The sequence below is a fragment of the Streptomyces sp. NPDC002130 genome, assembly GCF_040296465.1.
Lineage (GTDB): Bacteria > Actinomycetota > Actinomycetes > Streptomycetales > Streptomycetaceae > Streptomyces.
The window spans coordinates 1-57,671 of the sequence record NZ_JBEOXI010000011.1 but is presented as its reverse complement, the minus strand read 5'-3'; the positions used below and the strand labels follow the sequence as shown (position 1 = coordinate 57,671).

Genomic DNA, 57,671 nt, shown 5'->3' with positions numbered 1-57,671 from the left:
GTGACATTGGCCGGGGAGTCCATGGGGGCGGTGCTCGCCCTGACCACCGCGGCCGATCTCCCCGAGCGGGTACGACGGGTCGTCGCGGTGAACACCTACGACTTCCACGGCGGAATCGCCCGGTCGAGCCTCCTCGCCCGCGTGGTGGTCAGCGGCGTTCTCGCCCCCGGAGTGGGGCCGGTGATCGCCGGGGTGGAGCCCGAGCCCGCCCTCCGCAAGATCCTCCAGGGCGGCCTCGGCGACAAGAGCGCGCTGCGGGCGGACTACGTGGGACGAGCTCCTCCGGGTCGGCGCCCGTCCCGGCTACCCCACGGTCGCCCGAGCCGTGTACCAGGCCCTGCCCAGCCTCATCGCGGCCCGCTCGCGCTACCGCGAGGTCAAGGCGCCCGTCCACCTCGTCTACGGCGAGGAGGACTGGTCCCGCCCCTCGGACCGGCAAGCCAACAAGCGGCTGCTTCCGGCAGCCGAGTTCACGCGGGTTCCGAAGGCCGGGCACTTCATCCGCCCTGGAACGCCCCGACGTGCTGGCCTACCTGCTGAACGCGGTGGCGTGACCGCCCGGGACCACTGTGGTCACTGGTGCGCCTCGGTCATCCAGGCGACCCACAGGTCAGAGCCCTTTGCGGCAGGCTCCAGAATCGCCACGCACTCCACGTGCGACGTCATGGGCAAGATGTCTCACGACGAGGCAGCGGAAGAAGCACCAGTTCAAGGAGCGTTCGTCGATGGTCTTGCCGGGGCCGGTGCCGGGGCCGCCGGAGACCCGGAAAGGGCCGCTGTAGCGGCGGCCGACAAGCTTGGCCTGGGCGGGGTGGAGGAAGACCTTCCAGGCGCGGAAGTCGCCCTCTTCGATGATGTCCTTGAGGGTGTCGTCGATGGTGGTGACCGTGGTGCGGGCGAGCGCCGCGTCCAGGTCGTGCCGCTCCGATGCGTCGAGTTCGACGTCGACGGGAGCGGTGACTACTGCGCACTTCCGCGATGGACAGGCCTGCGGCCAGGCCTGATCTCGCCTCGCCCTTGGCGATGCCGTTTCGAAGCACGCGAGACACCCCCCCACCCCCTGCCCTGCACGTTCATCGGCCCCGAGGCCGCTGCGGCCGGCCCGTACACGCCGCCGCATCGAAACGACGACACCCGCGAACTGCCGGTTCTGTCCGAGCAATCACGCCCGGACCGTTGACGCGGCGGCCGGATGGGGCCTCATAATCGGGCACTCGCTGTCATCGATGACACAAGTCAACGATGACACTCTGGGTCGACGGCACGGAGGGCCGGCACCGGCCCGGGGTGCACTTTTTCGGTCCGTCGCGCAGAAGCCGCAGTCACCGCTGCGCCGACGGCCGCGGGACAAGGAGACACCATGAGCTCTGCACGCGTATCCCGGCACGCCCGCACACGGATGATGGCGGCGGTGGCGACCGTCTGCGCCCTGTCGGCGACCACGCTCGCTCCCCATGCCGTCGCAGCCGACACCCCGATGTACACCGAGACCTACAGACCCCAGTTCCACTTCACGCCGCAGAAGAACTGGATGAACGACCCCAACGGCCTCGTCTACTACCAGGGCGAATACCACCTCTTCTACCAGTACAACCCGAACGGCAACTCCTGGGGCGACATGTCCTGGGGCCACGCGGTGAGCAGGGATCTCGTGCACTGGAAGGAGCTGCCGCTCGCCCTGTCGCACGACGACGAGGAGATGGTCTTCTCCGGCGGTGCGGTGGTCGACTGGGACAACACCACCGGGTTCGGCACGAAGAAGAACCCGCCCATGGTGGCGATCTACACCAGCGCCTACAAGAACGGCGGCAAGCAGGCCCAGTCGCTCGCCTACAGCACCGACCGGGGCCGCACCTGGACCAAGTACCAGGGCAATCCCGTGATCGACATCGGCTCCAAGGACTTCCGCGACCCCAAGGTCCAATGGTACGCACCCACCAAGAGCTGGCTGATGACGGTGTCGCTGTCCGCCGAGCACAAAGTGCGGTTCTACTCGTCCAAGAACCTCAAGGACTGGGATCTGCAGAGCGAGTTCGGGCCGGCCGGCGCGACGGGCGGCGTGTGGGAGTGCCCCGACCTGTTCCCCCTCGCGGTGGACGGGGACAAGAAGAAGATCAAGTGGGTCCTGGTCGTCAACATCAACCCCGGTGGCATCGCGGGCGGTTCGGCCGCCCAGTACTTCGTCGGAGACTTCGACGGCAAGAAGTTCACCCCCGACGACAAGGGCACCTACACCCCGCCCACGGGCAAGGTCGTGCAGGACTTCGAAGGTGCCGGCTTCGGTGACTGGACGGCGACCGGGACCGCGTTCGGCCAGGGGCCCGCAGCCGGGGCAGTGGACGGTCAGGGAACCGTCGCGGGCTTCGACGGCAGGGGTCTCGCCAACAGTTTCCACGGCGGTGACGGCGCCACCGGCCTCCTCACCTCCCCGTCCTTCACCGTGGACAGCCCCTACCTCAACTTCAGGATCGGCGGCGGGCGGCACCCGCACGAGGCCGGAACCGTCCTGGACGGCACTGCGCCCGAGGGCACGGTCCTCGCCGACTTCGAGGGCGGAACCTACGGCGGCTGGACGGCGACCGGGGACGCCTTCGGCACCGCACCGGCGGGCGGCACCCTCCCCGGCCAGCAACAGGTCTCCGGCTTCCTCGGAGACGGGCTGGCCAACACCTTCCTGAACGGCGACGCCACCACCGGCACCCTCACCTCGCCCGAGTTCACGATCGACAAGAAGCACGTCAACTTCCTCATAGGCGGCGGCAATCACCCCGCAGGCTCCGCCGACCCCACCGCCGTCGAGCTCCTCGTGGACGGCCAGGTCGTCCGCAGCGCCACCGGAAAGGACACCGAGGCGCTCAACTGGGCCTCGTGGGACGTCAGTGACCTCGCCGGCAAGAAAGCGCGGATCAGGATCGTCGACGACAACACGGGCGGCTGGGGCCACCTCAACGTCGACCACATCGTGCTGTCCGACACCCAGGCCGCACGCGTCTCCCAGGAGACGTCCGTCAACCTGATCGTCGACGGCAAGGTCGTCCGCAGCGCCACCGGCTCCGACAGCGAGACCCTGGACTGGGCGTCCTTCGACATGCGCCCCTACGCGGGCAAGAAGGCGCGGATCCAGGTCGTGGACAAGAACACCGCCGGCTGGGGCCACGTACTGGCCGACCAGTTCACCGCCGCCGACAAGCCCGCCAAGTCCGTCGTGCAGCGCGCCGACTGGGCCGACTACGGCAAGGACTACTACGCGGCGGTGTCCTGGGAGAACGCGCCGGGCGGCAAGCGCTACATGATCGGCTGGATGAACAACTGGGACTACGGCCAGTCCGTCCCCACCTCGCCCTGGCGGGGCGTGCAGAGCGTCCCGAGGGAGATGGCCCTGCGCACCGTCGACGGCCGAACGCGCCTGACCAGCAAGCCGGTGGGCAGCCTGGAGTCCCTGCGCGGGATGCGCCCGGCGACGGCTTCCGGCGTCACCCTCAAGAGCACCTCGAAGCCCCTGACCGGCCCCGGGGCCAAGGGCAAGGCGCTCGACATCGAGGCCACCTTCTCCCTCAAGGACGCGGACCGCTTCGGCCTGAAGGTGCGCACCGGAGCGGGCGGCGAGGAGACCGTCATCGGCTACGACACCACCACCCAGGAGCTGTACGTCGACCGCACCCGTTCCGGCGCCGGGGACTTCAACGGCACCTTCCCCGGCGTGCAGACGGCGCCCCTGAAGGCCAAGAACGGCAAGGTCAAGCTGCGTATCCTCGTCGACTGGTCATCCGTCGAGGTCTTCGGCGGCGACGGCGAGGCCGTGATCACCGACCAGGTCTTCCCCGATCCCTCCAGCACCGGCGTCGCGGTGTTCGCCGAGGGAGGCACCGCCACCCTCGACGACCTGCGCGCGTGGCAGCTGGGGTCCATCTGGCGGTGATCAGGCGGGGCCGTGCGCCGGTCGGCAGGAGCGGCTTCCGGCGCGTGGCTTCCGGCGAGGCAGGCGTCAGGGCAGCGGCGTGAAGCAATGTCCCGTTCCTATGGCGACAGCATGACTCCGGCATCCGTCCGGGACGAAGTCGGCAGGCTTTCCGCCCGTTCCGCGTCAGCGATCCTCAGTCGACGCGTTCCACGAGCAAGAACAAGCCCCAATGCGCACACTCGTCGGCGTACCGCACCCGGGCGGCCGCGTGACGGACATACCGAAGCTGCACACGGCTCCTGGCGCGAATCTGCCCCGTGAGTGCTGGCCCTGTCTCCACAGCGGTCTCGAACTGAGGGCGACACGCAGGGCCATGATGCGCTCCGGGAGAACCGCCGACACGTTCGCGTGCGTCGTGATCTACGGTGCCATCAGTCGCCTACGCCGGGGAGGGCCCGTGGAGCTGACAAGTACAGCGCTCGCCGAGCGAATCGCCGAGCAGAGAAGGGGAGTCGGCGACCCTCGGGCGCTGGTCGGTGAGATGCGGCGCTCGGTCCTGCTGGTGCCCACGGCCGGTGGGGGCCTGTGGTCGGCGTGGTCGGGCGGGGTGCGGTGGATCTGCGGGTTCACCGACGAGGCGGCACTGGCCCGGTTCGCTCTGCTGCACGGATCCGGTGATCAGCCCATGGACTACGCGGCGCTGCTGGGCGCGCGCATCGTCGACGAGGTCGTGCCGTCTTTGGACGAGCCCGCCGGCCTGGCCGTCGACATCGCCACCGAGGACGGGTCGATGTTCTTCCCACCGGTCGTGGGCGTCGTTGCGGACGACGTCGCCGTCGACTCCGGCGCGGCCAAGGAGGGGCGCGGCCATGGGCGTTGACGGGGCCGATCTGCAGTTCGACAGGGTGTCGGTCGCGAAGTTCACGCAGGGCGTGGGCGCGACCATCGACGGGCTCGGTGATCTGGGCGGCGCCACCGGTTCGGTGCTGGGCAAGGGCTTTTCGGAGCTGGCGATGACCGGGATGGAGGCCGGGCACCACGGCCTCTCGGTCGACTTCGAGGACTTCTGCGAACGCTGGGAGTGGGGTGTGCGGGCCCTGGTGGGCGACGCCAGCGCGCTCGCGAACCGCCTCGGACTGGCGGCGGGCACCCAGTGGGAGCACGACCAGTACGTCGAGGGCACGCTGAAGGTGGGCGTCAATTCCGTGATGGGCGGCAACCCGCACGCCACCGAGGAGGAGATCGCCCAGCAGGGCTGGGGTGACATCGTCACGCCGGACTACCTGAACCCGGACTGGAGCGCGGAGTCGTTCGACAAGGCGGGTGAGGACATCGAGCAGACGTGGAAGGACACCGGCCGCACGGTGCTCACCGAGGGCGATGGCGGCCGGCGGTCGCAGGCGATCATCGACGCGTCGGGGGTCTCCGAGGACCAGTGGAACCAGGCGCTGGACGACACCTTCGGCCCGTCGCCGGAGGAACGCGCCCAGCGGGCGCAGCAGCAGGGTGAGTCCGGGGGGAACTGACAGTGGGTATAGGCGACTTCCTCAGCGACATCACGCCCGACTCGGTCGAGAACGCGGTCGAGGACGGTGTCGAATGGGCGGGCAACCGGGTCGAGGACGCCGGCAACTGGACCGCCGACCGGCTGCAGGACGTCGGCTGGGAGTCCGGTGCCGACTGGGTGCGCGAGCAGTCCCGTTCGGTCGCCAACCGCATGGGCGCCGAGGTCGACGAGATGGACCTCGGGCAGACCGAGGACAAGACCAAGCTGATCTACGGCAGCCCGAGCAAGGTCACCGCCACCGCCGACAAGCTCCGGGCCTTCCAGACGGCCTTTGACGACGCCGGTGACGGCCTGAAGGGCCTGGACTCCTCCCGCCTCAAGGGCGAGACGGCCGAAGCCCTGCGCACCGCGGTGAGTACCCAGCCGCCCAAGTGGTACGCCGCCGCCGACGCCTGCGCGAAGGCGCTCGGCGCGCTCGACGCGTTCGCCGGCACGATCACCTGGGCACAGGGACAGGCGCAGACGGCGATCGACAAGTGGAAGGAGGGTGTCAAGGCATCCGAGGACGCCGCCGACGCCCACCGCAAGAAGGTCGACGACTACAACAGCGCCGTCGACCGCTACAACGCCCAGCCCGCCGACAAGCGCGACCCGTCCTCGCTCCCTGCCAGGCCCGCCGCGACGTTCGACGACCCCGGCAAGAAGCTGATGCAGGAGGCCCAGGACATCCTCGCCGAGGCCCGCAAGCAGCGGAACTCGGCGGCGGAGACGGCACGCGCCGCGGTCCGCGCCGCCCGCGACATGGCCCCGCAGAAGCCCTGCTACGCCGAGCAACTGGCAGGCGGGCTCCAGGAGTTCCAGATCATGGGCGACCACGTCGGCGGCGGCATCATCAAGGGCACGGCGGGCATCCTCAACTTCGTCCGCAGCGTCAACCCCGTCGACCCGTACAACATCACGCACCCGGCCGAGTACGCCACCTCCCTCAACAGCCTCGCCGCCGGACTGATCGTCGCCGGCAACGACCCGGTCGGCACCGGCAAGCAGATGATCGGCGACTTCATGAAGGACCCGGCCGAGGGCTTCGGCCGGCTGATCCCCGACCTCGCACTGACCGCCGCCACCGGTGGCGGCGGCGCCGCGGTCAAGGGCATCCGCATCGCCGAGGAGGCCGCCGACGCCGCACGGGCGCGCAAGCTGATCGACGACGCCCCCGACGGCACCCACAACCGCCCCGACGGCGACCGCACCACCGACGGCACCGACCCCGTCGACCTCGCTTCGGGCCGGATGTACCTGCCCCAGACCGACGTCGAAATACCCGGCATCCTGCCGCTGGTCTTCACCCGCCGCACCGAATCCGGCTGCGCGGTCGGCCGCTTCCTCGGCCCCTCCTGGACCTCCACCGTCGACGAACATCTGCGCATCGACGCCATCGGCGTCGTCCACGTCACCGCCGACGGACTCCTCATCCCCTACCCGCACCCGGTCCCCGGCGCGCCCACCACCCCGTCATCGGGCAGAGCCCGCACCCTGCTGGCCCGCGACGCCGACGGCGACTACACGCTCACCGACCCCGACAGCGGCCTGACCTTCCACTTCACCGCCCCGCCCGGCAACGAACCAGGGGGCGACGGCGTCGCCTGGCTGTCGGGCGTCACCGAACGCAACGGCCACACCGTCACCGTGGACCGCACCGAGGGCGGCCTGCCGCTGGCCCTGGCCCACTCGGCGGGCCACCAGGTGAAGCTGTCCGTCGCCGACGGCCTGGTCACCGCCCTGTCCCTGGCCGGCGCGGGAGAGGGCGGCGCGGACCTGCCCCTGATGAGCTACGGCTATCAGGACGGCAACCTCACCACCGTCACCAAACCCTCCGGTGCCACCACCACCTTCGTCTACGACGACCGCCGCCGCGTCATCGCCTGGATCGACTCCAACGGAAGCCGCTACGACTACGTCTACGACGACCGCGACCGCGTCATCGCCGAAGGCGGCGAAGCGGGCCACGTCCAGATCACCCTCACCTACACCGAACCCGACCCCGAAACCGGCCACCGGACGACGGTCCTGACCACCGCCGACGGCCGGGCCACCCGGCATCTGATCGGCCCCGGATGCCGCGTCCTGGCCACCATGGACCCTCTCGGCAACACCACCCGGTTCCACTACGGCCCGAGCGGCGACCTGCAGTTCCGCACGGACCCACTGGGCCGCACCACTGCGTTCTCCCACGACGAGGAGGGCCGGCTTGTCACGGTCACACGTCCCGACGGCACGGAACTCCGCGTCGTTCGCGCCCAGTCCGGCCTGCCCACGGAGCGTCACGATCCGGACGGCGCCCGATGGCTCCAGGAGTTCGACGAGCGGGGAAACCGTACGGCGGTCACCGATCCCGCCGGCCATACCACCAGCTACACCTACGACGAGTCCGGCCTCCTGACGTCTGTCACCGATGCCCTGGAGGCCACCACCGTCGTGCGCTGCGACGAGGCAGGCCGCCCGGTGGAGGTGACCGCCCCTGACGGCGGCACCACCCGCTTGGAACGCGACGCCCTCGGCAGGCCGGTCCGCATCACCGACCCGGTGGGCGGCGTCATCCGCCTGGAGTGGCACGCCGACGGACAACTCGCCCGGCGCACCGGCCCCGACGGCGCCACCGAGTCATGGACCTACGACGGCGAGGGCAACTGTCTCACCCACACTGATGCGGCGGGCGGAGTGTCCCGCTTCGAATACACCCACTTCGACCTCCTCGCCGCCCGCACTCGGCCCGACGGCGCACGATACGAGTTCGAGCACGACACGGGTCTGCGGCTCACCCGGGTCACTGACCCGCAGGGGCTCGTCTGGACGTACGGGTACGACCGGGCCGACCGGCTCGTGTCCGAGACCGACTTCGACGGCCGCACCGTCACCTACGGCCTCGACGCCGCCGGACAGGTCACCACCCGGACCGATCACCTCGGCGGCGTGGCCGCCTATGCGTACGACGAACTCGGCCGGATGGTCCGCAAGGAGGTCGCGGGTCGGGCCACTGTCCATGCCTACGACCACGCCGGACGCCTGATTCAGGCGTCGAGTCCCGACAGCGAACTGGTGCGCCGCTACGACCGGTGCGGCCGGCTCAAGACCGAACTCGTCGACGGCCGTGCCCTCGACCACGCCTTCGACCCCGTCGGCCGCCGGATCCGTCGCATCACCCCGACCGGACTGGTCACGAGCTACGCCTACGATGCCGCGGGCCGCCCCACCCGGGCGACCTCCGGAGGCCACGACATCACCTTCACGCACGACGCGGCCGGACGCGAAGTGGAACGCGTCTTCGCCGGCATCGTCACCCAAACGTCCGCCTGGGACGAGGCCGGCCGGCTGTCGGGCCAGCACCTCACGGCTGGTTCCCGCACCCTCAACCAGCGCACGTACGCCTACCGCGCCGACGGCCGTCTCACCGCAACGTCCGACCGGGTGTCGGGGGCGCGAACTTTCGACCTCGACCCGGCCGGGCGGGTCACCGCCGTCCACGCACGTGGCTGGAGCGAGCGGTACGCATACGATGCGAGCGGCAACCAGACCTCGGCCGCTTGGCCCGACTCACACCCCGGCCACGAGGCCACCGGCCCTCGCGCCTACACCGGCACGACCGTCACGCGTGCTGGTGACACCCGCTTCGAGCACGACGCCCTTGGCCGCGTCACCCTGCGCCAGAAGGTGCGGCTCTCCCGCAAACCGGACACCTGGCGCTACACGTGGGACGCCGAGGACCGCCTCATCTCCGTGGTCACCCCCGACGACACCCACTGGCGCTACCGCTACGATCCCCTGGGCCGGCGCACTGCCAAGCAGCGCCTGGCGGCGGACGGCAAGACCATTGCAGAGGAGATCCGCTTCACCTGGGACGGCCTGACCCTCTGCGAACAGACCACCGTTTCGAGCGACCTGCCTCGTCCGGTAGCACTCACCTGGGAGCACCGCGGCCTCACGCCCCTCGCACAAACCGAGCGCATCCTCACCCCGGACGCCCGTCAGGAGGAGATCGACCGGCGCTTCTTCGCCGTGGCCACCGACCTGCTCGGCACTCCCACCGAACTGGTCGACGAGTCCGGGCGCATCGCCTGGCGCGCCCGCACCACGCTGTGGGGAACCACCGCTTGGTCCCGCTCCAGCACGGCCTATACCCCCCTTCGCTTCCCCGGCCAGTACTACGACCCGGAGACCGGCCTCCACTACAACCTCTTCCGTCACTACGACCCGGAGACCGGCCGGTACACGTCTCCGGACCCTCTGGGGCTCTCGCCGGCGCCGAACCCGGTCGCCTACGTGACCAACCCGCACACCGTTTGCGACCCCTTCGGCCTGTCGCCGTACCCGAACGGCGACGGCCCGGCCATCGGCGAGTACACCTCCAAAGGCGAGGGGCAGGATCTCAAACGCTCCGCCATGGTGGGCGACGACCAGTGGCACTTCAACACCGGCCACGGCTACGACCGAGCCCACACCGGCCCGGACGGAACCACGAACGATCTGCGTACCACCAACTTGAAGCCCAACCAGATCGAACAAGCAATCGTCTCCGACGTGTACGCGTACATGAGGGACGGCGGGGTTGTTCCCCGCGCCAGGACCCCCGAGTTCAGCGGCCCGCTCGACAGGTCGGTGCAGATCGACGGGCATGACGTCGGCTACCGGGTCATTCAGCGGCCCGACGGCGCCTATCAACTGTCCACCTACTGGCTCAATCCATAGGGGACGGGTCCCCCCGAGCCCGGCTTCGCACCGGCTGCCCGGGCGGCACCGGGATCGACTGCTAGGGTCTGGGCGCCCATTCCGTCCACCACCATTCCGTCCACCACCACGGCGCTCCGGGGCGCCGGAAGCAATCTGTCTGGAGAAGCGCGCCATGCCCGATCCGACCCCTGCGGCCAGGAGTCTCAGCCAGGCGATCGACGGCGGTGACAGCCGACAGGTCAACGAAACGACCCGCGAGTTCGTCGAGAAGCTCACCTTCGCGACCGCGGACGAAATCCTCGCCATGCTCGAGGACGTCCTCACCGAGGACTGGATGGCCCTGCCGCCCTGGGCCCGGAACCTCGCTTACCGTCTGGCCTGCCTGCAACGTCCCGACGACCCGCAATTGCTCCGGGAAGCAGCCTCAGATCTGCTGTCCTTCGGACCCGACTGGGACACGTTCGCCGAGGACCTCAAGAGGCGCGCGGCGGAACTGGAATAGAGCCTGAATTCCGTAGAGGCCTGACAGATGCACTGTCCGAGCCCATCCGTGGCGCCACGAGTCGAAGCGAATGCGGGTGAGCACGATCGTGTGCAGGGCATTGTCGGCGGCCCGGTCGCCGCCGCGGTTGAGGCGGCGACGGTGCTACGTCCGGACGTGGCCGGCATCGGCGCGACCCCGGCCACGTGCGCGAACACGGCTTCTGGGCGCATCCAGTGGAAGGCATCGAGCAAAGGTTCCGGGCGACCCTGTCGATAATGTGCCGGCGCCCATAGCGGGGTTGACGATCGTCACCTGCTCGTCCGCGAAGCCGGCATCGTGACGCCCCGCCAGATGTACACCGCGAGGACGACGACCGCAAAGGCTTGGCCGAGAACGTCCTCGGCCGAACCGCGCTTGGGCCCCGGCACCCGCTTGGGCCGGATTGTGACCGACCAGGGAGGCAGGAATTCCCGATGGCTGGGATTCCCCAGCCATGCGGCCGGTCCAGAGCCCCGAGACGAGCGCCACCCAAGCGCCAATAAGCTTCCGACCAAGCCGCGAGGGTGTTCTCGGAGCAGACCGAGCTGCCACGACCAGTTGCCCCAGCAGGGTCCGTCCCGCTCACTCCAGAGGCCAGCCGGCCCATCATGGCGAGCGCCACCAGGAATGGAGGCATGCCCTCCAGCCCACAACACCCCGCACCCATGCCGAAGAACCTCTCGATGCACAGGGCCAGAAGCGGGGTCAACAAGCGCTCAGCAGACCATGGTTTCGCTCTGGTCGAGTGAGGCATCGCGATGTCTTGGGTGCGCTTCATGGTCGAGGGGTGCGTCGATCAGCGCAAGAACCAAGAAATGAGTAGGTAGCAAAGCCCTGAGGGAGATCAGTCGCCGGGCAGGCTGCGACCCCATCGGCATGGTGATCAATTGGAGCCGACCCCTGGTGTGTCCCTCTACGCTGGCCTCCATGTCCTCGGGCGTGGGGAAGCTGGCGTGAGCAGGTCAGCGCGCCATGCGTCGCCGGATACCCGTACGCCGCATCCGGCGGTCAGCCGACCTGCCGGGAGGCGCTCCCCTTCGCCCGCCGGGTGAGGGCACGCCGCCTTTGGCGCCCGAGCTGCGCCAGTGCCCGGCCGTACCGTGCGCGCGCCACGGTGCGCAATGGGGGTGGGTGGCGGGCCGGGGTGCGGAAAGGCCCGCACCCCCCATCGGCTGATGTTCGCCGGAATGGGGGTCCGCTCTCCGAGCGGGCGCTCCGCACAGCCTCAAGGAGGGGTCGGTTTCCCACCCGGCGAGCGCGGTGTCAACCACCGGGGAACTTCGAGGCCAACGCGCTGCTCGACGGGTTGCGCCCGACAAGTCGACTGACCCGCGCCATCTGATCGAGGACGACCACCTCACGCTTCGTCAGGAACAGCGTCGAACGAGCGTCAAGACATTTCCCGAACCCGTCCCTTACGGAGTTGAGGCAGAGCGTTCTCGAGCCACGCCCCCGCTGCGAAACCGCAGGTGAGACACGAGGCGGAGAACCTGCAGCATGCTCTACACGGTGGACCTACGGAAACATGTCAGCATGCCCCGCCCGCAACCTGGGGAATCGATAAATCAGCAGGTCAGGTGCCCTTTGCCGCAGGCTCAAGAATCGCCACGCACTCCACGTGCGAGGTCATCGGGAACAGATCGAACGCCCGCAGCGTCCGCACCCGATACCCCCCGTCCCGGAAATACCCCAAGTCCCGCGCCAGCGCAGCCGGATCACACGCCACGTACGCGATCCGCCGCGCCCCCAGCGAGGCCAGGTGCTGGACCGTCTTGCGGCCCGCCCCCGCCCGCGGCGGGTCCAGCACGATCAGGTCGACCTCCGAGATCCCGGTGCGCGGCAGCACGCTCTCGACCTTGCCCTGCTCGATCCGCACCCGCTCGAAGTCCGCGAGGTTGTGCCGCGCGTCCTCCACCGCCCGCTTGCCCGACTCGATGCCGAGGACGGCGCCCTGGTCGCCGACGCGGTCGGCCAGGGCCCCGGCGAAGAGGCCGACGCCGCAGTAGAGGTCGAGGGCCATGTCGCCCTTGCGCGGGAGCAGGCCCTGCATCACGGCCGTCACCAGCGTGTCGGCCGCCTTCGGGTGGACCTGCCAGAAGCCGCCGTTGCCGACCCGGTGCGTGCGGCCGTCCGCACGTTCGCGGACGAAGGGGCGGCCGTGCACGCGGTGGACGCCGCCGGAGCGCTCGTCCACGCGCAGGACGGAGACCGGGCGGTCGAGCTCGACCAGCGGCAGGCGCGCACCCGGCTTCGGCGTGAGGATCACCTGGCGGTCCTGGGAGCCCGTCGCCGCGATCGCCTCGACGGAGTCCATGCCCGTCCAGACCCGCTTCTCGATGCCCAGCTCGCTGACGCCCTCCGCCGCGATCATGCAGTGGTCGATCGGCTCCACTTCGTGCGAGCGGTGCCGGCGCAGGCCCGCCCGGCCGTCGGCGGTGACGGCGTACTGGACGCGGGTGCGCCACGCCGGTACCTGGCCCGCGGGCACCTTGTCGCCCTCGGCGGGCAGCACCGTGCCGTCCCATCCGGCCTCCTCCGGGGTGAGCCCGGCGAGGTGCTGGAGCTGTTCGGCGATGACGTCGGCCTTCAGACGCCGCTGCGCGCCCGGCTTGGCGTGCTGCCAGTCGCAGCCGCCGCAGCGGCCGGGGCCGGCGAACGGGCAGGGCTCGTCGATGCGGTCCTTGGACGCGTCCAGCACCGTCACGGCGTCGGCACGCAGGAACCGCGCGCCCTCCTCGCCCTCCGTCACCCGCGCCACGACCCGCTCCCCGGGCAGCGCGTGCCGTACGAACAGCACCTGGCCCTCGGACGTGCGGGCGATGCAGTGGCCGCCGTGGGCGACGGGGCCGACCTCGACCTCGTACTCCTCCCCCACCAGCGACTTCCTCGGTTCTGCCTGCATGGCGGAGTGACTCCAAAACGCGTGAGGGGGAAAGGCCGAACGAAAACGGCCGGACAACAGCCCACCAGTCTACGTGGCTGCCGCCCGGCCGTTTCACACGAGCCGTCGCTCCGGAAGTTCCTCAGGACTTGGGCTCGGAGGACTCCTTCGACCGCACCTGCGCGGGACCCCGGCGCACGGAGCCCGGCGCGTTCCAGTCCTGCTGCCTGCGGGCCCGGCGCTTGGCCGCCTCGGAGGACTGCAGCTGGTACGGCACCGAGGTCACCATGATCCCGGGCGTGAACAGCAGCCGACCCTTCAGCCGCAGGGCGCTCTGGTTGTGCAGCAGGTGCTCGTACCAGTGGCCGACGACGTACTCGGGGATGATCACCGACACCGCGTCGCGCGGCGACTCCTTGCGCAGGCTCTTGACGTACTCGATGATCGGCCGCGTGATCTCGCGGTAGGGCGAGTCCAGGACCTTCAGCGGTACGTCGATGCCGCGCCGCTCCCACTCCTCGCGCAGGGCCTTGGTCTCCGTCGGGTCGACGTTGACGCTGACGGCCTCCAGGGTGTCCGAGCGCATCAGCTTGGCGTAGGCCAGGGCGCGCAGCGTCGGGCGGTGGATCTTGGAGATCAGCACGACCGAGTGGACGCGGGAGGGCCGCACACTGTCGTCGCTCGGGCCCTCGGGGGCGGCGATCTCGGCGGCGACCCGATCGTAGTGCTTCCGGATGGCCGTCATCGTCGCGAAGAAGATCACCATGCCGAGCAGGGCGACCCACGCGCCGTGGGTGAACTTGGTGACGAGGACGACCACCAGCACCAGGCCGGTGAAGAAGGCGCCGAAGGCGTTGATGGCGCGGGAGCGGACCATGTGGCGGCGCTTGGCCTGGTCCTTCTCGGTGGCCAGGTGGCGGTTCCAGTGCCGGACCATGCCGGTCTGGCTGAGCGTGAAGGACACGAACACGCCGACGATGTACAGCTGGATCAGGCGGGTGGAGTCGGCTCCGTAGATTCCCACCAGCAGTGCGGCGGCGCCCGCGAGGAGCACGATGCCGTTGGAGAAGGCCAGCCGGTCGCCGCGGGTGTGCAGCTGGCGCGGCAGGTAGCGGTCCTGGGCGAGGATCGAGCCGAGCAGCGGGAAGCCGTTGTAGGCGGTGTTGGCGGCGAGGAACAGGACCAGCGCGGTGGCGGCGGCCAGGATGATGAACAGGAAGCTGCCCTTGCCGAAGACGGCCTCGGCCACCTGGGAGATCACCGGGTTCTGCACGTAGTCCGGGCCGAGTGGGACGCCGTTGTGGATGAGGTCCTTGGCCGGGTTCTCGGCCATGCGGACGTCGGTCGCGGCGGCCAGCGCGATGATGCCGCAGAACATGGTGACGGCCAGCAGGCCCATCATCGCGAGGGTGGTCGCGGCGTTCTTCGACTTGGGCTTGCGGAAGGCCGGGACGCCGTTGGAGATGGCCTCGACGCCGGTGAGGGCGGCGCAGCCGGAGGAGAAGGCGCGCAGCAGCAGGAAGACCAGGGCGAAGCCGGCCAGGCCCTGATGCTCGGGCTTGATGACGTAGTCCGCCGTCGGGGCCCGCATGGTGTCGTCCAGGACCAGTCCGCGGAAGGCCCCCCAGGCGATCATGGTGAAGACGCCCGCGACGAACACGTAGGTCGGGATCGCGAACAGCGAGCCGGACTCCTTCACCCCGCGCAGGTTCATCAGGGTCAGCAGCACGATCACCCCGATCGCGCAGAGCACCTTGTGCTCGACAACGAAGGGGACGGCGGAGCCGAGGTTCTCGATGCCGGAGGAGATCGACACCGCGACGGTGAGGACGTAGTCCACGAGCAGCGCACTCGCGACCGTCAGGCCGGCCTTGGGCCCGAGGTTGGTGTTCGCCACCTCGTAGTCGCCGCCGCCGCTGGGGTAGGCGTGCACGTTCTGCCGGTACGAGGCGACCACGGTGAACATCAGCACGACGACCGCGACGGCGATCCACGGGCTGAAGTGGTACGCCGTCACTCCCGCGATCGACAGGACCAGTAGCACCTCGCCGGGCGCGTACGCCACGGAGGAGAGCGGGTCGGAGGCGAAGACGGGGAGTGCGATGCGCTTCGGCAGGAGCGTTTCGCCCAGCCGGTCACTGCGCAGTGCGCGCCCGATCAGGATCCGTTTGGGCACGTCGGTCAGTTTGGACACAACAGAGGATCGTAGGCGTTCGATTGCGAGGTCGCCCACCCGCCACCCCCCAACGGCGTTCCGTCTGCTCTCCGAGTGAATTCAGAGGCGCATGCGGCTGAGGATTCCGCAGGTCACCCCCTTCTCATGCCTATATGACTAAGCCCCGTCCGCTTCCCGGCCGTTGCCGCCCCTGGAGGTCCCATGCACACCCCCGCCCAGCTGATCGGCGCCGCGGCCACTCTTGTCGCCCTCGGAATCCTGACGCTGGCGAGCGTGCGCAGCATCAGCCGCCGCAAGGACGTGTCACCGGGGGCGCGCTAGGCGTTCGGGGCCCCGGCTGCTCGGACCGCTCCGGCTCCGCCGCCCCCGCCTTTCGGCTCCCGTTCTCGTGGCTCATGACGGGTTCCTCCCCGGGCCAGGGGCCGGGCAGGGCCTCGGCAACGCCCTCGGCTTTGCGGATACGTTGGAGTCGGGCAGCCGAACGCGGCATCGCCCCCGGAGGGCATCATGGCGTGATTCCACCGGCATGATGTTGCCCGGCGGCCCGCACGCAGGCCGCGACGTGATGCCTGGCGAGCCGAGAGAGAGACATGAGCACGACATTCATGAAGCCCAGAGGGCCTGCAGGAAGCGCGGTGTGACGCGATGCATATTGTGATCATGGGTTGCGGAAGGGTGGGTTCCGCACTGGCCCAGAACCTGGAGCAACAGGGGCACACGGTCGCCGTGGTCGACCAGGACCCCACGGCCTTCCGCCGGCTGGGCTCCTCGTTCGGCGGCCGCCGGGTCACCGGTGTCGGCTTCGACCAGGACACCCTGCGCGAGGCGGGCATCGAGGAGGCCGGCGCCTTCGCCGCCGTCTCCAGCGGTGACAACTCCAACATCATCGCCGCACGCGTGGCCCGCGAGATGTTCGGCATCGAGAACGTCGCCGCCCGCATCTACGACCCCCGCCGCGCGGAGGTCTACCAGCGCCTGGGCATTCCCACCGTCGCGACCGTCCGCTGGACGGCAGACCAGATGCTGCGCCGTCTGCTCCCCTCCGGCGCCGAGCCGCTGTGGCGCGACCCCACCGGCGGTGTCCAGCTCGCCGAGGTGCACGCCTCCACCGCCTGGGTCGGCCACAAGATCAGCCGGATCCAGGAGGAGACCGGCGTGCGCGTCGCGTTCCTGACCCGGCTCGGCGAGGCGGTCCTGCCCACCTCGCAGACGGTGCTGCAGGAGGGCGACCTGGTGCACGTGATGATGCGCACCGACGAGGTCGACAAGGTCGAGGCGGCGTTCGCCAAGGGTCCCGAAGAGGAGGGCGGTCACTGATGAGGGTCGCCATTGCCGGAGCCGGCGCCGTCGGCCGCTCGATCGCGGGCGAACTGCTGGAGAACGGCCACGAGGTCCTGCTGATCGACAAGGCGCCGACCGCCATCTCGGTCGAACGCGTCCCGCAGGCCGAGTGGCTGCTCGCCGACGCCTGCGAGATCACGTCCCTGGACGAGGCGGCGCTCCAGCGCTGCAACGTCGTCATCGCCGCGACCGGCGACGACAAGGTGAACCTGGTCGTCTCGCTCCTCGCCAAGACGGAGTACGGCGTCCCGCGCGTCGTCGCCCGCGTGAACAACCCCAAGAACGAGTGGCTGTTCAACGAGTCCTGGGGCGTGGACGTGGCCGTCTCCACCCCGCGTCTGATGTCGGCCCTGGTCGAGGAGGCGGTGAGCGTGGGCGACCTGGTCCGTCTGCTCCGCTTCAGCCACGGCGACGCCAACCTGGTCGAGCTGACCCTGCCGGAGGAGTCGGCCCTGGCCGGCACGCAGGTCGGCGACGTCGACTGGCCGCAGGACACGTCCCTGGTGACGATCATCCGCGGCAACCGCGTGCTGACCCCCTCGCGGGAGGACTCCCTGGAGGCGGGCGACGAGCTCCTCTTCGTGGCCGCCCAGGCCCGCGAGGAGCAGTTGGAGGATTTGCTGTCGGTGCGACGGAACGCGGCGAGCTGAGCGCGGTCTCCGAGTCGGCGGAAGGGGCGTCCCGAGAACTCGGGACGCCCCTTCCGTGTCTGTCAGCGCGGGAGGATCACTGCTCGGCGGACCGGGCAGCGGCCTGCCGTTCCCGCTCCTCGGCGGCCTTCTCCTCCGCCTCCATCTCCGCGAACACGTCGATCGGCGCGGGTGCCTTGGCGAGGAACACCCACGTCAGGTACACCGCGAGCAGGAAGGGCGGGATCTTCAGGGCGACCAGGACCCAGCCCAGCTGTGTGGTGTCCGCCCACCAGTACAGCGGGAAGAGGATCGCGCACTTGGCGAGCAGGATCGCGCCCCACGCGTAGCTGGCCTTCGCGTAGGCCTTCTTGCGGCCCGGGTTACGGGTGCGCCAGGAGAGGTTCTCCTTGAAGACCGGGCCGAGGATCAGTCCGATCAGCGGCACCCCGCACAGCGTGGTGATGATGTAGGCGAGGCCCAGTCCCAGCGTGTAGAGCATGCCGGGCAGGTAGAAGTCCTTGGCGTTGCCGGTCATCATCGCGAAGACCACGCCGAACGCCACGCCGAAGACACCGCTGAACGCGTGCTTGACGGTGTCCTTCATCACCAGCCGGACCACGACCAGCACCAGCGACACGGCCAGCGCCGCGATCGCCGACAGGTGGAGGTCCTTGTTGATCGTGAAGATGGTGACGAAGAGGAGGCCGGGAAGCACCGTCTCCACCATGCCCCGCACGCCGCCGAACGCCTCGAACAGGGCGGCCTCGGTCACCGCCCGGGCGTCGTCCGCAGATGTCTCTTCGGTCGGCTTGTCGAGCGACGTCACCGGCTACTCCCGTCCGAGGGGTCTCAGTTCGTACTTGGGATTGAACAGCACCCGGCGGCCCCGGCTCATCGAGACCCGGCCCGACGCGATCAGCTTGCGCCCGGGCTCTATCCCCACGATGGAGCGCCTGCCGAGCCACACCACGTCCAGCGCGGCGGAGCCGTCGAACAGCTCGGCCTCCAGGGCGGGGACTCCGGCGCGCGGCCGAAGGGTGACCGTGCGCAAGGTACCAGTAACCGTCACTATCTGGCGGTCCTGACAGTCTCCGATCCGGATGCAGCCGGCCGTCTCGGTGTCCTCCCGCAGTTCCTCGGACTCCAGGTCCTCCTGCGACGAGGAGAGCCGGTCGAGCATGCGCCGGAACCTGCCCACCGGCTTTTCGGAACGAGGAACAGCACTCATGTCTGAAGCGTACCGGGGCCTACTGACGATGGGCGAGGAGCCCGTTTTCGAAGCGGTACCCCTCACTTCTCGAACCGATACCCCATCCCCGGCTCGGTGATGAAGTGCTTGGGGTGCGAGGGATCCGCTTCCAGTTTCCGCCGCAACTGCGCCATGTACACGCGCAGATAGTTCGTCTCCGTCCCGTACGACGGCCCCCACACCTCCTGGAGCAGCTGCTTCTGCCCGACCAGGCGGCCGCTGTTGCGCACGAGGACCTCCAGCAGGTGCCACTCGGTGGGCGTCAGCCGTACGTCCTTGCCGGCGCGGTCGACCTTCTTCGCGGCCAGGTCGACGGTGAACTCGCCGGTGTCGACGATCACGTCGCCCTCGCCGCCGGCCGGCTCGGCCCGGCGCACGGCGGCCCGCAGCCGGGCCAGCAGCTCGTCCATGCCGAACGGCTTGGTGACGTAGTCGTCGGCCCCCGCGTCCAGCGCCTCGACCTTCTCGTCGGAGGAGTGCCGGGCGGACAGCACCAGGATCGGCACCCGGGTCCAGCCGCGCAGACCCCTGATCACCTCGACGCCGTCCATGTCGGGCAGGCCCAGGTCCAGGACGACCACGTCGGGGTGGCGGGCGGCGGCGAGCCGGAGGGCGGTGGCGCCGTCGTGGGCCGCGTCAACGTCGTAGGTGCGTGCCTTGAGGTTGATCACGAGGGCGCGCACGATCTGCGGCTCGTCGTCGACCACCAGGACGCGGGTCATGAGGCCTGCCTTTCCGGTTCTGCGGTGGGGTGGGGATCCGGGCGGGTTCCCGCCGCGCGGAGGGAGAGGACCATGGTGAGCCCGCCGCCGGGGGTGTCCTCGGCGTTCAGTGTGCCGCCCATGGCCTCGGCGAAGCCGCGTGCCACCGCGAGCCCCAGACCCACCCCCGCGCCGCGCGGGGCGTCGCCGTGGCGCTGGAAGGGCTCGAAGATGCGGTCCTTGGCCTCGTCGGGGACGCCGGGCCCCCGGTCGACCACCCGCACCTCGACCCGGTCGGCCAGCGCGCTGGCGGCGACCAGTACGGGCGCGCCGGGCGGACTGTACTTGACGGCGTTCTCGACGAGGTTGGCCACCGCCCGCTCCAGCAGCCCGGGGTCCACGGCGACCATGGGCAGGGTCTCGGGCACGTCCAGGCAGGCGCTGCCGTCGGGGACGCCGCCGAGCGCCATCGGCACCACCTCGTCGAGGTCGATCTCGCGGATCAGCGGGGTGACGGTGCCGGTCTGGAGGCGGGACATGTCGAGGAGATTGCCGACGAGGTGGTCGAGGCGGTCGGCACCCTCCTCGATGCCCTCCAGCAGTTCGGCCCGGTCCTCCTCGGACCACTCGACGTCCTCGGAGCGCAGGGAGGTCACGGCCGCCTTGATCCCGGCGAGGGGTGTACGGAGGTCGTGGCTGACGGCTGCGAGCAGGGCCGTGCGGATGCGGTTGCCCTCGGCGAGCGTGCGGGCCCGGTCGGCCTCCTCCTGGAGCCGGCGGCGGTCCAGGACGACGGCGGCCTGGGCGGCGAAGGCGGCCAGCACCCTGCGGTCCTCGGCGGGCAGCACGCGGCCGGTCAGCGCCAGCGCCATGTGGTCTCCGACGGGCATGTCCACGTCCGCCTGATCGGGCCGCTCGACGGGACGTCCCCGGCCGACGCGGCCGGCGCAGGTCCACGGCTCGACGTCGCTCGCCCGTTCCAGCAGGGCCGCCGACTCCATGCCGAAGGTCTCCCGGACGCGTTCCAGCAGGTCTTCCAGACCCGTCTCGCCGCGCAGCACGTTGCCGGCGAGGAAGGACAGGATCTCGGACTCGGCCCGCAGCCGGGCCGCCTGGTGGGTGCGGCGGGCGGCGAGATCGACCACGGAGGCCACCGCCACGCCGACCGCCACGAAGATCACGATGGCGACGATGTTCTTCGGGTCGGCGATGGTCCACCGGTGCAGGGGCGGTGTGTAGAAGTAGTTCAGCAGCAGGGAGCCCACCGCCGCCGACGCCAGGGCGGGCAGCAGCCCGCCGAGCAGGGCGGCCGCCACCGTCAGTGCCAGGAACAGCAGCATGTCGTTGGCGAGGCCGAGGTCGACGGCGCTGAGCAGCGCGGCGAGGAGAGGCGGGCCGACGACACCGGCGATCCAGCCCCAGACCCGCCGGGAGCGCCCGAGCCGCGCGCCCCGGGCCACCGGCAGCCCGCGGCCCTTGGCGACCTCGCCGTGGGTGACGATGTGGACGTCGAGGTCGGGTCCGGACTCCCGGGCGACCGTCGCGCCGACGCCGGGTCCGAAGACGTACTGCCAGGTCTTGCGGCGCGAGGAGCCGAGCACGATCTGGGTGGCGTTCACGCCCCGGGCGAAGGCGAGCAGCGCGGCCGGTATGTCGTCGCCGACGACATGGTGGAACGTTCCGCCAAGGTCTTCGACCAGGGTGCGCTGCAGTGCCAGTTCCTTGGGCGAGGCGGAGGTCAGCCCGTCGCTGCGGGCTATGTAGACGGCCAGGACCTCACCGCCGGCGCCCTTCTCGGCCAGCCGGGCGCCCCGGCGGATGAGCGTGCGGCCCTCGGGACCGCCGGTCAGACCGACCACGATCCGCTCGCGCGAGCCCCAGATCCTCGACACCCGGTGCTCGCTGCGGTACTGGGTGAGGTAGGCGTCGACCCGGTCGGCCACCCACAGCAGCGCCAGCTCGCGCAGGGCGGTCAGGTTGCCGGGACGGAAGTAGTTCGACAGGGCGGCGTCGACCTTGTCGGGCTGGTAGACGTTGCCGTGCGCCATCCGCCGGCGCAGCGCCTCCGGCGTCATGTCGACCAGCTCGACCTGGTCGGCCCGGCGCACCACCTCGTCCGGCACGGTCTCCTGCTGCCGCACGCCGGTGATCGACTCGACGACGTCGCCGAGGGACTCCAGGTGCTGGATGTTGACGGTCGAGATCACGTCGATCCCGGCGGCGAGCAGTTCCTCCACGTCCTGCCAGCGCTTTGCGTTGCGGGAGCCGGGGACGTTCGTGTGCGCGAGTTCGTCCACCAGGGCGACCTGGGGGCGGCGGGCGAGGACGGCGTCGAGGTCCATCTCGGGGAAGAGGCCGCCGCGGTACTCCAGCTCCCGGCGCGGCACCTGCTCCAGGCCGTGCAGCATCACTTCGGTGCGGGGCCGGCCGTGGTGCTCGACGAAGGCCACCACGCAGTCCGTGCCCCGCCCGACACGTCGGTGGGCCTCGGACAGCATCGCGTACGTCTTGCCGACGCCCGGTGCCGCGCCGAGGTGGATCCGAAGCTTGCCGCGTGCCATGGCCCCATTGTCTTCCGGTGGTCTGCCGACTGCGGGCTCCGCCGACGGGCCGACCGCGCCGGCCGACGCGAACCGGATCCCGTCGACCGGCCCTCCGCAGCGTCGACCTTACGACCGGAAGGCGGGCCATCCTCGGGCCGGACGGGGTTCGGGGCCGCACTTTGACGGAACTCTGACGCGCCGGCCCACGGGCGGACCGGGCGCCGGGTCCCCGCCCGGCGCCCGGCCGGTCAGGGGCTCACCCGGGGTTGTCGCCGTGGGTGAGGGTCTCCCAGGCAACGAAGAGGTTGTTGCTGCCGGCGGGGCGGTTCCGCCGGGTCAGCGTCGCGGTGTTGGTCATGGCGTGCCCGAGACGGTTGGCCAGGGCGTTGTGCCCGACCTCGGAGACCGGCCCGAGCCCGAGCCTCAGCGAGCCGCCGCACAGCCAGCCCTCGGCACCGGCGCCGAGCTGGTACCTGGCGTGGAAGCCGAGCCCGTGCCGCAGCCGCTCGCCCACGTCGGTGGCGTAGAGGTCCTGCCCCTGGATGCGACTGGTCTCGGCGACGTGCGAGATGGCCGAGAGGCCGTAGCCGGTGTGGGTGAAGTCGCGGCAGGTCTCCTGGCTGAGTCCGGTCACGAAGGTCGACTGCCCCTGCCAGTACCTGACGATCTTCTCCCGGGTGTTCAGGTTCTGGCTCGGCACCGTCCTGGGGAGCGCGCCGTCGGCTTCCAGGTAGACGTAGGCGGCCGTACGTGCGCGGAACTTCGCCATGGCCTTGTCGTACGACGCCCTGTCCTCCAGGAAGACGGAGATGCCGACGGCGGCTTCCGTCATCGACAGCTCCCAGTTCCCGTTGGAGTTCGAGCCGTTGATGATCTCGGGCAGGTAGACGTTGCGGAGCATGGTGGCGAAGCGGCCGGAGTTCGCCCACGTGCCGGTGTACGTGTGCTTGATGATCTCGGCGGCCCTGGGCCAGGAGGAGCCGGCCCAGCCGGTCTGCAGGGGCGCGTTGCTGTCGGTGTGGTCCCGGATCACTGCGGACCAGGCGTCCATCAGCTCGATCGCCTTGCGGGCGTGTCGTTCGTCGCGGGTGATGTACCAGGCCAGGGCCTGGGTGTACGCGGCGATCGCGTCCTCACGCTCGTCCGTGCAGCCGTGGTTGGGGTTGGAGTACGAACCGCACTCGACGACCGCCCGGGGCTTGGGCGTGCGGTTCAGGTCGGCGTACTTGCTCGCCGTCATCTGGTCGAAGGCGCTCTTCCAGGGCTGGGCGCCGGCGTTGACCTTGGAGCGGGTGAAGTCCAACTGCCCCTGGGAGACGGTGACTCCCGGGTGGACGAAGGCGGCTGGGGCGGTGGGTGCGGCGTCGGCGGGCCAGGTGAGGGCGCCGGCGACGAGGGCGGCCGAGGCCGCGAGGAGTGCGGTTCTGCGCATGCGTGGGGGGCCTTCCGTTCTCGTATGTGAACGTAAAGCGCCTTTATGAACAGACGCGTTGGTCCGAGACGGTAGGTACAGACCAATGCGCCGTCAAGGTTCCGCGCACGCTCTCCAGCGCGCACGCCTCTCCGGCCCGCATGTCTCTCGAACGCGCCTGCCTCTCCAGGCGCGCCTGCCTTTCCAGCGCGCATTGCCTCTCCGGCGCGCCTCCCAGCGGGCATGAGAAAGGGCCGCACCCCGTGGGTACGGCCCTGCTGTCTCTGCGGGGTCAGCGGACCTCGGTGATCTCCGGTCCGCGCTGGAGCTGACCCATTCCGCCCGCGAAACGGGAGCCCTCCTCCTGCTGGACGCCCTCGGGGACCATCTGGGCGTCGTTCGGCAGCTTCAGGACGATCGGGTCGCGGGGCGCCATGGGGCCCTCGCCGCGGACCACGACGGTGTCCCGGAAGATCTGCTCGAGCAGCCCTGCCGCCTGCGGCTGCACGGCGCCCTGGCCCGAGATGACCCCGCGCAGGAACCAGCGGGGGCCGTCCACGCCGACGAACCGCACGACCTGGAAGCCGCCGGTGCCGTCCGGCAGCTGTACGGGTACCTGGGCGCGCAGCTCCCAGCCCAGCGGTCCCTCGACCTCGTCGACGATGCCGCCCTGCTGGGTGATGCCGGTGCCGATCTCCTCGCGCACCTCGCCCCAGATGCCCTCGCGCTTGGGCGCGGCGAAGCCCTGCAGCTGGATGGCGCTGTCACGCAGCACGACCGTCGCCGCCACGATCGCGTCGCCCGCGACCTCGACCCTGAGCTCCATGCCCTCGACGCCCGGCACGAACAGACCGCCCAGGTCGACCCGGCCTTCGCCCGGGTCACGGACCTCGGAGCTGTCCCAGGGGCCGTCGGGGCGCGGCGCGGGCTCCAGCCTCAGGCGCTCGCGCTCTTCGTCCGCCTCGGTGTCGACACCGTCGACGACCTGCTCGGCCTCGCCGGCCGCGTCCTCGGCGGCATCCCTCTTCTTGCGACGTCCGAACACGTCACTGTCCTTCCCGGTCGGATACGACCGAAGCGTATCGATTCCCACCCGCCTGACCGCCCAGGGCGGCCTGACCGCTTGTGCCGCTCGTCCCGTCCACCGCGGCATGGCCTCCGGTGGACCCGAAGCCCCCCTCGGCCCGCGCGGAGCCGGGAAGTTCCGCCACCTCCTGGAAGCGGACCCTCTCGACCTGCTGGACCACCAGTTGGGCAATCCGGTCGAAGCGCTCGAACCGCACGGCCTCGCGCGGGTCGAGATTCACCACGATCACCTTGATCTCCCCACGGTACCCGGCATCAACCGTCCCCGGGGCATTCACCAGGGCGACGCCGCAGCGAGCGGCCAGACCGGATCGCGGGTGCACGAAGGCTGCGTACCCCTCCGGCAGCGCCACAGACACTCCCGTGGGCAGCACGGCCCGCTCGCCCGGCTCCAGTCGGCACGCCTCGGTGGTCCGCAGATCGGCCCCGGCGTCCCCGGGCTGCGCGTACGACGGAAGCGGTACGTCCGGGTCCACCCGCCGGATCAGCACGTCCAGCGGCTGCCGGCTCACGGGTTCACCTCGAAGGCACGGGCGCGCCGGACCTGGTCCGGGTCGTTCATGGCTGCCTGGATCTCCTCCTGGCGGCCGTGGTCGACGAAGTGGTCGACCTTCACCTCGATGAAGAGGGCGTCGGCGCGCACGGCGACGGGCCCGTCGGGACCGCCGACGCGGCCGGTCGCCGTGGAGTAGATCTTCCGCCCCGCCACGGCCGTCACCTCGGCCTCCAGGTGCAGCGTGGTGCCGACGGGCACGGGCCGTACGAAGTCGGTCTCCAGCCGCCCGGTCACCGCGATCGTGCGCAGCAGCCAGTTCAGCGAACCGAGTGTCTCGTCCAGCGCGGAGGCGAGCACACCGCCGTGTGCGAGGCCCGGGGCGCCCTGATGGGCGGGCTGGACGGTGAACTCAGCGGTGAGCGACACGCCCTCGCCGGCCCGCGCCTCCAGGTGCAGCCCGTGCGGCTGGTCGCCACCACAGCCGAAACACTCGCCGTAGTGCGCGCCGAGGAGCTCACCGGGCGCGGGCGCGTCCGGGTGCCGCACCGGTTGCGCGGCGTCGGCCGGGGGTCGAAGAGCTGCGGAAGTACCACTCACAGCCGGAGACCTTACCCGCGCGTCCGCCCCTTTCGGACACCGTGTCAAGCTAGGCCCCATGCAGCTCTCTGCCGCTCCGTACGAAGAACGCCTGACCGCTCCGCGGACCTGGTGGCTGATCTCGTTCCTGGTGGGCGTCTCGATGGCCCTGATCCTGCTCCCCTTCGGCACCCTGCCGATGCTCGGCGGCCTGGCCGGAGGCACCGCTGTCGCGGCCGTCGCCGCGAGCTCGTACGGCTCGGTGCGCATCCGCGTGGTCGGCGACTCCCTGATCGCGGGCGAGGCGAAGATCCCGCTGACGGCGCTGGGCGAGGCGGAGATCCTGGACGCGGAGGAGACCCGCGCCTGGCGCACCCACAAGGCCGACCCGCGCGCCTTCATGCTGCTGCGCGCCTACATCCCCACGGCCCTGCGCGTGGAGGTCACGGACCCGGAGGATCCGACTCCGTACCTGTACCTGTCCACGCGCGAGCCGGAGCGCCTGGCGGAGGCGCTGCGGACGGCGAAGCCGGAGTAGCACACCTGGACGAGGCGTCACCCGGCCGCCGTGCCGGTCTCAGCGTCCGTCGCCGGGCTTGCCGTCGTGTCCGCCGTCGCGCCGGTGGTCAGCGTGGCGGCCCATGGGGTCCTGCGTGATCTCCCCCATCTCCAGGGCGTCCACCGGACGTTCCAGGGCCGGGAGCGCCTCCAGGGCCTCCCAGGGCACCTGGATCTTGCGCAGGTCCCCTCTGATCCGGCCGGCGAGCTTTCTCGTCTCGCCGCGGTTCATGGCCGCCCCTACGGCGGCGCCCACCAGGAACGGCATCAGGTTCGGCATGCTGCGGACCATGCGCTTCATGATCCGCTGCCGCAGTTCGCGTTTCATACGGCTGTTCAGCGCCGCGCTGAGTGTCGACGGCTTGGACGCGTCGATCCCGCGCTCCCCCGACCACGAGTCGAGGTACGCGGTGCTGCGCTGCTTGAGATTGCCGGGCGGCCGCACGCCGTAGACCTCGTGCAGTTCGGCGATCAGCTTCAGCTCGATCACCGCGACGCCGGTGATCTCGGCGGCCAGTTCCGTCGGCATCGCCGGGGGCACGGGGAGCATCGCGGCCGCGCCGACACCCGCTCCGACCGTCGCCGTCGCCTTCGCCGCGCCCGCCACGAGCTTGTCCGCCAGCTCCTCGGGGCCGAGGCCCGGGAACTGCCTGCGCAGTGTCGCCAGGTCCCGTACGGGGACGCGCGGGGCCAGTTCGATGATCCGGTCGGCGAGGTAGGCGAGCCCGGCCCGGGCCCGGTCGCCGCCCTTGCGGGCGCCTTCTCTGGCCCGCTCCCGGATCGCCCCCGCCCGCCGTCTCGCGGCGGGTGCGGGGACGTCCACGGTTGCCGGGAGGTCACCCCGGTCCGCTGCGGGTTCGAGCGAGGCCGTCCCCGGACCGGTTGAGCCTCGCTCGTCGTCACGCACGCCGTACTGCGGGCCGTCGATCGGCCCTTCGTCCGCTTTTCGCTTGGAGAAGCGGCGCTTCCAGGGAGGGGTCGAGCCAGTCACGGCCGACCCGCCCTCAGTCGCAGTCGCGGCAGATCGGCTGACCGTTCTTCTCCCGGGCCAGCTGGCTGCGGTGGTGCACCAGGAAGCAGCTCATGCAGGTGAACTCGTCCTGCTGCTTCGGGAGCACCCGGACGGCCAGCTCCTCGTTCGAGAGGTCGGCTCCGGGCAGCTCGAGGCCTTCGGCGGCCTCGAACTCGTCGACGTCCACGGCGGAAGCCGACTTGTCGTTCCTCCGGGCCTTCAGCTCTTCGAGACTGTCCGAGTCGACGTCGTCGTCGGTCTTGCGTGGAGTGTCGTAATCGGTTGCCATGGTCGCTCTCCCCCTCTGGGTGTCTGCGGTGTCTCCAGCGCACGTAACGCGTGAGAGGCCGGACTTGTGCCCGACCTGAGGCGGAGATTTTGCCTCACATCAAGGTCTGTTACTCAATCGACACCCAACCGGACTCCTGACGAGTGATCGGCTTGGATGGCGATGGGGACCGTACACGGTCCGAATGCTGCGCGCCAAAGGCGTCTCACCGTGTACTTCCCGTGATCAAGACCCCCGAAAACCGGGATTTTCCCGGCTTTACGACAGCGTGCATGATCACGGAGAGTAGATGGCCGGAAAGGCGTCCCTGTGATCGATCACACACGGTACACACGCGGTGAAGGCTCAGAAATTGCGCGCATAGCGAACATCCCCGCGTGCCGCCGAGTTGATCGGCGACATGATCTCAGATGGGCAGCGTGACGCGCATGACGAGTCCACCCCCCTCACGCGGCTGCGCATAGATGTGCCCGCCGTGCGCGCGTGCCACGGACCGGACGATGGACAGCCCGAGCCCCACGCCCTTGTCGCTGCCCGTCCGCTCCGTGCGCAGCCGCCGGAACGGCTCGAAGAGGTTGTCGATCTCGTACGCCGGCACCACCGGACCCGTGTTGGAGACGACCAGGACCGCCTGGCCGTGCTGGACCTCGGTGGTGACCTCGACCCAGCCGCCCTCCGCCACGTTGTAGCGCACGGCGTTCTGCACGAGGTTGAGCGCGATCCGTTCCAGCAGCACGCCGTTGCCCTGCACGACCGCGGGCTTCTGCTCCCCCCGGATCACGACGCCCTTGCTCTCGGCCTCGCCGTGCACCTGGTCGATGGCCTGCGAGGCGACCTCGGCGAGATCCACGGGCCCCCGCTCGACGACCTGGTTGTCACTGCGGGCGAGCAGCAGCAGGCCCTCGACGAGCTGCTCGCTGCGCTCGTTGGTGGCCAGCAGCGTCTTGCCGAGCTGCTGGAGCTCCATCGGCGCGTTCGGATCGGACAGGTGCACCTCCAGGAGCGTGCGGTTGATCGCCAGCGGCGTTCGCAGCTCGTGCGAGGCGTTGCCGACGAAGCGCTGCTGGGCCGTGAAGGCGCGCTGCAGCCGCTCCAGCATGTCGTCGAAGGTGTCCGCCAGCTCCTTCAGCTCGTCGTCCGGGCCGTCCAGCTCGATCCGGCGGGACAGGTCGGAGCCCGCCACCGCTCGGGCGGTGCGGGTGATCCTGCCCAGCGGCGACAGGACGCGGCCGGCCATCGCGTAGCCGAAGGCGAAGGCGATGACGGCCAGGCCCAGCAGCGCCAGCAGGGAACGGCTGAGCAGGTCGTCCAGGGCGTGCCGACGCTGCTCGTTGACGCACGCGTTCATGGCGTTGTTGAACTCGCTCGGCGAGGCCTGGTCAGGCAGGTTGCAGATGTCGCTGGTGACCTTGCCCTCGACGATCTTGAAGGGCAGATCACTGCCCACGTGCAGCGCCTGGGCGGCCAGCAGGTAGATGATCGACAGCAGCAGGATCCCGGCGATCAGGAACATGCCGCCGTAGAGCAGCGTGAGCCTTATGCGGATGGTCGGGCGCAGCCACGGGAAGGGCGGCACGGGTCGTCGGGGGTCCCAGGTGGGCTTGGGGGGCGCCTGCGGGGGCGCGGGGCTCGTTGCCACGGGGTATCAGATCCGGTAGCCGGAGCCGGGGACGGTGACGATGACGGGGGGCTCGCCCAGCTTGCGGCGCAGGGTCATGACGGTCACGCGGACGACGTTCGTGAACGGGTCGGTGTTCTCGTCCCACGCCTTCTCCAGGAGCTGCTCCGCGGAGACGACGGCGCCCTCGCTGCGCATCAGCACCTCCAGGACCGCGAACTCCTTGGGAGCGAGCTGGACCTCCTGCCCGTCGCGGAACACCTCGCGCCGGTTGGGGTCGAGCTTGATCCCGGCGCGCTCCAGGACGGGCGGCAGGGGCATGCTGGTGCGCCGACCGAGGGCTCGCACCCGCGCGATGAGCTCGCTGAAGGCGAACGGCTTGGGCAGGTAGTCGTCGGCGCCGATCTCCAGTCCCTCGACCCGGTCGCTGACGTCGCCGGAGGCCGTCAGCATCAGCACGCGCGTGGGCATGCCCAGTTCGACGATCTTGCGGCAGACGTCGTCACCGTGCACGACCGGGAGGTCGCGGTCGAGGACGACCACGTCGTAGTCGTTGACGCCGATGCGCTCCAGGGCGGCCGCACCGTCGTACACGACGTCGACGGCCATGGCCTCCCGGCGCAGTCCGGTGGCCACCGCATCGGCGAGCAGCTGCTCGTCCTCGACGACGAGTACGCGCACGTTGCTGGTCCTTCCTCATGTCCACCCGCGTAGCCCTTCACCGGGCGCACGTGGGCAGGGGTCTTCGACAGTGCTTGGTGTGTTGCCCTCCATCCTGCCCTTTTCGGCCATAAGTCGGAGGTAAGGCGGGTGAGAGCTATCTGGCCCCAGGGGGAATACGAGATTTTCTCCTCCGGTTAGGTTTCCTCGGAAGGGAGCTTGGGGAGGACGGCTTTACATCCCACGATCACGCTCTGCTGGCGCCGCACCACCATGCGGTGCGCATCACAATCCGCTTTCCGCAGGGCGGGCGTGGGTGTCCGGCACCGTCGCCGCCCGGCCGACCGGCGCTGGGCATCCACATGCGGCGTGATCGTCCCTTCCGAACGGCACACCCCCGTGCCATCGACCCACGACCCAGGACGAGGGGGCGCAGCATGGACGCATTCACCGCAGGACTTCTGCAGCGCATAAGGGCGACCGAGTCCGATCTGTCCCGGGCGCGCGACGAGGGCGACGAGTTCCTCGTCGACGTGGAGCAGGGCGAGCTCGACGACCTGCGCCGTCTCGCCGCCGAGCACGGTGTGCAGGTCGGCGCGACGAGCGTCTGATCACGCGGTAGGAAGCGGGCCCCGGCGAATCCAGCGCCGGGGCCCGCCGCGTTGTCACAGGGGCGCGTTCACCCGGTGTTCATCGCGCTGTCAGGGGGTGGCCGGGCAGCCCCCGCCTCCTCAGTCGTGCCAGGCTCCGAAATCCTCCAGGAGCCGCTGGAGGGGCTCGAAGACGCCGGGGGTACCCGCTACCGCCAGATCGCCGGACGGGCGCTGTCCGGGGCGTCCACCGGTCAGCGCGCCCGCCTCCCGGGCGATCAGGTCCCCCGCCGCGAGGTCCCACGGGTGCAGGCCGCGCTCGTAGTAGCCGTCGAGGCGTCCCGCGGCGACGTCGCACAGGTCGACCGCCGCCGAGCCGCCGCGCCGGATGTCGCGCAGCAGCGGGATCAGCCGCTGGGCCACATCGGCCTGATGGGCGCGGACGTCGGCGACGTAGTTGAAGCCCGTCGACACCAGCGCCTGCTCCAGGGGCGGTGCGGGGCGGCAGGCCAGCCTGCGCTCGCCGTCCCAGGCGCCGGTGGCCCAGGCTCCGCGGCCGCGCACGGCGTGGAACGTCTCACCGCGCATCGGGGCCGTGACGACTCCGACGACGGTCTCGCCGTCCTGCTCGGCGGCGATGGAGACGGCCCAGGTGGGCAGCCCGTACAGGTAGTTCACCGTGCCGTCGAGCGGGTCGATCACCCAGCGGACGCCGCTCGTGCCCTCCGTGGCGGCGCCCTCCTCGCCGAGGATGCCGTCGTCCGGGCGGTGCTCGGCGATCAGGCCCGTGATGAGCTTCTCCGCCGCGATGTCCATCTCGGTGACGACGTCGATGGGGCTGGACTTGGTCGCGGCGACCGCGAGGTCGGCCGGACGTCCGTCCCGCAGCAGCGCGCCGGCGCGGCGGGCGGCTTCCTGGGCGAGGTCGAGCAGGTCCGTGTGCAGGGGGTCGGTCACGGGGCTCCTCACGCGTAGGTGCTGTCGGCGCCCGCGGCGGCGGGCCGGGGGGCGCGGGCCGGGCAGCAGCCGACCGGGCAGAGGTCGTGGCTCGCCCCCAGGGCGCCCAGGGCGCACGGCGTGACGTCCTGCCCGCGTTCGACGGCGGCACGCTCGACCACGAGGTCGCGGATCGCGGCGGCGAACCTCGGATCGGCGCCGACGGTGGCGGAGCGCCGCATCGGCAGACCGAGCTCCCCGGCCCGGGCCTTCGCCTCCGTGTCGAGGTCGTAGAGGACCTCCATGTGGTCGGAGACGAAGCCGATCGGGGCGATGACGACGGCCGGGACGCCGGCCGCGTGCCGCTCATCCAGGTGGTCGCAGATGTCGGGCTCGAGCCAAGGGATGTGCGGGGCACCGGAGCGGGACTGGTAGACGAGCTGCCAGGGGTGGTCGACGCCGGTGCGCTCCCGGACGGCGTCGGCGATCTGCCGCGCCACGTCCAGGTGCTGCTTCACGTAGGCGCCGCCGTCGCCGTGCTCCTCGACGGGGCCGGAGGTGTCGGCGGAGGCCGTCGGGATCGAGTGGGTCGAGAAGGCGAGGTGTGCCCCGTCCCGGACGTCCTCGGGAAGCTCGGCGAGGGACTGGAGCACCCCGTCGATCATGGGCTCCAGGAAGCCCGGGTGGTTGAAGTAGTGCCGCAGCTTGTCGACCTTCGGCAGCTCCAGGCCCTCCGCGTCCAGGGCCGCGAGCGCGTCGGCGAGGTTCTCGCGGTACTGGCGGCAGCCCGAGTACGAGGCGTAGGCGCTGGTGGCGAGGACCAGGATGCGGCGGCGTCCGTCGCGGACCATCTCGCGCAGGGTGTCCGTCAGGTACGGCGCCCAGTTGCGGTTGCCCCAGTAGACCGGCAGGTCCAGGCCGTGCTCGGCGAAGTCCTTGCGCAGGGCGTCCAGCAGGGCGCGGTTCTGGTCGTTGATCGGGCTGACCCCGCCGAACAGGAAGTAGTGCTGTCCGACTTCCTTGAGGCGTTCCTTGGGGATGCCGCGCCCACGCGTCACGTTCTCCAGGAACGGAACCACGTCGTCCGGGCCTTCCGGGCCGCCGAACGAGAGCAGGAGCAGGGCGTCGTAGGGGCTGACATCGCGCGCGTCTGGCATGAGTCGATCCTGCCACCCTGCACCGACAGCCGGGAAACGGCGGGGTGACACCCGCGCGGCGTCAGGCGGGCCCGGGGCGATCCGGCGCTGGGCCGGACGGGTGCAGAGGGACGTCGTGGGCCGTAAGCTGTGTCGACTGCGTTCGCAGCTTACTGAGCCCTTCGGAGACCCCGTTGCCCAGCCCCTACCGCGCCCTGTTCGCAGCCCCAGGCTCCAAGGGTTTCTCCGCTGCGGGCTTCCTCGGCCGGATGCCGCTGTCGATGATGGGCATCGGCGTGGTCACGATGATCTCGCAGCTCACCGGGCGATACGGGCTGGCCGGTGGCCTGTCGGCGACCATCGCGCTGGCCGCCGCGGTGGCCGGGCCGCAGGTCTCCCGGCTCGTGGACCAGTACGGGCAGCGGCGGGTGCTGCGTCCGGCCACGCTGATCTCGCTCACGGCGGCGGCCGTCCTGCTGTTCGCCGCGCACTACGGGTGGCCGGACTGGGTGCTGTTCGCGGCCTGCGCGGGCATCGGCTGCGTACCGAGCGTCGGTGCGATGGTCCGGGCCCGCTGGGCGGCGCTGTATCGCGGCACGCCGCAGCTGCACACCGCGTACTCCCTCGAGTCCGTGGTGGACGAGGTGTGCTTCGTCTTCGGGCCGATCATCTCCATCGGTCTGTCCACGGCCTGGTTCCCCGAGGCCGGCCCGCTGCTCGCCGCCTGCTTCCTGGCCGTCGGCGTGTTCTGGCTGACCGCGCAGCGCGCCACCGAGCCCGAGCCGCACCCGCGGGAGCGCAAGGGCGGCGGCAGCGCGCTGCGCGCGCCGGGACTTCAGGTCCTGGTGGCCACCTTCGTCGCCACCGGCGCGATCTTCGGTGCGGTCGACGTGGTCACGGTGGCCTTCGCCGACGAGGAGGGCCACAAGGCCGCGGCGAGCGTCGTCCTCGCCCTGTACGCGGGGGGTTCCTGTGTCGCGGGCATGGTCTTCGGGCTGCTGCACTTCGCCGGGGCGCCGGAACGTCGGTGGCTGCTGGGCGTATGTGCCATGGCCGTGAGTATGATCCCCCTCCTACTGGTCGGAAACTTGCCGTTTCTGGCCGTGGCGCTGTTCGTTGCGGGTCTGTCCATCGCTCCGACGATGATCACGACGATGTCCCTCATCGAAGAGCACGTATCACGCGCGCAGCTCACCGAAGGCATGACCTGGGTGAGCACCGGGCTCGCGGTGGGGGTCGCACTCGGCTCCTCCGCGGCCGGCTGGGTGATCGACGCGGCCGGGGCGCGTGCGGGGTACGGGGTTCCGGCGGTGGCCGGGGCCGTCGCGGTCGCGGTGGGTTTCCTCGGGTTCCGCCGGCTCAAGCGACCGGCACCGGGTCGGGGAGGCTCCGTTGAGCAGCACAGCGAACGGAAAGAACGGCACGTGGCGTAACTGGGGCGGCAACGTCTCGGCACGTCCCGCGCGAGAGGTCACCCCTGCCTCCGTCGACGAGCTGGCCGCCGCGGTGCGGCGGGCCGCCGAGGACGGTCTGAAGGTGAAGGCGGTCGGCGCCGGGCACTCCTTCACGTCCATAGCCGCGACGGACGGTGTGTTGATCCGTCCTGAACTGTTGACCGGCATCCGCAGCATTGATCGCGAGAACATGACGGTCACGGTGGAGGCCGGCACCCCGCTCAAGAGGCTCAATGTGGCCCTGGCGCGTGAGGGCCTGTCGCTCACGAACATGGGCGACATCATGGAGCAGACGGTAGCCGGGGCCACCAGCACCGGCACGCACGGCACGGGCCGCGACTCCGGCTCGATAGCCGCCCAGATCAAGGGCCTGGAGCTGGTCACCGCCGACGGTTCCGTCCTCACCTGCTCCGAGAAGGAGAACCCGGAGGTCTTCGCCGCCGCCCGCATCGGCCTCGGCGCCCTGGGCCTCGTCACCGCGATCACCTTCGCCGTCGAGCCGGTCTTCCTGCTCACGGCCCGCGAGGAACCGATGCCGTTCGACAAGGTCCTCTCCGACTTCGAGGAACTCTGGGCCGAGAACGAGCACTTCGAGTTCTACTGGTTCCCGCACACCGGCAGCACCAACACCAAGCGCAACAACCGCAGCGCGGGCCCGGAGAAGCCCGTGCCGCAGCTCAAGAGCTGGATCGAGGACGAGTTCCTCTCCAACGGGGTTTTCCAGGTGGCCAACTGGGTCGGCCGCGCGGTGCCCGCCACGATCCCCGCGATCGCCCAGATCTCCAGCAAGGCGTTGTCCGCGCGGACCTACACGGACATCCCGTACAAGGTCTTCACGTCCCCGCGCCGGGTGCGCTTCGTGGAGATGGAGTACGCCGTTCCGCGCGCGGCCGTCGTCGAGACGCTGCGCGAGCTGAAGACGATGGTCGACCGCTCGGGCCTCCGGGTGAGCTTCCCCGTCGAGGTGCGCACCGCCCCCGCCGACGACATCACGCTGTCCACCGCCTCCGGCCGGGACAGCGCGTACATCGCCGTCCACATGTTCCGAGGCACGCCGCACCAGCGGTACTTCACGTCCGCCGAGCGCATCTTCACCGCCCACGAGGGCCGTCCGCACTGGGGCAAGATCCACACCCGGGACGCCGAGTACTTCTCCCGGGTGTATCCGCGGTTCGGCGAGTTCACGGCGCTGCGGGATCGTCTCGATCCCGACCGGCTGTTCCAGAACGACTACTTGCGGAGAGTTCTGGGGGCGTAGGGGCGCACTGGGGTGGCGCTCCGCGCGCCCTCGCTCCCCGTCATGCTCGGAGTCGGGGCCGGACTCGGGGTCGCGCCACCGCCGCCGCCGAGGCCGCGTCCCCGTGTCGGCTCGCATGCTGATTCCGGCCATCGTCACACCCAGGACGACGGCCGCCGCGAGCACCGGCCGCTTCCGGCGCCCGGCCGGCGCGCGGTCACCGCGCCGGCCGTGAACTCGCCCGGCCGAGAGAAGGGTTCTCCGCGGGCCGGCCCTCTGCCGGGCGGTTGCCGCCCACTGCAGGGGGCGACCACGCGCCTCGGCTCAAGCCCTTGGTTCCGATTCTGGTGATTACGTGAAGTACCCCACGTTCAAGATCGTGAGACGGGGGCAGGAGAGGCCAAGTCCCACCCCTTGCAACAAGTTGGGCGGCGCGCCAATCCACGCACGTGGCCCGAATGGAGTACTGTTGCGAGCCCTGGGTCCGGTCTCCCGTCAGGGTGTACAGGGCCTTTAAGGACCGCCGGGAGGGGGCTAGTTGCACAGGGTGACAGAGTTCGTCACTTAGCGTTGCGAATAGGTAACCGTGCCATAACGGCGATCCAGGGCCCGCGCCCGACACGCCGGGCAACTCGGCAAGGTTGTGGCAGGCTGCACCCGGGCAGGCCACACTCGACTAGCGGAAGCAGCGACGCACGTGACGTCGGCAGGCACCACCCGGGAGGTCCCCATGCCCGAACTGCGTGTCGTGGCCGTCTCGAATGACGGCACACGGCTGGTGCTGAAGGCTGCCGACTCTACGGAGTACACGCTTCCGATCGACGAACGCCTGCGCGCTGCCGTGCGCGGCGACCGTCCCCGTCTCGGCCAGATCGAGATCGAGGTCGAGAGCCACCTCCGCCCCCGCGACATCCAGGCGCGTATACGTGCCGGCGCGACCGCGGAAGAGGTCGCGCAGATGGCCGGTATCCCCGTCGACCGGGTGCGCCGCTTCGAGGGTCCCGTGCTCGCCGAGCGCGCCTTCATGGCCGAGCGGGCCCGCAAGACCCCGGTCCGCCGCCCCGGCGAGAACTCCGGCCCGCCCCTCGGCGAGGCCGTGCAGGAGCGGCTGCTGCTGCGCGGCGCCGACAAGGACACCGTCCAGTGGGACTCGTGGCGTCGCGACGACGGCACGTGGGAGGTCCTGCTGGTCTACCGCGTCGCGGGCGAACCGCACTCGGCGAGCTGGACGTACGACCCGCCCCGGCGGCTCGTCCAGGCCGTCGACGACGAGGCGCGCTCCCTGATCGGTGAGTCCGACGACCTGTCCGCACCCGAGCCCAGCTTCCCGTTCGTCCCCCGGATCGCCCGGCTGCCGCGCGACAGACCGCTGGACCGCCCCGAGCGCGAGCGGCCCAGTCTGCCCGCGCAGGCGTCCGAGCCGATCGAGGAGACCACGGGCGAGAGAGACTCGCTGACCAGCCTGCTCGAGGCGGTGCCGAGCTTCCGCGGCGACCTGGTCGTTCCGGAACTCCCCCCGGCGGAGCCCGAGGAGGAGCCCGTCGTCGTCGCCGAGGTCGAGGAGGAGGAGCCTCCGGCTCCCGCTGCGTCGGCCGGTTCCGCCTACGCGGATGTCCTCATGCCGCGAAGCGTGGGCAGCCACCGCGACCGGCTCATCGGTGCCACCGACCGCCAGGCCGAAGCGGACGGCGTACGCCCCGGCCGCAGGGCGGCCGTCCCGAGCTGGGACGAGATCGTGTTCGGCACGCGGCGCAAGAAGCAGGAATAGCCGGGCCGGCTCGCGAACGACCGAGTCATACCAAGGAAAAGGGGGCCGCGCCGTCCGGGCGCGGCCCCTTCTTCATGTCAGATCACTGCGGGTCCGGACCGACGGCGACCGGCCGGTCCGGGTCCGAGGACCACTCCGACCAGGACCCTACGTACAGCTCGGCCGGAATGCCGGCGGCCGCCAGGGCCAGGACGTGGTGGGCGGCGGAGACCCCCGAACCGCAGTACACGCCGACCCTCGAACCCTCGGTCACACCAAGCCCCTTGAACCGCTCCCGCAACTCCCCGGCGGGAAGGAAACACCCGTCGGCCCCCACGTTCTCCGTGGTGGGCGCCGACACCGCGCCCGGGATGTGCCCGGCCACCGGGTCGATCGGCTCCACCTCACCGCGATACCGCTCCCCCGCCCGCGCGTCCAGCAGCACTCCGGACCGTGCCAGCTCCGCGGCGGCATCCGCGTCGAGCAGCCCCGTCGCCCCCGGCTCGGGCAGGAAGTCACCCTCCTCCGGCGCCGGCACGGACTGCTCCAGCGGGCCTTCCCAGGACGGCAACCCGCCGTCGAGGACTCGCACGTCCGGGTGACCCGTCCAGCGCAGCAGCCACCACGCCCGGGCCGCCGCCCACCCCTGGCCGCCGTCGTAGACGACCACCGGTGTTCCGGCCGAGACGCCGGCCCGGCGCATCGCGGCTCCGAAGCGTGCGAGGTCGGGCAGGGGGTGCCGGCCGCCCTCGCCCGGCGCGGAGGCCAACTCCCGGTCCAGGTCGACGTAGACGGCTCCGGGCAGGTGCCCTGCCTCGTACGCGGCCCGGCCGTCGAACGGCGGCTCGCCGGCCGCCTTGGCCGCGGTGAGCTGCCAGCGGACGTCAAGCAGGACCGGCGGGCGGGCGCCCGTGAGAATCCTGGCGAGGTCGGATGCGGAGATGATGGCGTTCATGGTCCCCATCCTCGCGCACGGGGGTGGCCGAGCCGTCCGTGTCCGGCTACTCTGCTCGGCCGGAGCGGGGCGATCACGCGGCGTGCGGGAACAGGCACATGCTGTACAGCTGAGCGACACCCGCCGACAAGCGCGCCGTGAGCACGGGTGCCCGCACATCGGGCATTCTCCCGGACACGGGAGGCCCACAGGGCCGCCCCACCAGGCTGCGGAGAGCACGGCCACCGCGAGGCCGAGAAGAGAGTGACGATGACCGACGCACGGGGGTCCGCCGGGCCGAACAGCGACACACCCGCTCGGCACGCGCCCGGCGCGCCCTGCTGGGTGAGCCTGATGGTGCACGGCCCGGACGCGACCGAGGAGTTCTACGGAGCGCTGTTCGGCTGGGAGTTCCAGCCGGGCCCGCAGCAGCTCGGGCCCTATGTGCGCGCGCTGCTCGACGGGCGCGAGGTGGCCGGGATCGGACGGCTGCCGCCGGACCGCCACCTGCCCATCGCATGGACGCCCTACTTCGCCTCTCAAAACGTGGATCTGACGGCCGAGACGGTGCGCAGCCGCGGCGGCACGATCGGAGTGGGCCCGCTCGACGCATCCGACGCCGGACGCCTGGCCATCGGCTCCGACCCCTCCGGCGCGGTCTTCGGCATCTGGCAGGCCGCCGCCCACCTCGGCACCGCCGTCGCGGACGTCCCCGGCACACCCGCCTGGAACGAACTGCTGACCTTCGAGTCGGCCGGCATCGCCAAGTTCTACCGCACGGTGTTCGGCTACGAGGAGGAGCCGGTGGTCTCCGCCGACTTCGACTACGTGACGCTGCAGCTGGGCGGCAGGCCCGTCGCCGGCATCCACGGCCTCGGGCGCGCCCTGCCCCGCGACCGGGGGCCGCACTGGGTCACGTACTTCCAGGTGGCCGACGTCGACGACGCCCTGGACCACCTGGTCCACCTCGGTGGGCAGGTCCTCAAGCCGGTGCACGACACCGCCCACGGGCGGGTGGCGCACGTGTCGGACCCGGAAGGGGCGCGGTTCGCGCTGTTGCAACGCCCGAGCTGACGTGGGCGAGTTGCCGCGGGTCAGGCGGACGTCACCGGCAGCACGTCCGGGGACAGGGCCGCCGCGCGGGACGTGGCAGCGGTCATCCGGCGGCGGTGGTGACGCCGGCACAGGACCTCGTAGCCGACCTCGTCTGCGGAGTGGGTGACGTCACCGACGACCACCTGGGCGCCCTCGACGACCATCACCCCGCCTATCGTGCGGGCGTTGTGCGTGGCGCGGGCTCCGCACCAGCACAGGGCCTCGACCTGGAGCACCTCGACCCGGTCGGCCAGTTCCACCAGCCGCTGCGAGCCGGGGAACAGCTTGGAGCGGAAGTCCGTCGTGATGCCGAAGGCGTAGACGTCGAGGCTCAGGTCGTCGACCACGCGCGCGAGTTGGTCGATCTGCTCCGGCGCGAGGAACTGCGCCTCGTCGGCGATCACGTAGTCCGCGCGGCCGCCCTGCGAGAGATGGTCGACGAGGTAGCCGTAGAGGTCCTGCCCGTCGCCGACCTCCACCGCGTCCGTCACCAGGCCGAGGCGCGAGGACAGCTTGCCCTCGCCGGCGCGGTCGTCGCGCGAGAAGATCATGCCCTGCAGACCGCGCGCCGAGCGGTTGTGCTCGATCTGGAGAGCCAGCGTCGACTTCCCGCAGTCCATCGTTCCGCAGAAGAACACCAGCTCGGGCATGTGGAGTTGAGCACCTTTCGGCGTGGGAGGACAGGGTGGGGCTCGGGGTGGGGCTGTTTCAGGAGCGTACTTCGAGCAGGGGGACCAGCTGCTCGGCGGGGGTCATCGAACCGTGGTTGCCGACCATCGCCGACTCCTTCGGCTCCCGCTCGGAGGCGATGAGCAGGACGTCGTCCCGCGCCGCCGCGACCACGTCGCCGATCCTGCCGTACACCCGTTCGTCGATCCGCGGGCCGAACCAGCCCGCGGCGATGGCCTCGTCGCGCGAGGCCACCCAGAACTGCTCGCCGAGCACCTCGCGCCAGCAGGTCAGGACGTCGTTGGCCGCGCCGGGCACCGCGTAGACGTGACGGGCACGGCCCTCGCCGCCGAGCAGGGCGACACCGGCGCTCAGCTCCCAGTCCTCGTCGAAGTCGATGCGGTGCTGCTCGTCGAAGGGCACGTCGATCATGCCGTGGTCGGCGGTGACGTAGAGCGCGCTGCGCGGCGGCAGTTGCTCGGCCAGTCGCTGGACGAGGCGGTCGGCGTACATGAGCTGGCCGCGCCAGGTGTCGGAGTCGACGCCGTAACGGTGGCCGGCGCCGTCGACCTCGGCGAAGTACGTGTACACCAGGGAACGGTCGCCCGCGGCCAGTTGCTCGGCCGCCAGGTCCATGCGGTCCTCGCCGGACAGCCGCCCGAGGAACGTTCCTCCACTGAGCGCGACCTTGGTCAGCGGGGTGTTCTCGAAGGTCGGGGACGACACCTGCGCGGCGTGCACCCCGGCCGCGTGCGCCAGCTGGAAGACCGTGGGGTACGGCTGCCAGGGGCCGGGCGGGGCCCACGGCTGCCAGCGCAGCTGGTTCATCAGCTCGCCGGTGTCCGGGTTGCGGACGGTGTAGCCGGGCAGGCCGTGCGCGCCCGGGGGCAGGCCGGTACCGACGGAGGCGAGGGAGGTCGCGGTGGTCGCCGGGTAGCCGGCGGTGAGCGGACGCCCGGTACCGCCGCGGGAGGTGGCGAGCAGGGACGTCATGAAGGGGGCGTCCTCGGGGTGCGCCCTCAGCTGCTCCCATCCGAGACCGTCGATCAGGAACACGCAGTTGCGGTCGGCAGGGGTCAGCTCTGCGATCGAGGCGCTCATGTCCGGTACGCCCAGGCCGGCGGCCAGGGTGGGCAGGAGGTCGGCGAGTGATCCGCTGCCGTACTCGGGGGCCGGTGCGGAGGCGACGGTGAGCGGTTCGGGGTGCTGGTCCCAGGCCGTGTCGAGCTGTGTCATCAGCGGGTCGTGTCCGCGGTCGCCTCGGAGAGGGCCTGCGCGAAGGCGAGCGCCTCCCGCACGGTGTCCGGTCCGTCCCCGGCCTCGCTGACGCGCAGGCTGAGGTCGTCCGCCGTCGAGTTGCCGGTGTAGCCGTGGTCCGCCTCGCAGTTGGGGTCGCCGCAGGCGGCCGGCTCCAGGTCGATGCGCGAGACGGCGCCCCAGCCGATGGTGAGGACCACTTCGCGGGGCAGGGTTCCCGGCTTGTACGACTCGGGGTTGGCGACCACGCGGCTGACGACGACCGACGAGATGCGGCCGATCTTCACGGATTCCGTCGACGTCGTGGCGTACGGCGTCGGGGAGGTGCTGTCGGCGGCCTGCTCGTCGGTGTGGCTGACGATGAAGCGGGTGTCCGTGAGGACGAGCACCGTCACGTGCCGCCGTACCTCGTTCTGGTCGAACGTCGTCTCCTGGTGGACCAGGTACGACCGCATGGGCTCGCCGCCCACGGCGGCCTCCACCGCCTCGGCCACGAGGGCCGGGTAGTAGCCGCTGCGCTCGATAGCCGCCCGCAGCCCCTGGGTCGTCGTACTGGTCTTGGCCATGACGCCCATCCTACGGGGGACCACTGACTGCGAGGGACCGCTCGCCCCCGGTCAGTACGCGGGGAGCGTGCGCGGGCCGAGGTCGTCGCGGACGGGAGGGGGCGCGAGACGGACCGAGGCGCCGAGAACGCTCAGGCCGTGCGAGGCGACGACGACCGGCTCCAGGGTGACCGCGACGACCTCGGGGTGGTCGTCGACCAGCCGGGACACCCGCAGCAGCAGCTCCTCCAGGGCCCGGGTGTCGGCCGGTGCGGAGCCGCGCCAGCCGAACAGCAGCGGGGCGGTGCGGATCGAGCGCACCAGTGAGGTCGCCTCACGGTCGGTGACCGGGATGAGCCGGTGCGCGGTGTCCCCGAGCAGTTGCGAGGCGGCTCCGGCGAGCCCGAAGGAGAGCACGGCTCCGGCCGCCGGGTCGATGACGGCCCGTACGACGACGTCCACACCGCGCGGCGCCATCCGCTGCACCACCGGCCGCAGCTCCTCCGGCGTACCGAACAGCTCGGTCAACTCGGCGTACGACCGGCGCAGTTGGTCCTCGTCCGCGAGGTCGAGGCGGACGCCGCCCAGGTCGGCGCGGTGCCGCAGGTGCGGGGCGGTGGCCTTGAGGGCGACGGGATAGCCGAGGGTGCCGGCGGCTTCGGCGGCGGCGTCGGGGGTCGGGGCGGGCAGGGCCCTGTGGACCCGGACGCCGTAGTGGCCGAGGAGGTCGCAGGTCTCGTCCGTGCCGAGTGTGAGCCCCTGCCCGCGCGCGAGCAGGCCGCCGATCAGTGCCGCTGCGCCCCTTTGGTCGATGTCGTCGTACTCGGGCACCTTGCCGGGGTCGGCGGCGTCGCGCCGCCACTGCGCGTAGGTGACGGCCTGACCGAGGGCGCGGACGGCCCGCTCCGCGGCGGGGTAGGCGGGGATGAGGTGGGCGTCTTCGGGGGCCCCGGCGGCGGGAGGCTGCGCCGCGGCGGGCGTCGGACTGGGATCTTTTTGCGGTGGATTGTCCGACCCGGCCTGCGGTGCCGTGCTCGCCGCCGCCGACAGGGCCTGCGCCAGGCCGCCGAGCTCCACATGGACCACCAGGACCGGCTTGGCCGGAGCCGCTGCCGATGCCGAGCGCAGGGCCTGCGCGAGAGCGGCGTCACCGACCGAGCCCTCCCCCACCGCCGGTATGGCGGTGACGACGACGGCGTCGCACCGGTCGTCGGCCAGCGCGCGGGACAGGGCCGCGTGGAAGTCGGCCGCGGACGCCGCCGTGGTCAGGTCCTGCGGAGGGTGCGGCCGCAGACCCTCGGCGAGGCACGCGTCGTAGGTGAGCAGGCCGAGCGACTCGGAGTTGCCGAGGATCGCCACCCTGGGCCCGGCGGGAAGGGGCTGGCGGTCGAGCAGCAGGCCCGCGTCCACCAGCTCGGTGATGGTGTCGACGCGGATGACGCCGGCCTGCCTCAGCAGCGCCGACACGGTCGCGTGCGGGAGCCGGGTCGCCCGTACGGCGTGCCCCTGGGGGGCTGCGCCGTGCCGCGCGCCCTGGACGACGACCAGGGGCTTGGCCGCGGCGGTCCGGCGGGCCAGGCGGGTGAACTTGCGGGGGTTGCCGATGGACTCCAGGTACATCAGGACGACGTCGGTGTCGGGGTCCTCGTACCAGTACTGCAGGACATCGTTGCCGGAGACGTCGGCGCGGTTGCCGGAGGAGACGAAGGTGGAGACGCCGGTCACGCCTGTGACACCGCCGCCGCGCCGGTGCAGCCGGGACAGCAGGGCGATGCCGATGGCGCCGGACTGGGCGAACAGGCCGATCCGGCCGGGGCGCGGCACCTCGGGGGCGAGGGAGGCGTTGAGCCGTACCCGTGGGGAGGTGTTGATGATGCCGAAGGCGTTCGGGCCGATGATCCGCATGCCGTACGTGCGCGCGTGCCGCACGAGGGCGCGCTGGCGTTCGCGCCCCTCGGGGCCGCTCTCGGCGTACCCGGCGGAGACCACGACCAGCCCCTGCACGCCGTGTTCGCCGCACTCGGTGACGACCTCGGGGACGTGCTCAGCCGGGACGGCGACGACCACGAGGTCGACCGGGCCGTCGATGTCCCGCACCGAGCGGCGGGCGGGCACCCCGTCGAGTTCCTTCTGATCCTCGGGGAGAGCCTTGTTCACGGCGTAGAGGCGGCCGGTGTACCCGGCGTCGCGGATGTTGCCGAGGACGCTGCGGCCCACGCCGCCGGGTGTGCGGCCGGCGCCGATGACGGCGACCGAGCCGGGGGCGAGCAGCCGCTGCACCGACCGTGCCTCGGCGCGGTGTTCGCGGGCGTACTGCACGGCCAGGGAGCGGTCGGTGGGTTCGAGGTCGAACTCCAGACGGACGACACCGTCCTCGAAGCTGCGCTTCTGGGTGTAGCCGGCGTCCGTGAACACCTTGATCATCTTGTTGTTGGCGGGCAGCACCTCGGCGGCGAAGCGGCGGATGCCGCGCTCGCGGGCGACGGCACCGATGTGTTCGAGCAGGGCGGAGGCGACCCCGCGGCCCTGGTGGGCGTCCTGCACGAGGAAGGCGACCTCGGCCTCGTCGGCGGGTGCGGACGCGGGCGTTCCGTCCGCGCCGATCCGGTCGTAGCGTACGGTGGCGATGAACTCGCCGCCGACCGTGGCCGCGAGTCCCACCCGGTCCACAAAGTCGTGGTGCGTGAAGCGGTGGACGTCCTTGGCGGACAGGCGAGGGTACGGCGCGAAGAAGCGGTAGTACTTCGACTCGTCGGAGACCTGCTCGTAGAAGCTGACCAGGCGATCGGCGTCATCAACGGTGATGGGCCGGATGCGCGCGGTACCCCCGTCGCGCAGCACCACGTCGGCTTCCCAGTGGGCGGGATACTCATGCCGGTCCGGCGAGGTCTGCATGGGCCCCAGAGTACGGCTAGCGCCTGACAACGGCGCGAGGCAGTCTGTGGAGGGCGTCAGTCGGGTCGAGGCCGCGATCCGACGGCACCCCCGGAGTGGAACGCGAGGACCGCTCCGCGCGGGCTTCACGATATGGGAAACTGGTCTAGACAACCCTGAACACCGAAGGGCAGCAACACATGGCTGAGCGCCGCGTCAACGTCGGCTGGGCCGAGGGCCTCCACGCCCGCCCCGCCTCCATCTTCGTCCGAGCCGCCACGGCCGCAGGCGTCCCGGTGACGATCGCCAAGGCTGACGGCAACCCCGTCAACGCGGCCTCGATGCTGGCCGTCCTGGGCCTCGGCGCCCAGGGGGGCGAGGAGATCGTCCTCGCCTCCGACGCCGAGGGCGCGGACGCCGCCCTCGACCGGCTGGCGAAGCTGGTCTCCGAGGGTCTCGAGGAACTGCCCGAGACCGTCTGATTTCCCGGGCGCCCGATGCGGCGCACAGCGAAGGGCTCGTCCGAATTCACCGGGCGGGCCCTTCGCTATTCCCGGCCCACACGGAGCAGGAATTCCCGTGTCCGGGCAGCGGAAATAAGCCCCCGAGAATTCACCTCTATTTGTATACGGCTGCCGTGTTAATGCCGCAGGCTCGCCGTGTTTACGGGATGTTGCGAGTTCCTCACACGGTCGGCGCGTTCCTCGGCGGAGCCGAGGCGCAGGCGGTGCGCGCCGGTCGCGCGCTCGGTGTGCAGCGCCGTGACCGCCCGCGCGCGCTCGCCGTCCCCGCGCGCCACCGCGTCCACGATCGCGCCGTGCTCCGTCCAGGACTCCACCGGGCTGAGCGGCGCCTCCACGGCGTACATCCATGTGATCTTGTGGCGGAGCTGGGTGAGCATCGAGGTCAGGGCGGGGCTGCCGGAGGCCTGGGCGAGCGTCTCGTGGAACCAGGCGCCCAGGGAGCGCAGGTCGTCGCTGTTGCCACGACGGGCCCGGTCCTGGCCCAGCCGGACCAGGCCGCGCAGGACCTTCAGGTGCGCCTCGGTGCGGCGCTGGGCGGCGCGGGCCGCACCTAGCGGCTCCAGGAGCATCCGCATCTCCAGCAGGTCACCGGCCTCCTGCTCGGTGGGTTCGGCCACGCACGCGCCCGCGTGCCGGCGGGTCACCACGAAGCCCTCGGCCTCCAGCGTGCGCAGCGCCTCCCGGACGGGCACCCGCGAGACGCCGTAGCGGCGGGCGAGGAGTTCCTCGGTGAGCCGGCTGCCGCGTGCGTGGACACCCGCGACGATGTCGTCCCGGATGGCCGTGCACACCGAGTGCGCGGGAATACGCATGACCGACCTCCGCTTAATCCCCGTGAAACGCCGACGAGCGGCGCGCTTTCCGTGACTCTATTGCAATGAGCGGGAATTTCCGACGGCAGGCGGGAATCCGGGGATATTTTTTGGACAGCGGGCACCCGGAAACGCCGAAAGCCCCGGCTCGGGGAGCCGGGGCCTGGGAGACGGCGGAGTGGTTCCGGTCAGACGCCGACGCCGTGCGAGCGGAGGTAGGCGACCGGGTCGATGTCCGAGCCGTACTCGGGGCTCGTACGGGCCTCGAAGTGCAGGTGCGGGCCGGTGACGTTGCCGGTCGCGCCGGACAGGCCGATCTGCTGGCCGGGGGTGACCTGCTGGCCCACCGAGACGCCGATGGAGGACAGGTGGCCGTACTGGGTGTACGTCCCGTCGTTCATCTTGATCACGATCTGGTTGCCGTAGGAGCCGCCCCAGCCGGCCTCGACGACGGTGCCCGCGCCGACCGCGTGGACGGAGGTGCCGGTGGCGGCGTGGAAGTCGACACCGGTGTGGCTGCCGGAGGACCACAGGCCGCTGCTGGCCTTGTAGCCGGTGGAGACGTACGAGCCGGAGATCGGGGCCACGTAGGCGTTGAGGCGCTTGCGCTCGGCCTCGCGGGCGGCGCGCTCCTTGACCTCGCGGGCCTTCTCGGCCGCTGCCTTGGCCTTCTCGGCCACCTCGGCGGCGCGCTTGCGGGCGGCCTCCTCGGCCTTCTGCTTGGCGGCGGCCTCGTCGGCGGCCTGCTGCTGCGCGACGGCCTGGGCGTCGATCTGCTGGGCCACGGTGTCACCCATGGTGACGACCGGGGTGAGGCCGGTCTGCTCGGCGCTGGGCTCGGCGGCGAAGGCCGCGGGGGCCGCCACGGTGCCGATCACGCCGGTGGTGGCGAGGGCCGCGACACCCGCCGCGCGGGCGGTGCGGCGCTGGATCCTGCTGGGACGACGGTGCTTCCCGGTGGCGCGAGTGAACGCCATGTGGTGGCTGGTCCTTTCCTTCCCTCTCGCCTACCGGGTTAGCTGACGGGTTCGGAGCAGGAAGGTCTCCTACGGACTCCCTCGCGGCACGCGCGGGCGTCCGATTCACCCCAGGGACTGCGGTGGGTCCCCGGCTCCCCTGGCTCGCGCCGTACGGGGACTCGGCGATGACTGTCCGGTGCCGCGGGTGCGGCGCACTGCCTGACGAACAGCCCGGACGACGCTAAGCGGCGCCACTTTCAATTCCCAAACGAATCCCGGTGTTTGTAGCGCATCCCACAGGGCAGACAGGCAACTCCCATCCCAATTCGGGCATAAAGGGGCCCTGGTGCCTTCGAAGACATCCAGGGCCCCTGAGCGCGCGTGCCGCTACTCGGCGGCGACGACGGTGACTTCGCCGACGCCGAGCGCCTCGACAGGCGCCTTGATCTGCGCCGCGTCACCGACGAGGACGGTCACCAGCCGGTCCACCGGGAAGGCGCTGACGGCCGCCGCGGTGGCCTCCACGGTGCCGGTCGTGGCGAGCTGCCGGTACAGCGTGGCCTGGTAGTCGTCGGACAGATGCTGCTCGACCTGGTCGGCCAGCGTGCTCGCGACGGCCGCTGCCGTCTCGTACTTCAGCGGCGCGACGCCGACCAGGTTCTGCACGGCGACGTCCCGCTCGGCGTCGGTCAGCCCCTCGGCGGCGAGGGTGCGCAGCACCGTCCAGAGGTCCTCCAGCGCGGGGCCGGTGTTGGGCGTGTCCACGGAGCCGCTGATGGCGAGCATCGCCGCACCCGTGCCGTCGGGGGCGGACCTGAGGACCTGGCCGAACGCCCGTACGCCGTAGGTGTAGCCCTTCTCCTCCCGCAGGACGCGGTCCAGGCGGGAGGTGAGGGTGCCGCCGAGGCAGTAGGTGCCGAGCACCTGCGCGGGCCACACGCGGTCGTGCCGGTCCGGGCCGATCCGGCCGATCAGCAGCTGCGTCTGGACGGCGCCCGGGCGGTCCACGATGACGACCCGGCCGGTGTCGTCGGCGGTCACCGGCGGCACGGGCCGCGGCTCGGCCGGGGAGCCGGTCCAGGCGCCCAGCGTGTCCCCGAGCAGGGCGTCGAGGTCGATGCCGGTGAGGTCCCCGACGACCACGGCGGTGGCCGTGGCGGGGCGGACGTGCTTCTCGTAGAAGGCGCGTACGGCCGCCGAGTCGATGGCGGCGACGGTCTCCTCGGTGCCCTGCCGCGGCCGCGACATGCGCGAGTCCGCCGGGAACAGCTGCCGGGACAGTTCCTTGGCGGCCCGGCGCGAGGGGTTGGCGAGCTCGTGCGGGATCTCGTCGAGACGGTTGGCGACCAGCCGCTCGACCTCGCTGTCGGCGAACGCGGGGGCCCTCAGGGCGTCGGCGACCAGGCCCAGTCCCTTGGCGAGCCGGGAGGCCGGCACCTCCAGGCTGAGCCGGACACCGGGGTGGTCGGCGTGCGCGTCGAGGGTGGCGCCGGCGCGCTCCAGCTCGGCGGCGAAATCCTCGGCGGAGTGCTTGTCGGTGCCCTCGGAGAAGGCCCGGGCCATGATCGTGGCCACGCCGTCGAGGCCGGCGGGCTCGGCGTCCAGCGGGGCGTCGAGCAGCACCTCCACGGCGACGACCTGCTGGCCGGGGCGGTGGCAGCGCAGCACCGTGAGGCCGTTGCCGAGCGAGCCGCGCTCGGGGGCCGGGAAGGCCCACGGCTTGGCGTCGCCCGCCTGCGGCCGGGGGTGGAAGTCCATCGTGGCGAGCTCGGTCACCGGGCCGCCTCCTCGTTCTCGTCCTGGTCGGCGGGGGCTTCGGGGGCGGTCGGCTCGTAGACGAGCACCGCGCGGTTGTCGGGCCGCAGGCGGGCCTTGGCGACCTCCTGGACCTCCTCCGGGGTGATCTCCAGCACGCGCTGGACCGCGGTCAGGGCGAGCTGCGGGTCGCCGAACAGCACGGCGTACCGGCACAGTTCGTCGGCGCGGCCCGCGACCGTGCCGAGCCGGTCCAGCCATTCGCGCTCCAACTGGGCCTGGGCGCGTTCCATCTCCTCGGCCGTGGGGCCCTCCTCGGCGAACCGGGCGAGCTCCTCGTCGATGGCGGTCTCGATGACCGGAACCTCCACGTCACCGGACGTCTTCACGTCCAGCCACCCCAAGGAGGGCGCCCCGGCGAGCCGCAGCAGGCCGAAGCCGGCCGCCACGGCCGTACGGTCGCGGCGCACGAGCCGGTTGTACAGGCGGGAGGACTCGCCGCCGCCGAGGACGGTGAGGGCCAGGTCGGCCGCGTCGCACGCGCGCGTGCCGTCGTGCGGCAGCCGGTAGGCGGCCATCAGGGCACGGGCCGGGACCTCCTCCTCGACGACCTCGCGCAGCTGCTCGCCGATCGTCTCCGGCAGCGAGCCGTCGCGCGGGGCGGGCTTGCCGTCGTGGCCGGGGATGGAGCCGAAGTACTTCTCGACCCAGGCGAGGGTCTGCTCCGGGTCGATGTCGCCCACCACGGAGAGCACGGCGTTGTTCGGCGCGTAGTAGGTGCGGAAGAACGCGCGCGCGTCCTCCAGGGTCGCCGCGTCCAGGTCGGCCATCGAGCCGATCGGGGTGTGGTGGTAGGGGTGGCCCTCCGGGTAGGCGAGGGCGGTCAGCTTCTCGAAGGCGGTGCCGTAGGGCACGTTGTCGTAGCGCTGGCGGCGCTCGTTCTTGACGACGTCGCGCTGGTTCTCCATCGACTCGTCGTCGAGCGCGGCCAGCAGCGAGCCCATGCGGTCGGCCTCCAGCCAGAGCGCGAGCTCCAGCTCGTGGGCGGGCATGGTCTCGAAGTAGTTGGTCCGCTCGAAGCTGGTCGTGCCGTTCAGCGAGCCGCCCGCGCCCTGGACGAGCTCGAAATGACCGTTGCCCTTGACCTGCGCGGAACCCTGGAACATCAGGTGCTCGAAAAGGTGAGCCAGGCCGGTACGCCCCTTGACTTCGTGGCGTGAGCCGACGTCGTACCAGAGGCACACCGCCGCGACCGGGGTCAGGTGGTCCTCGGAGAGCACCACGCGCAGGCCGTTGGCCAGGCGGTGCTCGGTCGCTGTCAGGCCCCCGGAGCCTGCCTGGGCTGTGGCCGTGTGACCCATGGGCATGTACGTCCCTTCGCTCGCGGAGCGGTTGTTCAGACCGCGGATTCCTGCCGGTCCTGCCACTGTATGCAAGCGTGCGGAGCCCTGGTGAAGTTCCCGGCGGCGACCTGGGCCCGAGAGCGCGGGATGCGGCCCGGACCTGGGTCCTGGTCCCGGTTGTCAGTGCGGCGGTCCACAATGGTCGGCGTCAGATCCGGATCGCAGCAGCATGAGCGAGCCGCAGGGGCGGTCGGTGACGAGAGGGCGAGCGCGCGCAGGCCCGAAGGGCTGAGTACGGTCGGTGTCTCGTCAGCGCATGAACGCCTTGTAGGCGAGCGACCAGTAACAGGAGGAGCCGGCAGCGATGGCCCGCCGCAGCACGAAGACCCCGCCGCCCGACGACTCGTACGAGGAGCGGATCCTCGACATCGACGTCGTCGACGAGATGCAGGGCTCCTTCCTCGAGTACGCGTACTCGGTCATCTACTCCCGCGCCCTGCCGGACGCACGCGACGGCCTCAAGCCGGTGCACCGCCGCATCGTCTACCAGATGAGCGAGATGGGCCTGCGTCCCGAGCGCGGGTACGTCAAGTGCGCCCGGGTCGTCGGCGAGGTGATGGGCAAGCTGCACCCGCACGGCGACGCGTCGATCTACGACGCCCTCGTGCGCATGGCCCAGCCCTTCTCGATGCGGGTCCCCCTGGTCGACGGCCACGGCAACTTCGGTTCCCTGGGCAACGACGACCCGCCGGCCGCCATGCGGTACACCGAGTGCCGGATGGCCGAGGCCACGAGCCTGATGACGGAGTCCATCGACGAGGACACCGTCGACTTCAACCCCAACTACGACGGCCAGGAGCAGGAGCCGGTGGCCCTGCCCGCCGCCTTCCCGAACCTCCTGGTCAACGGCGCCTCGGGCATCGCGGTCGGCATGGCCACGAACATGGCGCCGCACAACCTGCGCGAGGTCATCGCCGCCGCCCGCCACCTGATCCGGTACCCCAACGCGGATCTCGACGCCCTGATGAAGCACGTCCCGGGCCCCGACCTGCCCACGGGCGGCCGCATCGTCGGCCTGTCCGGCATCCGGGACGCGTACGAGTCCGGCCGCGGCACCTTCAAGATCCGGGCGACGGTGTCGGTGGAGCCCGTGACGGCCCGCCGCAAGGGCCTCGTCGTCACGGAGCTGCCCTTCACGGTCGGCCCCGAGAAGGTCATCGCCAAGATCAAGGACCTGGTCGGTTCGAAGAAGATCCAGGGCATCGCCGACGTCAAGGACCTCACCGACCGCGCGCACGGCCTGCGCCTGGTCATCGAGATCAAGAACGGCTTCGTGCCGGAGGCGGTCCTGGAGCAGCTCTACAAGCTGACGCCGATGGAGGAGTCCTTCGGCATCAACAACGTGGCTCTGGTCGACGGCCAGCCGCTCACGCTGGGTCTGAAGGAGCTCCTGGAGGTCTATCTCGACCACCGCTTCAACGTCGTACGGCGGCGCTCGGAGTTCCGCCGCGGCAAGAAGCGCGACCGGCTGCACCTCGTCGAGGGTCTGCTGACGGCCCTGCTGGACATCGACGAGGTCATCCGCCTGATCCGCTCCAGCGAGAACTCCGCGCAGGCCAAGCAGCGCCTCATGGAGCAGTTCTCGCTGAGCGAGGTGCAGACGCAGTACATCCTGGACACGCCGCTGCGCCGTCTGACCAGGTACGACCGCATCGAGCTGGAGACGGAGAAGGACCGGCTCAACGCGGAGATCGAGGAGCTGACCCGGATCCTCGACTCGGACACGGAGCTGCGCAAGCTGGTCTCCTCCGAACTGGCCAACGTCGCCAAGAAGTTCGGCACCGACCGGCGTACGGTCCTGCTGGAGTCGGGCGGTGCCCCGGTGGCGGCCGTGCCGCTGCAGGTGGCCGACGACCCGTGCCGGGTGCTGCTGTCCTCCACGGGTCTGCTGGCCCGCACGGCGAACGGCGAGCCGTTCGCCGAGGACGCCGCCGCCAAGCGCGTGAAGCACGACGTGATCGTCTCGGCGGTGCCGGCCACCGCCCGCGGCGAGGTGGGCGTGGTCACCTCGGCGGGCAGGCTGTTGCGGCTGAACGTGATCGACCTGCCCCAGCTTCCGGAGTCGCTGACGGCCCCGAACCTCGCGGGGGGAGCGCCGCTGGCGGAGTTCGTCTCCCTGGAGGACGACGAGACAGTGGTCTGCCTGACCACGCTCGACGAGTCGTCGCCGGGCCTGGCGCTCGGGACGGCGCAGGGCGTCGTCAAGCGCGTGGTGCCGGACTATCCGGCCAACAAGGAAGAGCTCGAGGTGATCAGCCTCAAGGAGGGCGATCGGATCGTCGGCGCGATCGAGCTGCGCACCGGTGAGGAGGACCTGGTCTTCGTCACCGACGACGCGCAGCTGCTGCGCTTCCAGGCGTCCCAGGTCCGCCCGCAGGGCCGCCCGGCCGGCGGTGTGGCGGGCATCAAGCTCGCCGAGGGCGCGAAGGTCATCTCGTTCACGGCGGTGGACCCGGCCGTGGACGCCGTCGTCTTCACCGTCGCGGGCTCGCGGGGCACACTGGACGACTCCGTCCAGACGACGGCCAAGCTGACCCCGTTCGACCAGTACCCGCGCAAGGGCCGCGCCACCGGCGGTGTCCGCTGTCAGCGGTTCCTGAAGGGCGAGGACTGCCTGTCCCTGGCCTGGGCGGGCCCCGTCCCGGCCCTGGCGGCGCAGAAGAACGGCACTCCGGCCGAGCTCCCGGAGATCGACCCGCGCCGGGACGGTTCCGGGGTGTCCCTGGCCAAGACGGTCGCGGTGGTGGCCGGGCCGGTCTAGGCCGGGTCCGCGAGATCCGCCTCGGGATCGCGCACGTACCGCAGGACGCCCCACATGCCGTGCTCGTCGGCGTGTGGGGCCTCGCTCCTGCACGCCTCCAGCTCCTTGCCGAGGGCGGGGGCGTCGATCCCGGAGCCGATGAGGACCAGCTGGGTGAGGCGTTCGCCACCGGCCGGCCACGGCTCCGGGTAGAAGCGCAGGAACCGCCCGACGGCGTGGACGGCGTAACGGTTGCGGACGTCGTGCGGCCCGAAGTCGATGTAGCCCTTGATCCGGTACAGCCCCTCGGGCCGACTGTCGAGGAACGTCATCAGCCGGCGGGGGTCGAGGGGCTCCTGGGAGACGAACGCCAGACTGTCGTACGCGGCGTGCAGATGGCCGGCGTGGCCGGCGTCGTCCCCGCCGTGCTCGTGCAGGTCGTCGAAGGACAGCTGCCCGATGCGCTCCTCGCACGGGCGGCAGTCGAAGAGGAACTCGGGGTCGATCCGGCCATAGGTGGCCGGGACGACGGCGGCGCGGTCGACGAGGGACCGGACCAGTGCGAGGACACCATCGCCGTCCGCGGCCCGGTCGAGCTTGTTGACCACGACGAGGTCGGCCAGCGCGAGATGCCGGTCGATCCCGGGATGCCTGGCCCGGGTGTCGTCGAACTCGGCGGCGTCGACGACCTCGACGAGCCCGCCGTAGACGACTCCCGGATGCTCGCTGGCCAGCAGCATCCGCACGAGCTCCTGCGGCTCGGCGAGGCCGCTGGCCTCGATGACGATGACGTCGATGCCGACGGAGGGCTCCGCGAGCCGCTCGAGGTACCGGTCCAGTTCGCTCGCGTCGACGGCGCAGCACAGACAGCCGTTGCCGAGGGAGACCGTCGAGTCGCCGAGCGCTCCCGCGACCGCCATCGCGTCGATCTCGATCGCCCCGAAGTCGTTGACGAGGGCGCCGATTCGGCTGCCGCCGCTGCGGTGCAGGAGGTGATTGAGCAGGGTGGTCTTCCCCGAGCCGAGGAATCCGGCCAGGACGACGACCGGGATCTGCTGCGGTTTCGGGCTCGGCTGGCTCACCGTGCGACCTTTCTCGCGCCGACGCGTGCAGCGGCTCGCGTTCCCGGCACACGTGGGGGATGGGGATGCCGCCCCAGAATACGAGCCGCGAGATCAACGCCGAAGTGAACGGGTCGGCAGCGCACCTTCGCGAGGCTCAGGTCGCGGCACCCTCATCCACACGAACGCTCAGGTCGCGGCACCCTCATCGGACACAACGCTCAGGCGGGCACAGGCGCCGGCGCCTCCGGTCCCACGTACCGCGCCACCGGCCTGATGATTTTCGTGTCCTCCGCCTGCTCCAGGATGTTGGCGCTCCAGCCCACCGCCCGCGCGGCGGCGAAGGTCGGGGTGAACATCTCGCGGGGCAGGCCGCAGAGTTCCATGACCACGCCCGCGTAGTACTCGACGTTGGTGTGGAGTTCCCGGCCGGGCTTCAGCTCCGCCAGGATCGCCTCGATGTGACGCTCGACTTCGACGGCGAAGTCCACCCGCGGCCCGCCGAACCCCTGGGCGACCTCGCGCAGCATCCGGGACCGTGGGTCCTCCGTGCGGTAGATCGCGTGCCCGAAGCCCATGATGCGCTCACCGGCGAGCACCCGCTGACGCACCCAGGGATCGATCCGGTCCGGGGTGCCGATCGCGTCCAGGGTGTCCAGCGCGCGGCTGGGCGCACCTCCGTGCAGCGGACCCGACAGCGCGGCCACCGCCCCGGCCAGGCACGCCGCCACGTCCGCGCCCGTCGAGGCGATGACCCGGGCAGTGAACGTTGACGCATTGAATCCGTGATCAATGGTTGAGATCAAGTATTGCTCGATCGCCCGTGCGTGCGGTTCGGCCGGCACCGAACCGGTCAGCATGTAGAGGTAGTTCGCCGCGTAGGACAGGTCCTCGCGCGGCTCCACCGGTTCCAGCCCGTTGCCCAGCCGGTGCAGCGCCGTGAGCAGCGTGGGCACGGCCGCGGCCGCCTCGATCGTGTCCTGCCGGCGCCGGTCGGCGTCGATGTCGTACACGGGGCGGAATCCCTTCGCCGCGCCCAGCAGCGACAGGGCCGTACGCATCCCGGCGAGCGGCCCGGAACGCCCGCCGGCCGCCGCGATGGCGGGCAGTGCCGCTCGCACCTCGTCGGGCAGCCGCCGCAGCGCGGCGGTCTGGGCCGCGAAGGCCGCGCTCTGCCCGGCGTCCGGCAGTTCTGCGTGCACGAGCAGATGCCAGACGTCCTCGAAGCCGCGGGTCCGCGCGAGGTCGACGGCCGAGTACTGCCGGTAGTGGTAGAAGCCCTCCAGACCGCGGACGTCACCGATCCGGGTGTCGGTGACGACGACCCCGGCGAGCCCTCGAGGCGCTTCGAGAAGAGTGGCTGCTGACCTGTTGACGGACATGACTTCCTCCCTGAAATTTGATTCGACTGTCCATGATTGATTCACTGCGTGTCAATATTGATTGAGTCAATGTTCCAGTCAATGGTCCATCAGGCGGATACGGTGACCCCCATGCGCGATCAAGAACCCGCCCCCCATGGCGCGGAACGACGGCTGAGCACCAAGGAGGCCGCCGAGCTGCTCGGCGTGAAGCCGGAGACCGTGTACGCGTACGTGAGCCGCGGCCAGCTCAGCAGCCGACGGGTGAGCGGCGGGCGCGGCAGCACCTTCGACGCCCAGGAGGTCGAGACCCTCGCCCGGCGCAACAAGCGGGAGAGCGCGAGCGGTTCCGGTTCCGGCGGCGAACTGTCCGTACGCACCCGGATCACGCTCATCGAGAGCGACCGCTACTTCTTCCGCGGTGTGGACGCGGTCGACCTGGCCACACGGCACACCTACGAGGAGGTCGCCGAGTGGTTGTGGACGGGCCGTATGCTCCCGGGCCGCACGTTCACCGCGCCCGCCGCCTCCGTCGCCGTCGCCCGCCGGGCCGTCGAAACCCTTCCCGAACACGCCGCTCCCACCGACCTGTTGCGGGTGGCGACGATCGCCGCCGCGACCGCCGACCCGCTGCGGTTCGACCTGTCCGAGGAATCCGTGCTCGGCACCGCGCGCAGTCTCATCCCCACGCTCGTCGACGCGCTGCCTCCCGCGGGGCACCACCGCCTCGACGAAGGCCCCCTGGCCCACCGCCTGTGGAACCGGCTGTCGGCGCGCAAGGACCCCGACGAGGCATCCCTGCGCGCCCTGGACGCCGCCCTCGCCCTCCTCGTCGACCACGACCTGGCCGCCTCCACCCTCGCCGTGCGTGTCGCAGCGTCGGCCCGTGCCCACGCCTACGCGGCGGTCTCCGCCGGGCTGGGGGTGATCGAGGGCCCGCTGCACGGCGCGGCCAGCGGGCTCGCCCACCGGCTGCTGTGGGACGTGCTCGAACAGGGCGACGCGGCGCCCGTGATCGCCGGCGAACTGCGCGCCGGACGCCGTATCCCGGGCCTCGGGCACCGGCTGTACCCCGGTGAGGACCCACGCGCGCGTGCCCTGTTCGCCCTCCTGGAACGGATCCCGCGTGCGGAGCCCGCCCTCCTCGCCGCCCGCGACATCGTGGAGACCGCCGCCCGCCACGCCCCCCTGCACGCCAACGTGGACCTGGCCCTCGCGGTGCTCACCGCGTCCAGCGGCATGGACCCGACCGCGGGCGAGACGATCTTCGCCGTGGCCCGGACGGCGGGCTGGATCGCCCACGCACTGGAGGAGTACGGCGAACGCCCGCTGCGGATGCGGCCGAGCGGTCTCTACGCAGGTCCGAAGCCCCCTCAGCCACTGCCGGAGTAAAGCGGGAGGGGGCCGAAAGCCGCCACGGCCGAAGTCAGGTTAGGCTCACCTCTGTGAGTACGTGCTCTAGCGTCTCCCGGGACTTCGACGAGCCCGTTTCGGGAACCGCGGCCACCGCGAGGACCTGGCTGTTGCTGGAACAGCCCGGTCCGTGGGGTGCCAAGGCGCTCACTTCGAGCCACCTGGACCCCACCCTGGGACGTGCCCTGGAGGCGGCCGCGAAGGACACGGGCGTACGGATCGCGCTCATCCGCCGCCCCGGGCGCCACGCGGACCGTCGCATGCCCGCCACGCGCCGGGTGTACGTGGCGCACGTCGTCCCGGGGAACGTATGGCTGCACAGCGCCTCGACCTCGGATCCCGGGCAGCTGCTCGATCTCGACTTCGCGGCACTCGGCCGGGGCGACCACCGCACGTTCGACGTACTGCTCGGCGGCCGGCCCCACGACGGGGACCCGCTGGCCCTCGTCTGCACCAACGGCAAGCGTGACCGCTGCTGCGCCCTCCTCGGCCGTCCGCTCGCGGCCGAGCTGGCGACGTCCGGCGTCGAGGGCGTCTGGGAGGTCACCCATCTGGGTGGTCACCGCTTCTCCCCCACGGTGCTCGTGCTGCCGTACGGATACGCGTACGGCCGGGCCGAGGCCCACTCCCTCAAGGAGGTCCTGCACGGCGCGCGGGAGGGGCGGATCGTGGTGGAGGGATGCCGGGGCAGCTCGGCCTGGGAGCGGCCCGGTCAGGCTGCCGAGCTCGCCGTGCGCACCAGGACCGGCGAAGACACCGCGGAGGCGCTGAGCATCGTCCGGACGGTCGGTGCGGCACCGCGCTGGGAGGTGACCGTCGCCCACACCGACGGACGCCGCTGGCAGGTCGACGTGGCCCAGGCCGCGGGTCTGCCGCCGCGCCCGGAGAGCTGCGGGGCATCCGTCCTCGGTTCACCCGCGCGAATGGACGTGGTGGCGGTGCGTGAGGTGCGGGTCGCGACGGCACTGGCCGGCTGACACCGGGCTCGCCTTCGGGCTGCTGCGGCCCGCCCGTATGGATGCCACAGTCAAGCATTGACGATGTCCATCAACCCTGGACGCCACCGCTTCGAATCCTGACGCTGCCTCCGCATGCGATGACAAGCGGCTCGCCGACCGGCTCCGCCCGCACATTGAGCTCTTTCAGCGCTGACGCTCCAGGGTGAGGACGGCTGCGGCGATTGACGACAGGCGGTTCGGGCTGCAGCGGGCTCTGCGGAAGATCCGCCAGGACTTCAGCCTTGCGACACCTCGTTCGACTGGTGCTCGTGCTGCTGACAGTGCT

Annotated in this window: 46 protein-coding genes, 2 pseudogenes and 1 riboswitch (2 of these 49 only partly in view); of the genes and pseudogenes, 18 read left to right on the top strand and 30 right to left on the bottom strand. The window is 71.1% G+C overall.

Annotated elements, in window-relative coordinates:
• Nucleotides 1-108, bottom strand: partial view of a hypothetical protein gene (locus tag ABT116_RS03695; RefSeq protein WP_351627272.1) — the 5' end (the start) only. 153 nt of this gene lie to the left of the window's left edge; 108 of the gene's 261 nt are visible here — the first part of the coding sequence; its start codon is at nucleotides 106-108; its stop codon lies beyond the left edge, outside the window.
• Here ABT116_RS03695 and ABT116_RS03690 point away from each other — a divergent pair.
• Nucleotides 1-554: pseudogene (locus ABT116_RS03690) on the top strand (alpha/beta fold hydrolase); its annotated part reaches 3 nt to the left of the window's first position; the annotation flags it as partial. The gene ABT116_RS03695 and the pseudogene ABT116_RS03690 sit on opposite strands and share 111 nt — an antisense overlap.
• A 56-nt stretch (nucleotides 555-610) precedes the next feature.
• Here the strand turns inward: ABT116_RS03690 and ABT116_RS03685 are convergent.
• Nucleotides 611-1,057, bottom strand: coding sequence for a hypothetical protein (locus ABT116_RS03685; RefSeq protein ID WP_351627270.1), 447 nt, complete (start codon nucleotides 1,055-1,057; stop codon nucleotides 611-613).
• A gap of 303 nt (nucleotides 1,058-1,360) precedes the next feature.
• Here ABT116_RS03685 and ABT116_RS03680 point away from each other — a divergent pair, with 303 nt between their 5' ends.
• The 5 genes from ABT116_RS03680 (at nucleotide 1,361) to ABT116_RS03660 (ending at nucleotide 10,635) form a co-directional block, all read left to right on the top strand.
• Nucleotides 1,361-3,919, top strand: coding sequence for a GH32 C-terminal domain-containing protein (locus ABT116_RS03680; RefSeq protein ID WP_351627261.1), 2,559 nt, complete (start codon nucleotides 1,361-1,363; stop codon nucleotides 3,917-3,919).
• A 439-nt stretch (nucleotides 3,920-4,358) separates the two neighbouring features.
• Nucleotides 4,359-4,781, top strand: coding sequence for a hypothetical protein (locus ABT116_RS03675; RefSeq protein ID WP_351627259.1), 423 nt, complete (start codon nucleotides 4,359-4,361; stop codon nucleotides 4,779-4,781).
• Nucleotides 4,771-5,427 (top strand): hypothetical protein, encoded by a 657-nt coding sequence (locus tag ABT116_RS03670; RefSeq protein WP_351627256.1) that lies wholly within the window; start codon nucleotides 4,771-4,773, stop codon nucleotides 5,425-5,427. The genes ABT116_RS03675 and ABT116_RS03670 overlap by 11 nt, the downstream gene beginning before the upstream one ends.
• 2 nt (nucleotides 5,428-5,429) lie before the next feature.
• Nucleotides 5,430-10,151: a putative T7SS-secreted protein gene (locus ABT116_RS03665; RefSeq protein ID WP_351627253.1), complete on the top strand. Its 4,722-nt coding sequence runs from the start codon at nucleotides 5,430-5,432 to the stop codon at nucleotides 10,149-10,151.
• Between the two features lie 154 nt (nucleotides 10,152-10,305).
• The gene (locus ABT116_RS03660) at nucleotides 10,306-10,635 is read left to right on the top strand and encodes a hypothetical protein (protein ID WP_351627251.1); all 330 of its coding nucleotides are present in this window, start codon (nucleotides 10,306-10,308) and stop codon (nucleotides 10,633-10,635) included.
• A 1,594-nt stretch (nucleotides 10,636-12,229) separates the two neighbouring features.
• Here the strand turns inward: ABT116_RS03660 and ABT116_RS03655 are convergent.
• Together ABT116_RS03655 and ABT116_RS03650 are read right to left on the bottom strand one after the other, a co-directional pair.
• A complete protein-coding gene (locus tag ABT116_RS03655; protein ID WP_351627249.1) occupies nucleotides 12,230-13,558 on the bottom strand; it encodes a class I SAM-dependent RNA methyltransferase in 1,329 nt (442 codons plus the stop codon).
• A 121-nt stretch (nucleotides 13,559-13,679) separates the two neighbouring features.
• On the bottom strand, nucleotides 13,680-15,731 hold the full coding sequence (locus ABT116_RS03650) for an APC family permease (protein ID WP_351627246.1): 2,052 nt from the start codon (nucleotides 15,729-15,731) through the stop codon (nucleotides 13,680-13,682).
• A gap of 627 nt (nucleotides 15,732-16,358) precedes the next feature.
• Here ABT116_RS03650 and ABT116_RS03645 point away from each other — a divergent pair.
• A complete protein-coding gene (locus ABT116_RS03645) occupies nucleotides 16,359-17,030 on the top strand; it encodes a potassium channel family protein (RefSeq protein ID WP_351627244.1) in 672 nt (223 codons plus the stop codon).
• Nucleotides 17,030-17,704, top strand: a complete 675-nt coding sequence (locus ABT116_RS03640) for a potassium channel family protein (RefSeq protein WP_344462869.1) — start codon at nucleotides 17,030-17,032, stop codon at nucleotides 17,702-17,704. Before ABT116_RS03645 ends, ABT116_RS03640 begins: the two co-directional genes overlap by 1 nt.
• 76 nt (nucleotides 17,705-17,780) lie before the next feature.
• Here ABT116_RS03640 and ABT116_RS03635 read toward each other — a convergent pair whose 3' ends face one another.
• The 8 genes from ABT116_RS03635 to ABT116_RS03600 all read right to left on the bottom strand — a co-directional run bounded on the left by ABT116_RS03635 (nucleotide 17,781) and on the right by ABT116_RS03600 (nucleotide 25,769).
• Entirely contained in the window at nucleotides 17,781-18,512 is a 732-nt protein-coding gene (locus ABT116_RS03635; RefSeq protein ID WP_351627240.1) for a DUF3159 domain-containing protein, read from the bottom strand.
• A 3-nt stretch (nucleotides 18,513-18,515) separates the two neighbouring features.
• Nucleotides 18,516-18,914 carry an OB-fold nucleic acid binding domain-containing protein gene (locus ABT116_RS03630; protein WP_351627238.1) on the bottom strand — a complete coding sequence of 133 codons (399 nt, stop codon included), beginning with the start codon at nucleotides 18,912-18,914 and terminating at the stop codon, nucleotides 18,516-18,518.
• Between the two features lie 62 nt (nucleotides 18,915-18,976).
• Nucleotides 18,977-19,657, bottom strand: a complete 681-nt coding sequence (locus tag ABT116_RS03625; RefSeq protein WP_351627236.1) for a response regulator — start codon at nucleotides 19,655-19,657, stop codon at nucleotides 18,977-18,979.
• The gene (locus ABT116_RS03620) at nucleotides 19,654-22,197 is read right to left on the bottom strand and encodes a sensor histidine kinase (protein ID WP_351627233.1); all 2,544 of its coding nucleotides are present in this window, start codon (nucleotides 22,195-22,197) and stop codon (nucleotides 19,654-19,656) included. Before ABT116_RS03620 ends, ABT116_RS03625 begins: the two co-directional genes overlap by 4 nt.
• 238 nt (nucleotides 22,198-22,435) lie before the next feature.
• Complete coding sequence (locus ABT116_RS03615; protein ID WP_351627230.1) at nucleotides 22,436-23,611, bottom strand: alginate lyase family protein; 1,176 nt, start codon at nucleotides 23,609-23,611, stop codon at nucleotides 22,436-22,438.
• Between the two features lie 271 nt (nucleotides 23,612-23,882).
• Nucleotides 23,883-24,635 carry a DUF3710 domain-containing protein gene (locus ABT116_RS03610; protein ID WP_351627227.1) on the bottom strand — a complete coding sequence of 251 codons (753 nt, stop codon included), beginning with the start codon at nucleotides 24,633-24,635 and terminating at the stop codon, nucleotides 23,883-23,885.
• Between the two features lies 1 nt (nucleotide 24,636).
• Nucleotides 24,637-25,188, bottom strand: coding sequence for a dUTP diphosphatase (gene dut / locus ABT116_RS03605; RefSeq protein WP_351627224.1), 552 nt, complete (start codon nucleotides 25,186-25,188; stop codon nucleotides 24,637-24,639).
• Nucleotides 25,185-25,769 (bottom strand): PaaI family thioesterase, encoded by a 585-nt coding sequence (locus ABT116_RS03600; RefSeq protein ID WP_351627221.1) that lies wholly within the window; start codon nucleotides 25,767-25,769, stop codon nucleotides 25,185-25,187. Before ABT116_RS03600 ends, dut begins: the two co-directional genes overlap by 4 nt.
• A 58-nt stretch (nucleotides 25,770-25,827) precedes the next feature.
• Between ABT116_RS03600 and ABT116_RS03595 the strand changes: the two genes are divergently transcribed.
• Nucleotides 25,828-26,286, top strand: a complete 459-nt coding sequence (locus ABT116_RS03595) for a DUF3093 domain-containing protein (protein ID WP_351627214.1) — start codon at nucleotides 25,828-25,830, stop codon at nucleotides 26,284-26,286.
• A gap of 39 nt (nucleotides 26,287-26,325) precedes the next feature.
• Here the strand turns inward: ABT116_RS03595 and ABT116_RS03590 are convergent, their stop codons facing one another.
• The 4 genes from ABT116_RS03590 to ABT116_RS03575 form a co-directional block, all read right to left on the bottom strand.
• Nucleotides 26,326-27,297, bottom strand: coding sequence for a hypothetical protein (locus tag ABT116_RS03590; RefSeq protein WP_351627212.1), 972 nt, complete (start codon nucleotides 27,295-27,297; stop codon nucleotides 26,326-26,328).
• A 13-nt stretch (nucleotides 27,298-27,310) separates the two neighbouring features.
• Nucleotides 27,311-27,607: a DUF4193 domain-containing protein gene (locus tag ABT116_RS03585; protein ID WP_003993510.1), complete on the bottom strand. Its 297-nt coding sequence runs from the start codon at nucleotides 27,605-27,607 to the stop codon at nucleotides 27,311-27,313.
• A 406-nt stretch (nucleotides 27,608-28,013) separates the two neighbouring features.
• Nucleotides 28,014-29,246 carry a sensor histidine kinase gene (locus ABT116_RS03580; RefSeq protein WP_351627210.1) on the bottom strand — a complete coding sequence of 411 codons (1,233 nt, stop codon included), beginning with the start codon at nucleotides 29,244-29,246 and terminating at the stop codon, nucleotides 28,014-28,016.
• A 6-nt stretch (nucleotides 29,247-29,252) separates the two neighbouring features.
• The gene (locus ABT116_RS03575) at nucleotides 29,253-29,906 is read right to left on the bottom strand and encodes a response regulator transcription factor (protein ID WP_351627207.1); all 654 of its coding nucleotides are present in this window, start codon (nucleotides 29,904-29,906) and stop codon (nucleotides 29,253-29,255) included.
• Between the two features lie 416 nt (nucleotides 29,907-30,322).
• Between ABT116_RS03575 and ABT116_RS03570 the strand changes: the two genes are divergently transcribed.
• Entirely contained in the window at nucleotides 30,323-30,496 is a 174-nt protein-coding gene (locus ABT116_RS03570) for a hypothetical protein (RefSeq protein WP_167526644.1), read from the top strand.
• Nucleotides 30,497-30,616: 120 nt separating this feature from the next.
• On the opposite strand, the gene ABT116_RS03565 is transcribed toward ABT116_RS03570, so the two are convergent.
• Nucleotides 30,617-31,432, bottom strand: a complete 816-nt coding sequence (locus ABT116_RS03565; RefSeq protein WP_351627204.1) for an inositol monophosphatase family protein — start codon at nucleotides 31,430-31,432, stop codon at nucleotides 30,617-30,619.
• Between the two features lie 8 nt (nucleotides 31,433-31,440).
• Nucleotides 31,441-32,568: a ferrochelatase gene (locus tag ABT116_RS03560; protein WP_351627201.1), complete on the bottom strand. Its 1,128-nt coding sequence runs from the start codon at nucleotides 32,566-32,568 to the stop codon at nucleotides 31,441-31,443.
• A gap of 173 nt (nucleotides 32,569-32,741) precedes the next feature.
• Between ABT116_RS03560 and ABT116_RS03555 the strand changes: the two genes are divergently transcribed.
• From ABT116_RS03555 to sepH, 3 genes are all read left to right on the top strand, one after another.
• Complete coding sequence (locus ABT116_RS03555) at nucleotides 32,742-33,980, top strand: MFS transporter (RefSeq protein ID WP_351627198.1); 1,239 nt, start codon at nucleotides 32,742-32,744, stop codon at nucleotides 33,978-33,980.
• Nucleotides 33,940-35,259 carry a D-arabinono-1,4-lactone oxidase gene (locus ABT116_RS03550; protein WP_351627196.1) on the top strand — a complete coding sequence of 440 codons (1,320 nt, stop codon included), beginning with the start codon at nucleotides 33,940-33,942 and terminating at the stop codon, nucleotides 35,257-35,259. The genes ABT116_RS03555 and ABT116_RS03550 overlap by 41 nt, the downstream gene beginning before the upstream one ends.
• Before the next feature lie 709 nt (nucleotides 35,260-35,968).
• Nucleotides 35,969-37,006 carry a septation protein SepH gene (sepH, locus tag ABT116_RS03545; RefSeq protein ID WP_351627194.1) on the top strand — a complete coding sequence of 346 codons (1,038 nt, stop codon included), beginning with the start codon at nucleotides 35,969-35,971 and terminating at the stop codon, nucleotides 37,004-37,006.
• 82 nt (nucleotides 37,007-37,088) lie between these two features.
• On the opposite strand, the gene ABT116_RS03540 is transcribed toward sepH, so the two are convergent.
• Complete coding sequence (locus ABT116_RS03540; RefSeq protein WP_351627191.1) at nucleotides 37,089-37,940, bottom strand: sulfurtransferase; 852 nt, start codon at nucleotides 37,938-37,940, stop codon at nucleotides 37,089-37,091.
• Nucleotides 37,941-38,189: 249 nt separating this feature from the next.
• On the opposite strand from ABT116_RS03540, the gene ABT116_RS03535 reads away from it, so the two are divergent.
• Entirely contained in the window at nucleotides 38,190-38,993 is an 804-nt protein-coding gene (locus ABT116_RS03535; RefSeq protein WP_351627189.1) for a VOC family protein, read from the top strand.
• A 20-nt stretch (nucleotides 38,994-39,013) separates the two neighbouring features.
• Here ABT116_RS03535 and ABT116_RS03530 read toward each other — a convergent pair whose 3' ends face one another.
• From ABT116_RS03530 to ABT116_RS03515, 4 genes are read right to left on the bottom strand one after another with little or no spacing between them, the layout of a single operon-like run.
• The gene (locus ABT116_RS03530; protein ID WP_351627187.1) at nucleotides 39,014-39,664 is read right to left on the bottom strand and encodes a thymidine kinase; all 651 of its coding nucleotides are present in this window, start codon (nucleotides 39,662-39,664) and stop codon (nucleotides 39,014-39,016) included.
• 58 nt (nucleotides 39,665-39,722) lie between these two features.
• A complete protein-coding gene (locus ABT116_RS03525) occupies nucleotides 39,723-40,919 on the bottom strand; it encodes an alkaline phosphatase family protein (protein WP_351627184.1) in 1,197 nt (398 codons plus the stop codon).
• On the bottom strand, nucleotides 40,919-41,506 hold the full coding sequence (locus tag ABT116_RS03520) for a DUF5998 family protein (RefSeq protein ID WP_351627182.1): 588 nt from the start codon (nucleotides 41,504-41,506) through the stop codon (nucleotides 40,919-40,921). The genes ABT116_RS03525 and ABT116_RS03520 overlap by 1 nt, the downstream gene beginning before the upstream one ends.
• Nucleotides 41,507-41,557: 51 nt before the next feature.
• Complete coding sequence (locus tag ABT116_RS03515; RefSeq protein ID WP_351627179.1) at nucleotides 41,558-44,380, bottom strand: bifunctional acetate--CoA ligase family protein/GNAT family N-acetyltransferase; 2,823 nt, start codon at nucleotides 44,378-44,380, stop codon at nucleotides 41,558-41,560.
• Between the two features lie 179 nt (nucleotides 44,381-44,559).
• Here ABT116_RS03515 and ABT116_RS03510 point away from each other — a divergent pair, with 179 nt between their 5' ends.
• Complete coding sequence (locus ABT116_RS03510; protein WP_003993478.1) at nucleotides 44,560-44,841, top strand: HPr family phosphocarrier protein; 282 nt, start codon at nucleotides 44,560-44,562, stop codon at nucleotides 44,839-44,841.
• 158 nt (nucleotides 44,842-44,999) lie between these two features.
• Here the strand turns inward: ABT116_RS03510 and ABT116_RS03505 are convergent, their stop codons facing one another.
• From ABT116_RS03505 to ABT116_RS03490, 4 genes are all read right to left on the bottom strand, one after another.
• Entirely contained in the window at nucleotides 45,000-45,695 is a 696-nt protein-coding gene (locus ABT116_RS03505; RefSeq protein ID WP_351627176.1) for a GntR family transcriptional regulator, read from the bottom strand.
• A 188-nt stretch (nucleotides 45,696-45,883) separates the two neighbouring features.
• Nucleotides 45,884-46,672, bottom strand: a complete 789-nt coding sequence (locus ABT116_RS03500) for a M23 family metallopeptidase (protein ID WP_351627174.1) — start codon at nucleotides 46,670-46,672, stop codon at nucleotides 45,884-45,886.
• A gap of 12 nt (nucleotides 46,673-46,684) precedes the next feature.
• Nucleotides 46,685-46,849: riboswitch (cyclic di-AMP (ydaO/yuaA leader) on the bottom strand.
• Nucleotides 46,850-47,041: 192 nt separating this feature from the next.
• Nucleotides 47,042-48,430, bottom strand: coding sequence for a M16 family metallopeptidase (locus ABT116_RS03495; protein ID WP_351627171.1), 1,389 nt, complete (start codon nucleotides 48,428-48,430; stop codon nucleotides 47,042-47,044).
• Complete coding sequence (locus ABT116_RS03490; protein ID WP_234388017.1) at nucleotides 48,427-49,770, bottom strand: M16 family metallopeptidase; 1,344 nt, start codon at nucleotides 49,768-49,770, stop codon at nucleotides 48,427-48,429. Before ABT116_RS03490 ends, ABT116_RS03495 begins: the two co-directional genes overlap by 4 nt.
• A gap of 346 nt (nucleotides 49,771-50,116) precedes the next feature.
• Between ABT116_RS03490 and ABT116_RS03485 the strand changes: the two genes are divergently transcribed.
• Nucleotides 50,117-52,573, top strand: coding sequence for a DNA gyrase/topoisomerase IV subunit A (locus ABT116_RS03485; protein WP_351627168.1), 2,457 nt, complete (start codon nucleotides 50,117-50,119; stop codon nucleotides 52,571-52,573).
• Here the strand turns inward: ABT116_RS03485 and ABT116_RS03480 are convergent.
• Both ABT116_RS03480 and ABT116_RS03475 read right to left on the bottom strand, forming a co-directional pair.
• Nucleotides 52,570-53,634 (bottom strand): CobW family GTP-binding protein, encoded by a 1,065-nt coding sequence (locus ABT116_RS03480; protein ID WP_351627166.1) that lies wholly within the window; start codon nucleotides 53,632-53,634, stop codon nucleotides 52,570-52,572. The two genes, ABT116_RS03485 and ABT116_RS03480, sit on opposite strands and share 4 nt — an antisense overlap.
• A gap of 200 nt (nucleotides 53,635-53,834) precedes the next feature.
• Nucleotides 53,835-54,995 (bottom strand): citrate synthase, encoded by a 1,161-nt coding sequence (locus ABT116_RS03475; RefSeq protein ID WP_351627163.1) that lies wholly within the window; start codon nucleotides 54,993-54,995, stop codon nucleotides 53,835-53,837.
• 111 nt (nucleotides 54,996-55,106) lie between these two features.
• Here ABT116_RS03475 and ABT116_RS03470 point away from each other — a divergent pair, with 111 nt between their 5' ends.
• Both ABT116_RS03470 and ABT116_RS03465 read left to right on the top strand, forming a co-directional pair.
• Nucleotides 55,107-56,366 carry a citrate synthase gene (locus ABT116_RS03470; RefSeq protein WP_351627160.1) on the top strand — a complete coding sequence of 420 codons (1,260 nt, stop codon included), beginning with the start codon at nucleotides 55,107-55,109 and terminating at the stop codon, nucleotides 56,364-56,366.
• Nucleotides 56,367-56,419: 53 nt separating this feature from the next.
• On the top strand, nucleotides 56,420-57,364 hold the full coding sequence (locus ABT116_RS03465) for a ferredoxin family protein (RefSeq protein WP_351627158.1): 945 nt from the start codon (nucleotides 56,420-56,422) through the stop codon (nucleotides 57,362-57,364).
• A gap of 165 nt (nucleotides 57,365-57,529) precedes the next feature.
• Here the strand turns inward: ABT116_RS03465 and ABT116_RS03460 are convergent.
• Nucleotides 57,530-57,671 (bottom strand): annotated as a pseudogene (locus ABT116_RS03460) (IS5/IS1182 family transposase); the annotation flags it as partial.

Coding starts and splice junctions, on each gene's coding strand:
- ABT116_RS03660 (WP_351627251.1), top strand. CDS start 10,306: ATGCCCGATCCGACCCCTGCGGCCAGGAGTCTCAGCCAGGCGATCGAC.
- ABT116_RS03475 (WP_351627163.1), bottom strand. CDS start 54,995: ATGTCCGTCAACAGGTCAGCAGCCACTCTTCTCGAAGCGCCTCGAGGG.
- ABT116_RS03585 (WP_003993510.1), bottom strand. CDS start 27,607: ATGGCAACCGATTACGACACTCCACGCAAGACCGACGACGACGTCGAC.
- ABT116_RS03640 (WP_344462869.1), top strand. CDS start 17,030: ATGAGGGTCGCCATTGCCGGAGCCGGCGCCGTCGGCCGCTCGATCGCG.
- ABT116_RS03505 (WP_351627176.1), bottom strand. CDS start 45,695: ATGCGTATTCCCGCGCACTCGGTGTGCACGGCCATCCGGGACGACATC.
- ABT116_RS03645 (WP_351627244.1), top strand. CDS start 16,359: ATGCATATTGTGATCATGGGTTGCGGAAGGGTGGGTTCCGCACTGGCC.
- ABT116_RS03570 (WP_167526644.1), top strand. CDS start 30,323: ATGGACGCATTCACCGCAGGACTTCTGCAGCGCATAAGGGCGACCGAG.
- ABT116_RS03655 (WP_351627249.1), bottom strand. CDS start 13,558: ATGCAGGCAGAACCGAGGAAGTCGCTGGTGGGGGAGGAGTACGAGGTC.
- ABT116_RS03540 (WP_351627191.1), bottom strand. CDS start 37,940: ATGAACGCCATCATCTCCGCATCCGACCTCGCCAGGATTCTCACGGGC.
- ABT116_RS03630 (WP_351627238.1), bottom strand. CDS start 18,914: ATGAGTGCTGTTCCTCGTTCCGAAAAGCCGGTGGGCAGGTTCCGGCGC.
- ABT116_RS03615 (WP_351627230.1), bottom strand. CDS start 23,611: ATGCGCAGAACCGCACTCCTCGCGGCCTCGGCCGCCCTCGTCGCCGGC.
- ABT116_RS03530 (WP_351627187.1), bottom strand. CDS start 39,664: ATGCCCGAGCTGGTGTTCTTCTGCGGAACGATGGACTGCGGGAAGTCG.
- ABT116_RS03485 (WP_351627168.1), top strand. CDS start 50,117: ATGGCCCGCCGCAGCACGAAGACCCCGCCGCCCGACGACTCGTACGAG.
- sepH (WP_351627194.1), top strand. CDS start 35,969: ATGCCCGAACTGCGTGTCGTGGCCGTCTCGAATGACGGCACACGGCTG.
- ABT116_RS03525 (WP_351627184.1), bottom strand. CDS start 40,919: ATGACACAGCTCGACACGGCCTGGGACCAGCACCCCGAACCGCTCACC.
- ABT116_RS03510 (WP_003993478.1), top strand. CDS start 44,560: ATGGCTGAGCGCCGCGTCAACGTCGGCTGGGCCGAGGGCCTCCACGCC.
- ABT116_RS03470 (WP_351627160.1), top strand. CDS start 55,107: ATGCGCGATCAAGAACCCGCCCCCCATGGCGCGGAACGACGGCTGAGC.
- ABT116_RS03515 (WP_351627179.1), bottom strand. CDS start 44,380: ATGCAGACCTCGCCGGACCGGCATGAGTATCCCGCCCACTGGGAAGCC.
- ABT116_RS03500 (WP_351627174.1), bottom strand. CDS start 46,672: ATGGCGTTCACTCGCGCCACCGGGAAGCACCGTCGTCCCAGCAGGATC.
- ABT116_RS03625 (WP_351627236.1), bottom strand. CDS start 19,657: ATGACCCGCGTCCTGGTGGTCGACGACGAGCCGCAGATCGTGCGCGCC.
- ABT116_RS03680 (WP_351627261.1), top strand. CDS start 1,361: ATGAGCTCTGCACGCGTATCCCGGCACGCCCGCACACGGATGATGGCG.
- ABT116_RS03490 (WP_234388017.1), bottom strand. CDS start 49,770: ATGGGTCACACGGCCACAGCCCAGGCAGGCTCCGGGGGCCTGACAGCG.
- ABT116_RS03560 (WP_351627201.1), bottom strand. CDS start 32,568: ATGCCAGACGCGCGCGATGTCAGCCCCTACGACGCCCTGCTCCTGCTC.
- ABT116_RS03595 (WP_351627214.1), top strand. CDS start 25,828: ATGCAGCTCTCTGCCGCTCCGTACGAAGAACGCCTGACCGCTCCGCGG.
- ABT116_RS03535 (WP_351627189.1), top strand. CDS start 38,190: ATGACCGACGCACGGGGGTCCGCCGGGCCGAACAGCGACACACCCGCT.
- ABT116_RS03670 (WP_351627256.1), top strand. CDS start 4,771: ATGGGCGTTGACGGGGCCGATCTGCAGTTCGACAGGGTGTCGGTCGCG.
- ABT116_RS03520 (WP_351627182.1), bottom strand. CDS start 41,506: ATGGCCAAGACCAGTACGACGACCCAGGGGCTGCGGGCGGCTATCGAG.
- ABT116_RS03620 (WP_351627233.1), bottom strand. CDS start 22,197: ATGGCACGCGGCAAGCTTCGGATCCACCTCGGCGCGGCACCGGGCGTC.